General features: G+C 63.5%; 51 protein-coding genes, 1 pseudogene and 1 CRISPR repeat array (1 of these 53 running past the window's edge). Of the genes and pseudogenes, 22 read left to right on the top strand and 30 right to left on the bottom strand.

From position 1 onward, the window contains the following. Nucleotides 1-77: 77 nt before the first annotated feature. The 4 genes from cas2 to ACIGKQ_RS21025 form a co-directional block, all read right to left on the bottom strand. Nucleotides 78-206, bottom strand: coding sequence for a CRISPR-associated endonuclease Cas2 (cas2, locus tag ACIGKQ_RS21010; RefSeq protein WP_396574843.1), 129 nt, complete (start codon nt 204-206; stop codon nt 78-80). Continuing rightward, the gene (cas1, locus tag ACIGKQ_RS21015; RefSeq protein WP_396574844.1) at nt 197-2,083 is read right to left on the bottom strand and encodes a CRISPR-associated endonuclease Cas1; all 1,887 of its coding nucleotides are present in this window, start codon (nt 2,081-2,083) and stop codon (nt 197-199) included. The genes cas2 and cas1 overlap by 10 nt, the downstream gene beginning before the upstream one ends. Before the next feature lie 206 nt (nt 2,084-2,289). Continuing rightward, entirely contained in the window at nt 2,290-4,359 is a 2,070-nt protein-coding gene (locus tag ACIGKQ_RS21020) for a type IV secretory system conjugative DNA transfer family protein (RefSeq protein ID WP_396574845.1), read from the bottom strand. A 156-nt stretch (nt 4,360-4,515) separates the two neighbouring features. Next, on the bottom strand, nt 4,516-4,815 hold the full coding sequence (locus tag ACIGKQ_RS21025) for a DUF5663 domain-containing protein (protein WP_396574846.1): 300 nt from the start codon (nt 4,813-4,815) through the stop codon (nt 4,516-4,518). 243 nt (nt 4,816-5,058) lie between these two features. Between ACIGKQ_RS21025 and ACIGKQ_RS21030 the strand changes: the two genes are divergently transcribed. The 3 genes from ACIGKQ_RS21030 to ACIGKQ_RS21040 are packed head-to-tail and all read left to right on the top strand — an operon-like array spanning nt 5,059 to nt 8,828. Then, nucleotides 5,059-6,168, top strand: coding sequence for a hypothetical protein (locus ACIGKQ_RS21030; protein WP_396574847.1), 1,110 nt, complete (start codon nt 5,059-5,061; stop codon nt 6,166-6,168). After that, nucleotides 6,168-7,502 carry a hypothetical protein gene (locus ACIGKQ_RS21035; RefSeq protein ID WP_396574848.1) on the top strand — a complete coding sequence of 445 codons (1,335 nt, stop codon included), beginning with the start codon at nt 6,168-6,170 and terminating at the stop codon, nt 7,500-7,502. Before ACIGKQ_RS21030 ends, ACIGKQ_RS21035 begins: the two co-directional genes overlap by 1 nt. A 12-nt stretch (nt 7,503-7,514) precedes the next feature. After that, nucleotides 7,515-8,828, top strand: a complete 1,314-nt coding sequence (locus ACIGKQ_RS21040) for a CHAT domain-containing protein (RefSeq protein ID WP_396574849.1) — start codon at nt 7,515-7,517, stop codon at nt 8,826-8,828. A 50-nt stretch (nt 8,829-8,878) separates the two neighbouring features. On the opposite strand, the gene ACIGKQ_RS21045 is transcribed toward ACIGKQ_RS21040, so the two are convergent. Then, entirely contained in the window at nt 8,879-9,076 is a 198-nt protein-coding gene (locus ACIGKQ_RS21045) for a hypothetical protein (protein WP_396574850.1), read from the bottom strand. Between the two features lie 9 nt (nt 9,077-9,085). On the opposite strand from ACIGKQ_RS21045, the gene ACIGKQ_RS21050 reads away from it, so the two are divergent. Further along, nucleotides 9,086-9,703, top strand: a complete 618-nt coding sequence (locus ACIGKQ_RS21050) for a hypothetical protein (protein WP_396574851.1) — start codon at nt 9,086-9,088, stop codon at nt 9,701-9,703. Here the strand turns inward: ACIGKQ_RS21050 and ACIGKQ_RS21055 are convergent. Next, a complete protein-coding gene (locus tag ACIGKQ_RS21055) occupies nt 9,625-10,410 on the bottom strand; it encodes a LuxR C-terminal-related transcriptional regulator (RefSeq protein WP_396574852.1) in 786 nt (261 codons plus the stop codon). The two genes, ACIGKQ_RS21050 and ACIGKQ_RS21055, sit on opposite strands and share 79 nt — an antisense overlap. Before the next feature lie 181 nt (nt 10,411-10,591). On the opposite strand from ACIGKQ_RS21055, the gene ACIGKQ_RS21060 reads away from it, so the two are divergent. Continuing rightward, a complete protein-coding gene (locus tag ACIGKQ_RS21060; protein ID WP_396574853.1) occupies nt 10,592-11,323 on the top strand; it encodes a response regulator in 732 nt (243 codons plus the stop codon). Between the two features lie 27 nt (nt 11,324-11,350). Here the strand turns inward: ACIGKQ_RS21060 and ACIGKQ_RS21065 are convergent, their stop codons facing one another. Continuing rightward, entirely contained in the window at nt 11,351-12,376 is a 1,026-nt protein-coding gene (locus ACIGKQ_RS21065) for a ThiF family adenylyltransferase (RefSeq protein WP_396574854.1), read from the bottom strand. Next, entirely contained in the window at nt 12,373-13,842 is a 1,470-nt protein-coding gene (locus ACIGKQ_RS21070; protein ID WP_396574855.1) for a phenylacetate--CoA ligase family protein, read from the bottom strand. The genes ACIGKQ_RS21065 and ACIGKQ_RS21070 overlap by 4 nt, the downstream gene beginning before the upstream one ends. A gap of 323 nt (nt 13,843-14,165) precedes the next feature. On the opposite strand from ACIGKQ_RS21070, the gene ACIGKQ_RS21075 reads away from it, so the two are divergent. The 3 genes from ACIGKQ_RS21075 to ACIGKQ_RS21085 are packed head-to-tail and all read left to right on the top strand — an operon-like array spanning nt 14,166 to nt 17,940. Further along, nucleotides 14,166-15,446, top strand: a complete 1,281-nt coding sequence (locus tag ACIGKQ_RS21075; RefSeq protein WP_396574856.1) for a TIR domain-containing protein — start codon at nt 14,166-14,168, stop codon at nt 15,444-15,446. Continuing rightward, nucleotides 15,443-16,351 carry a PfkB family carbohydrate kinase gene (locus ACIGKQ_RS21080; protein ID WP_396574857.1) on the top strand — a complete coding sequence of 303 codons (909 nt, stop codon included), beginning with the start codon at nt 15,443-15,445 and terminating at the stop codon, nt 16,349-16,351. Before ACIGKQ_RS21075 ends, ACIGKQ_RS21080 begins: the two co-directional genes overlap by 4 nt. A gap of 47 nt (nt 16,352-16,398) precedes the next feature. Continuing rightward, on the top strand, nt 16,399-17,940 hold the full coding sequence (locus tag ACIGKQ_RS21085; RefSeq protein WP_396574858.1) for a Clp protease N-terminal domain-containing protein: 1,542 nt from the start codon (nt 16,399-16,401) through the stop codon (nt 17,938-17,940). A 14-nt stretch (nt 17,941-17,954) separates the two neighbouring features. Here the strand turns inward: ACIGKQ_RS21085 and ACIGKQ_RS21090 are convergent, their stop codons facing one another. Then, the gene (locus tag ACIGKQ_RS21090) at nt 17,955-18,956 is read right to left on the bottom strand and encodes a Clp protease N-terminal domain-containing protein (RefSeq protein WP_396574859.1); all 1,002 of its coding nucleotides are present in this window, start codon (nt 18,954-18,956) and stop codon (nt 17,955-17,957) included. Between the two features lie 116 nt (nt 18,957-19,072). On the opposite strand from ACIGKQ_RS21090, the gene ACIGKQ_RS21095 reads away from it, so the two are divergent. Further along, nucleotides 19,073-19,573 (top strand): Clp protease N-terminal domain-containing protein, encoded by a 501-nt coding sequence (locus tag ACIGKQ_RS21095; protein ID WP_396574860.1) that lies wholly within the window; start codon nt 19,073-19,075, stop codon nt 19,571-19,573. Here the strand turns inward: ACIGKQ_RS21095 and ACIGKQ_RS21100 are convergent. Further along, entirely contained in the window at nt 19,558-20,382 is an 825-nt protein-coding gene (locus tag ACIGKQ_RS21100) for a hypothetical protein (protein WP_396574861.1), read from the bottom strand. The two genes, ACIGKQ_RS21095 and ACIGKQ_RS21100, sit on opposite strands and share 16 nt — an antisense overlap. A 299-nt stretch (nt 20,383-20,681) precedes the next feature. After that, the gene (locus ACIGKQ_RS21105) at nt 20,682-21,887 is read right to left on the bottom strand and encodes a CHAP domain-containing protein (RefSeq protein WP_396574862.1); all 1,206 of its coding nucleotides are present in this window, start codon (nt 21,885-21,887) and stop codon (nt 20,682-20,684) included. Between the two features lie 202 nt (nt 21,888-22,089). Here ACIGKQ_RS21105 and ACIGKQ_RS21110 point away from each other — a divergent pair, with 202 nt between their 5' ends. Beyond that, nucleotides 22,090-24,447 (top strand): hypothetical protein, encoded by a 2,358-nt coding sequence (locus ACIGKQ_RS21110; protein ID WP_396574863.1) that lies wholly within the window; start codon nt 22,090-22,092, stop codon nt 24,445-24,447. Nucleotides 24,448-24,483: 36 nt separating this feature from the next. Here ACIGKQ_RS21110 and ACIGKQ_RS21115 read toward each other — a convergent pair whose 3' ends face one another. From ACIGKQ_RS21115 to ACIGKQ_RS21155, 9 genes are all read right to left on the bottom strand, one after another. Further along, entirely contained in the window at nt 24,484-25,068 is a 585-nt protein-coding gene (locus ACIGKQ_RS21115) for a PP2C family protein-serine/threonine phosphatase (protein WP_396574864.1), read from the bottom strand. A 143-nt stretch (nt 25,069-25,211) separates the two neighbouring features. Next, nucleotides 25,212-27,971, bottom strand: a complete 2,760-nt coding sequence (locus ACIGKQ_RS21120; protein ID WP_396574865.1) for a protein kinase — start codon at nt 27,969-27,971, stop codon at nt 25,212-25,214. After that, on the bottom strand, nt 27,968-28,588 hold the full coding sequence (locus tag ACIGKQ_RS21125; RefSeq protein ID WP_396574866.1) for an FHA domain-containing protein: 621 nt from the start codon (nt 28,586-28,588) through the stop codon (nt 27,968-27,970). The genes ACIGKQ_RS21120 and ACIGKQ_RS21125 overlap by 4 nt, the downstream gene beginning before the upstream one ends. Continuing rightward, nucleotides 28,576-29,223: a 4Fe-4S single cluster domain-containing protein gene (locus ACIGKQ_RS21130; protein ID WP_396574867.1), complete on the bottom strand. Its 648-nt coding sequence runs from the start codon at nt 29,221-29,223 to the stop codon at nt 28,576-28,578. Before ACIGKQ_RS21130 ends, ACIGKQ_RS21125 begins: the two co-directional genes overlap by 13 nt. Beyond that, complete coding sequence (locus tag ACIGKQ_RS21135) at nt 29,202-31,040, bottom strand: AAA family ATPase (protein WP_396574868.1); 1,839 nt, start codon at nt 31,038-31,040, stop codon at nt 29,202-29,204. Before ACIGKQ_RS21135 ends, ACIGKQ_RS21130 begins: the two co-directional genes overlap by 22 nt. Further along, nucleotides 31,037-32,104 (bottom strand): hypothetical protein, encoded by a 1,068-nt coding sequence (locus ACIGKQ_RS21140; protein WP_396574869.1) that lies wholly within the window; start codon nt 32,102-32,104, stop codon nt 31,037-31,039. Before ACIGKQ_RS21140 ends, ACIGKQ_RS21135 begins: the two co-directional genes overlap by 4 nt. Nucleotides 32,105-32,310: 206 nt before the next feature. Beyond that, nucleotides 32,311-33,093, bottom strand: a complete 783-nt coding sequence (locus ACIGKQ_RS21145) for a hypothetical protein (protein WP_396574870.1) — start codon at nt 33,091-33,093, stop codon at nt 32,311-32,313. 725 nt (nt 33,094-33,818) lie between these two features. Further along, complete coding sequence (locus ACIGKQ_RS21150; protein ID WP_396574871.1) at nt 33,819-35,108, bottom strand: hypothetical protein; 1,290 nt, start codon at nt 35,106-35,108, stop codon at nt 33,819-33,821. Between the two features lie 276 nt (nt 35,109-35,384). After that, nucleotides 35,385-35,579, bottom strand: coding sequence for a hypothetical protein (locus ACIGKQ_RS21155; protein ID WP_396574872.1), 195 nt, complete (start codon nt 35,577-35,579; stop codon nt 35,385-35,387). 266 nt (nt 35,580-35,845) lie between these two features. Here ACIGKQ_RS21155 and ACIGKQ_RS21160 point away from each other — a divergent pair, with 266 nt between their 5' ends. From ACIGKQ_RS21160 to ACIGKQ_RS21170, 3 genes are read left to right on the top strand one after another with little or no spacing between them, the layout of a single operon-like run. Further along, a complete protein-coding gene (locus ACIGKQ_RS21160; RefSeq protein ID WP_396574873.1) occupies nt 35,846-36,511 on the top strand; it encodes a hypothetical protein in 666 nt (221 codons plus the stop codon). Then, nucleotides 36,508-37,218 carry a hypothetical protein gene (locus ACIGKQ_RS21165; RefSeq protein ID WP_396574874.1) on the top strand — a complete coding sequence of 237 codons (711 nt, stop codon included), beginning with the start codon at nt 36,508-36,510 and terminating at the stop codon, nt 37,216-37,218. Before ACIGKQ_RS21160 ends, ACIGKQ_RS21165 begins: the two co-directional genes overlap by 4 nt. Continuing rightward, a complete protein-coding gene (locus tag ACIGKQ_RS21170; protein ID WP_396574875.1) occupies nt 37,199-38,368 on the top strand; it encodes a hypothetical protein in 1,170 nt (389 codons plus the stop codon). Before ACIGKQ_RS21165 ends, ACIGKQ_RS21170 begins: the two co-directional genes overlap by 20 nt. A 265-nt stretch (nt 38,369-38,633) precedes the next feature. Then, a CRISPR array of direct repeats spans nt 38,634-39,258; the repeat unit is 37 nt; unit sequence GTCACGAAGTACGTCTCGCTGAAGTGCGAATTGAAAC. A 93-nt stretch (nt 39,259-39,351) separates the two neighbouring features. Here ACIGKQ_RS21170 and ACIGKQ_RS21175 read toward each other — a convergent pair. Then, a complete protein-coding gene (locus ACIGKQ_RS21175; RefSeq protein ID WP_396574876.1) occupies nt 39,352-41,064 on the bottom strand; it encodes a plasmid pRiA4b ORF-3 family protein in 1,713 nt (570 codons plus the stop codon). A gap of 40 nt (nt 41,065-41,104) precedes the next feature. Further along, nucleotides 41,105-41,612 (bottom strand): annotated as a pseudogene (locus tag ACIGKQ_RS21180) (cation:dicarboxylate symporter family transporter); the annotation flags it as partial. Here ACIGKQ_RS21180 and ACIGKQ_RS21185 point away from each other — a divergent pair. The 4 genes from ACIGKQ_RS21185 (at nt 41,590) to ACIGKQ_RS21200 (ending at nt 43,791) form a co-directional block, all read left to right on the top strand. Continuing rightward, nucleotides 41,590-41,796 (top strand): hypothetical protein, encoded by a 207-nt coding sequence (locus tag ACIGKQ_RS21185; protein ID WP_396574893.1) that lies wholly within the window; start codon nt 41,590-41,592, stop codon nt 41,794-41,796. The pseudogene ACIGKQ_RS21180 and the gene ACIGKQ_RS21185 overlap by 23 nt on opposite strands. Nucleotides 41,797-42,195: 399 nt before the next feature. After that, nucleotides 42,196-42,507, top strand: a complete 312-nt coding sequence (locus ACIGKQ_RS21190; RefSeq protein WP_396574877.1) for a GlsB/YeaQ/YmgE family stress response membrane protein — start codon at nt 42,196-42,198, stop codon at nt 42,505-42,507. A gap of 100 nt (nt 42,508-42,607) precedes the next feature. Then, the gene (locus tag ACIGKQ_RS21195) at nt 42,608-43,438 is read left to right on the top strand and encodes a PE-PPE domain-containing protein (protein ID WP_396574878.1); all 831 of its coding nucleotides are present in this window, start codon (nt 42,608-42,610) and stop codon (nt 43,436-43,438) included. A 140-nt stretch (nt 43,439-43,578) separates the two neighbouring features. Next, entirely contained in the window at nt 43,579-43,791 is a 213-nt protein-coding gene (locus tag ACIGKQ_RS21200) for a dodecin (RefSeq protein WP_396574879.1), read from the top strand. 39 nt (nt 43,792-43,830) lie between these two features. On the opposite strand, the gene ACIGKQ_RS21205 is transcribed toward ACIGKQ_RS21200, so the two are convergent. Beyond that, nucleotides 43,831-45,795 carry an FUSC family protein gene (locus ACIGKQ_RS21205; protein WP_396574880.1) on the bottom strand — a complete coding sequence of 655 codons (1,965 nt, stop codon included), beginning with the start codon at nt 45,793-45,795 and terminating at the stop codon, nt 43,831-43,833. Nucleotides 45,796-45,825: 30 nt separating this feature from the next. Next, nucleotides 45,826-47,013 (bottom strand): alpha/beta hydrolase family protein, encoded by a 1,188-nt coding sequence (locus tag ACIGKQ_RS21210; RefSeq protein WP_372475416.1) that lies wholly within the window; start codon nt 47,011-47,013, stop codon nt 45,826-45,828. 265 nt (nt 47,014-47,278) lie between these two features. Between ACIGKQ_RS21210 and ACIGKQ_RS21215 the strand changes: the two genes are divergently transcribed. The 5 genes from ACIGKQ_RS21215 (at nt 47,279) to ACIGKQ_RS21235 (ending at nt 51,560) form a co-directional block, all read left to right on the top strand. Further along, the gene (locus ACIGKQ_RS21215; protein WP_235725953.1) at nt 47,279-47,653 is read left to right on the top strand and encodes a PLD nuclease N-terminal domain-containing protein; all 375 of its coding nucleotides are present in this window, start codon (nt 47,279-47,281) and stop codon (nt 47,651-47,653) included. 72 nt (nt 47,654-47,725) lie between these two features. Then, nucleotides 47,726-48,565 carry an ABC transporter ATP-binding protein gene (locus ACIGKQ_RS21220; RefSeq protein WP_396574881.1) on the top strand — a complete coding sequence of 280 codons (840 nt, stop codon included), beginning with the start codon at nt 47,726-47,728 and terminating at the stop codon, nt 48,563-48,565. A gap of 2 nt (nt 48,566-48,567) precedes the next feature. Next, nucleotides 48,568-49,752 carry an ABC transporter permease gene (locus ACIGKQ_RS21225; RefSeq protein WP_396574882.1) on the top strand — a complete coding sequence of 395 codons (1,185 nt, stop codon included), beginning with the start codon at nt 48,568-48,570 and terminating at the stop codon, nt 49,750-49,752. 102 nt (nt 49,753-49,854) lie between these two features. Further along, nucleotides 49,855-50,214, top strand: a complete 360-nt coding sequence (locus tag ACIGKQ_RS21230; RefSeq protein WP_235725950.1) for a PadR family transcriptional regulator — start codon at nt 49,855-49,857, stop codon at nt 50,212-50,214. Beyond that, nucleotides 50,214-51,560 (top strand): permease prefix domain 1-containing protein, encoded by a 1,347-nt coding sequence (locus tag ACIGKQ_RS21235; RefSeq protein ID WP_396574883.1) that lies wholly within the window; start codon nt 50,214-50,216, stop codon nt 51,558-51,560. The genes ACIGKQ_RS21230 and ACIGKQ_RS21235 overlap by 1 nt, the downstream gene beginning before the upstream one ends. A gap of 38 nt (nt 51,561-51,598) precedes the next feature. Here ACIGKQ_RS21235 and ACIGKQ_RS21240 read toward each other — a convergent pair whose 3' ends face one another. The 6 genes from ACIGKQ_RS21240 to ACIGKQ_RS21265 all read right to left on the bottom strand — a co-directional run. Beyond that, the gene (locus ACIGKQ_RS21240) at nt 51,599-51,832 is read right to left on the bottom strand and encodes a hypothetical protein (protein WP_396574884.1); all 234 of its coding nucleotides are present in this window, start codon (nt 51,830-51,832) and stop codon (nt 51,599-51,601) included. A 333-nt stretch (nt 51,833-52,165) separates the two neighbouring features. After that, nucleotides 52,166-52,615: a hypothetical protein gene (locus ACIGKQ_RS21245; RefSeq protein WP_396574885.1), complete on the bottom strand. Its 450-nt coding sequence runs from the start codon at nt 52,613-52,615 to the stop codon at nt 52,166-52,168. Nucleotides 52,616-52,773: 158 nt separating this feature from the next. Beyond that, the gene (locus ACIGKQ_RS21250) at nt 52,774-54,297 is read right to left on the bottom strand and encodes a hypothetical protein (RefSeq protein ID WP_396574886.1); all 1,524 of its coding nucleotides are present in this window, start codon (nt 54,295-54,297) and stop codon (nt 52,774-52,776) included. Nucleotides 54,298-54,568: 271 nt separating this feature from the next. Next, complete coding sequence (locus tag ACIGKQ_RS21255; RefSeq protein WP_396574887.1) at nt 54,569-55,990, bottom strand: ABC transporter ATP-binding protein; 1,422 nt, start codon at nt 55,988-55,990, stop codon at nt 54,569-54,571. Further along, nucleotides 55,987-56,805, bottom strand: coding sequence for an ABC transporter permease (locus ACIGKQ_RS21260; RefSeq protein ID WP_396574888.1), 819 nt, complete (start codon nt 56,803-56,805; stop codon nt 55,987-55,989). Before ACIGKQ_RS21260 ends, ACIGKQ_RS21255 begins: the two co-directional genes overlap by 4 nt. Nucleotides 56,806-56,810: 5 nt before the next feature. Next, nucleotides 56,811-57,671, bottom strand: the 3' portion of a protein-coding gene (locus ACIGKQ_RS21265; protein WP_396574889.1) for an ABC transporter permease. It continues 90 nt past the right edge of the window; only the last 861 of its 951 coding nucleotides appear in the window; its start codon lies beyond the right edge, outside the window — the gene reads right to left on this strand; the stop codon is at nt 56,811-56,813.

Genomic DNA, 57,671 nt, shown 5'->3' on the forward strand with positions numbered 1-57,671 from the left:
GACGCGCCGGTGGTCCCATAACTGGCAATCCAGGTGGTCCCATCCCCATGGCAAACAATCAGCCCAGGGTGGTCCCTTCACGGTGGCAAATGACAAATGAACACGGAGTACTGAATTCGGTCTCCCCACGCCTGCAGCAGGGCGGCAAGCCGTGCACGACGTCTGTCCTCGGTGATGTCGTAGGCGACGAGAATCGTCACCGCCATGCCATCCCCACCCACTGGTGACCGTCGTCGCAGATCGCGCGTGTGAGCAGCTTCGCCTGCCGGTATATATGCCGACGCCAAGAGCCGACGAACCCGGGAATCGCTCCGGAGGTCACTTGCTGCATACGCTGTTCATAGGCCCGTACCAACGCCGCTTTGCCCGCCTTCGTCAGATGAATACCGGGTTCGCCGCCGATCGGCTCTCCGTGAGCAACCGTGAGTGCGCCACGACGGGCCGCGGTCAGAACCACCTGGTCGACGATCAGTGGGCGGAGCTCTTCCATCAGGTCCAGAGCGAGGCCGGGTCGTCGTCCGCTGGCGGCGTGCAGGACCCCGATATTCGGGTCGAGGCCCGCGGTCACCAACGCGGACACACATTCAGACAGCAGCAGGGCGTACCCGTAGCCGAGCGCAGAGTTCACCACGTCGAGCGGAGGACGTCGACTGCGATTGGCAAAAGTGAGGCCGTCCGGCAGCATTTGTCCAAGCGCTAAAAAGTAAGCGGCCGCAGCCGCTCCTTCCAAACCGAGGATCTCGTCGGGGGTTCCGGCTTCGGGCAGCATTCGGCGCATTTGCCGCGCGGTATGCAGCGCCGACTCAACCACTTCGACGTCGGACTCCCGGGTGAAGCGCTGCAGCAGCGTGACCTGGTGGCTGATCTTGGCATCGATGATCGCCCGGGCCAACGGCAGCGACCGTTCCCGATCGGCCACAGCTTCCAGCTGCGACCTCAGCCTCGCGACCCTCGTGCCGTCGACCGCGGAGAGCTGCTGTCCGAGATACTGCCCGCGGCGTGACAGGAAAACCACATCGGTTCCGTCCTCGAGAGTCCACGAGCGCGTGCCCGCGGCCAGCGTGACAGCACCAAAACACACTATCCGTGCCACGAGATTTCTCGGCACGCTGAGTAACTCGGCATCGCTCTTGGACTCGACGACGACTCGACCGTCGCGGGTGAACACTCGGCTTCCCTGTCGACCGCAGTACAGAATGCGGCGCGTTGGCACATCAACGCGGTGACCATCGATTGCCGGCGGATATCGGGGCCCGAAATCCTCGCCGAGGAAACAGAATCCCTCGTCGAAGTTCATCACCTCGGTCTTGTCGACACCGAGGCTCATTCCTACCGCGTCCAACGCCTCTGCAGCCACGCGCGCCGCCTCCCATACGCTGTCCTGAGATGGTCCAAGCACCACAAAGTCGTCGGCATACCGAACAATCGGCATGCCACGATCGAGCAGAGCATCATCGAAATCTGCAAGCACCAGGTTGGCCAACAGCGGCGAGAGCGCCGTGCCCTGCGGCACACCGGTCGCCTCGACGAGCCCCCGCCTCGTAGATACTGGCCGTGTCGTCAGAGCATCGATCAGCGGGCTGAGACTGTCATCGGGAAGCGTTGCCATGAGCTTGCGGACAGCGATCTCACGGGGGATCGAGTCAAAGCAGTCGTCTATATCTGCGTGCAGTACCCAATGCAAACCCTCGTCCCGTAGCGCAACGACGGCTTGTACCGCGTCTATCACTCCGATTCCCTCGCGATATGCATAGGACGCCGGCCCGAGGAACCGGTCGGCGTATGCAGCGACGACATTCAGCAGAGCACGTTCGACAACCCGGTCACGTACGCTCGGCACACTCAGCTCGCGTGCCGAGCCATCCTTTTTCGGTATCGCCACCCGGCTGAGCGGCAGCGGTCGGTATCTTCGCTCAGCGAGCTCGGCGGCGAGCTTGGTGATCTTGGTGTCAGCGTCGGCAGCGAACCGGGTGATGCTGTCCGGGGTCAGTCCGTCGTCGGATCCCTTCTCTCGGACATGGTCCCAGGCTGCACACAGGTTCGCGTGCGTGGTCGCCCGATCTCGGAGTGTTTCGCCGATCATGATCGACCCGCTCTTTCGCAAGCGCTCGCCCCGCCGTGCCGTTCGACGACCAACGGGCACCTCCGCAGGGTGTGTGGCTGCGTGGACCTCCGCGGTCCGTGCGCACGATCTTAGCTGCACAACTCAAGCCGGTATGTCGGCCAAAAGGAGGCTCTTTCGCGCTCACCGCAGTACTCCAGGGCTATCGGCCCGTCAGCCTCGCCAGATCATGCTGCACTCTCGTCGTCGGGCTCAGGTGAGGGCGGCGCACTTTGCTGTGTCGTTTGGCGCTTTGCCAGCCATTCGTCGAGGAACTTCGACTTCGGCTCCTGAGCAGCGGCTGCGGTCGGCGCGCCGTCAACCGGGTAGTGGATATCAGGATCGAGTTGGGACAGATCCAGGTTCGCGGTTCGGGCGCGCGCCCGTCGCCTCACGTCACCCGCCCCTGCGGTGTCGCATCTGCATCCATCGGACTCGACCGTCAGGGTGTGGGGTCGGGAGGCCACCAACGAGGCCGCGGTCCGAGTCACCACTGCGGTGAACGTTGGCAGGTTCGCGAGTGTCGCAGCGTCGACTTGGCCGCCGGTCGCCTCGACATGCGACCGGACGTGCGGCCCGTTGGCGCGGAAGGTCACCGAGGTTCCGACGTTGCCGCTGAGCGCTGCGGCGACCTCGGGATCGAGTTGCCCGAGGAACTGGTGGGCCACCGTCACCGCGACCCCGAACTTGCGGCCCTCGGAGAGCATGTTGACCAGGGAGCCGGCCATCACCGAGTGCGCCTCGTCCACGATGACGTGGAATCGCCGATCGGCGGTCCGGTTCATCGCCGCCACCCAGAACCTGTTCAGCAGCAGGTATCCCAGCAGCCGTGACGATGTCTGCCCGATCTGCCCTTTCGCCAGGTCGACCAGAATGATCTCCCCGGTATCCATGGCGCCGACCGGATCGTAGACGTCGTGGCCCGATCCGAGGATCGCGCGCAGCGCCGGGCTGGCCGAGAACCGCTCGAACTTGCTGTTGCACCACGACACCAGGTCGGCATACTCGCCCGACTTCGCGTTCCGGGCATCGTTGCGCCACCACGCCCGCTCCCTCGGATCAACCAGCGTGGCAGCCAGCGCCTGCCGCATTCCCTTGTGTTCGAGCATCATCGGTACGTCAAGCAGGCTTGCTTGCTCGCCTCGCAGTTCGGCGAGCCCCCGAAGTGCGTGTGCGACACGGTCCTCAAAACGCGGTCCGACGATTCCCGTCTGCTTCGGGTCGAACAGTTCGTAGAACATCTGGCCGATGTCGGAGATAGCAGTTGCCAAGCCGGCTTCACCATCGGTGGCCAGCGGATTGAGTGGCAGCGGGTTGTCGAGATCGTCGGCACGCACCACGGTGCAACGCGCTGCGGCGTCTGCCGGTAGCTGCTCCACAATGCGGTCGACCAGGGTGCCGTGCGGGTCGAGGACCAGTGCGCCGTGCCCACTGTGTGCGATCTGATGGACCATCGACGCCAGCATGGTGCTCTTGCCGGTTCCGGTCGCGCCCACCACGTGAATATGCCGAAGGAGCTCGTCGGCGGAGAGATTGACCCCCACCGCCTCGCCGGCATCGGTGCGAGTCATGCCCAGCCGCACATCCGCCCCGTCGCCGATTTCGGCTGACCCCACGACATTCGGCGAGGCCAGCAATGCGACCGGCATTCCAGCCGGCGCAGCCACCCGGAATCCGGGCGGCACGCGCCCACCAATCGGCAGAACGGTTCGCAGCGCCTGTCCGATCTCGTCGTAGTCGCAGCGGACCACCGGCTCCGACTCCGCATCGGCCGGAACGAAAGTGATGCCTGGCAACGTATCGCGCAGCGCGGCCCGCAGGCTGATCGGAGCAGCACTGTCACCCACCAGCGACATCGACATGCGGAACATGGAGTCGTCGTCGGCGACAGCGTCGATCTTCAGGAATCCGTCGCGCCAACGGTCGAGCGCACGCCAGAACCGCATGCTGTCGGCTCGCGGAGCCGCAGGGAGACGCCACCGCGTTGCGCTTCCTGGCGCGCCGAATCCCAGCTCTGACGTGTCGGGCCGACCTGCGAACACCAGGCCCCTGCGACGGTGTGGTGACCCAGCTCGCACGACCTCGGCGTCACAATCGAGCATCACTGCGAGTTCGTCTGCCAGCGCTTCGTCTGTTGTGTCGAGGCGTACCGTGAGGCGTCCAAGGGCGTCCTCGGCACCGTGTTCGTAGCCTGCGCAAACAGCCAGCGCCGTACCCGGCATCAGCCGTAGCATCGACACGATCGAGTCGATCGCCACGCCGGGATCGTGCGTCTCGCGTCGCTCGCGCGGCCGCAAAGCTGTGATCGTGAGAGACGAGTCGGGCGAAATCGGTGTTTCCTGCAACGGGGTTCCCTTCTCTGGTTGAAGCGGTCAGGTGCTCAACCGCTTCCCCACTGCGGGCGGGTTACTCCGTCATTCCTCGTCATTCCTCGGGAAGCGGCCGGCAACCTCAGCGACAAGCTCTCGTAGGACCTCGCCCACGATGACCTTGTAGTGCGGACATTCCACCTCGAGGATGTGCTGGGCCAACTCCTCCTCGCCGGCATCGGTGGCCTCACTGAAGGCAAAGGCTGCGTCCTCGGGCATCGACGTATAGATTCGCTCTCCCACCCGAGTCGTAAGCTCCTCATACACCAGCGTCGTGAGCTCCAGCAGCCGATCGGCAGGCAGTGTCACCGGCAGAGCGTCGGCCAGAATTTCACTCAAGTCCATTTCGAGAACTCCTCACCAGCCCGACCGTCGGGCTCGATGAGCACTCCGCTTCCCCACCAGAACCGGGACCAGACCGACCTGCGGACGCACAACCCTCGAAACGGTGGACATCGCTACGAGCGCTTCACCGCTACCGTGCAGCTAGACGCAGAACAACGTGTCAGAATCGAGCGCGGGATCGTCGAGGAAGCGAGCAAGACTGTGAGTGCATGGGGTGATGCAGCCGGGGCGAGGAGCGCCGACGTGCTCCCCGCACCCACGGTTCCGCGGCCACGGCCAGCACCGCAGGGCATGTGGTGGTCGGGAACCACCGAGACCGCGATCAGCCGCAATGCGTTGCTGAGACTCTGGTACGTCGAGGTGGCGCGCGGTATGGAAGTCACCGACCCGAAGACCTTTGTCAGGGAACTGCAGGCATGGTCGGGCAACCTGGCCCGGGTGGACTGGGTTGTCGACGGGTTCGCGCCTGCGGTGCCGGAACTGCTCCGACGTGCGACTGAACCGCGCGATGATGTCGATGGGTGGTGCGAGGTCTCCCAGGTCGTCGCCGCCTACGTCGACCCACTGTCGCGATACACCTCTGGTTGGGCCAGGAGTGTGGCGTCCCTGCGGCCCACCGTGCCGGCAAGTGTCGGGCACGCCATCCGCGAGATGGCCCGTCGGGCGGTGGTCCCGATCCGCCGTGAGCTCACTGACTCCGACATGCTTGTCACGCGTAGCGGAGTCGACGATTTCGTGCAGAACCAGCGTTCCCGATACCAGACGCATTCCCGAATCGCGTTGAACGAGTACCGAGTCAGGCTGCAAAAGTACCTGACCGGCCTGCGTCTCAAGAACGATCCGGACGACGGGAACCTTCGCACCGTGCTGGCCGAGCATTACCTTGACCTGACGGAGAAACTGCGGTCAGCCGATGGAGGCCCCGACCGTACGAAAATGGCCGTAGCTGACCTCGCGCGCCCTGACACCGCTCCACACCGTTCGAAGTCTCGGGTGATCGCCACCCGACGAACGGCGTCGTCGGGTACGCGTGCGGCGATGGTCGTTTCCGGTAGCGACCTCGAGCACCACCTGGCCCGCACCCAACTGTGCGAGTTCGCTCGCATATGGATCTCGCGTGACCCGACTCAGCGACTCGACGATGAGAGTCTCTGTTGGGAAGCCGCTCTGGCCATGGACGGCCTCGCCGACCCGCGACTGTTCAGCGATGGCGTAGCGGCCGCGGTCAGCGCGCGCTGGACCAAGCCACCACCCTCACGAGCGCGAAGCCTCCAGCTCGCCTCCGCGATCCGCTACGTCGAACTGCTGCTGAAGGCCGCCCAGAACGCGGCCCGAAAGATCGGAGAAGCGTGATGGCACCAATCACCGGGTCCGTGGAACGCACGGCTGACGGCCTGATCGTCTGGCACGCGCACACTGGGGCGGCGCTCGGCCCGGTCGCGTTTGACGCGCACAACCTCGGCCTCGGCGTCGATGCCGCCGACCCGCGTTGTGTCCTGACCGTGGTCGCCGATGCCTCCGACCGCGACTCGGGCGCCACCTATTTCACCGACCCCGGATTCCTCACTGCTCTCGTAGACGCTACGACGGGCGCAACCCTGCCGCAGCCACAACTGGTGGACGAGATCGCACGCGCCGCCACCATCCATGCGGTCAGCAGATTCCATCTCGGCGACCTCGAGCCTGGCATCGTCACTCTCGACGAGGCACACGCTGCAGCGCTCTGCGGCGACATGGACGGGGCTCGCGGCCGATACCTCATGGCAACGTCGAGCATGGAGGAAGTGCTCACTGACCTCGCCGAGAATGGCGGAGGCGAATCCATCGCGGAGGAACTCGAGGTCGCGGTCGCGCAATGCCCGGCAATGGACCCCGAGAACGCGATCGCCACCGTGGCGGCCGCCATCGTGGACGGTCAAGACGCACGCTGGTCCGAGATGGTGCTGTCGATCCACCAAGAGGAACTCGCAACCACGTTCAGCCCACCCTCTCCGACCGGTGCGGGTGACTTCCTGGACTTGAGCCTGCTTCCACCCCGTCTGATGCGATTCACCGGCCCAGACGAACACGACCTGACACTTCGGATGATCGGCGACGACACCGTCGAGGCCTCGGCCGTGGTGCGCGACGCCATCTACACCAGCAGTTCGGAGGCGGCCGGACTATTCGTGATTGCGGTCGAGCGGGCCACCGGCGAACTGGTGTCCTCTGCGCCGTGCGAGGCGAGAGGCATGCGCATGGTGGCACGATTGTGGCTAGCCGAACATGAGCTCGATGATCTGCACTTCCTGATGGTCACCCTCGATGTCCCGCTCGACGAGGTATCTGCCCGCCCGTTGGACGTTCGCCTGGCCCGGGTGGACCGAGCATGCCGCCACGCCTGGACGAACCATCGGCGCGGACGGGCGATTCTGGCACTCGTGAACTCGGCCACGGCACCAGAACTTGTCGACGCCGCCGGACACGCCATTGCGCATTGCCGACAACAGGCAGACGACTGGGCCGCCAATGCACGAATAGCGCTGGAGGACATTCTGCTCCACTACCAGTCCTCCAATGACCAGAAGTTGGTCGCCGACTTTCGGGAAGGGGTCCTGCGATTGCAGGAACTCGTGGGCGGTGACATTGCCCCCGACAGCCCGTTGCGACCGACGCTAGCGGAATTGCATGCCGAGACCGGCTGGTAGCAACGACGACAGATGCACGACGAATCACTCACCCTGCAGATCCGCGCCGTTGATGCCGGCGCCACTTTCGTGTCGTATCGATGGCTCGACGATGTGGACAATCCAGTCGTTAGGAGGCTCTCGTCCGGCGCCATACGACAGATCACGTGGCTGCTCGACGACGCGCTGATCGGAGACGCAGGTGCAGATGGCCACAGAGCCGACGACGTCCAACGCGCCCTCAACGGTCCGCTGTCGACGACGGCACGCGAAGCCGAATTCAGTGGCAACCTGGCGGCCCAGATTCTCGGCGCCGACGTGTCCCGGGAGATCTCGGCGCGCTCGCGTCGCGGCCGCGTCACAGTGAGATACACACCCAGCCCATCCCTCGCCAGGGTGCCCCTCGACCTTCTGCCGATCGACGGTGACATCCGGCTGATGGAGAAGGCGCAGTTGTATTGTGTGCCGCCCGCAACGCTTCGGGCCGGCCGAGCGGTCGTCCCGAAGCGCTGGTCGCAGGAGTTGGCGCGTCGACCCGTGCTCTATGTGATCGATCCTGAGGTCCCGGCAGCCGCAGGTCTCGACCAGGTGCTCCCAGCACCGCTTGCGACGGCTCGTTCGGGTGTCGATTCCTTCGTCAATCTACTCGAGCGCACCCCACACACGGATGGTTCCGTGGTCCGTAGGCAGATCATGAGATGGAAGCTGGGCGAAGACCTGCGGACCCACCCGGGGCGCATGCTGTACTTCGGGCACGTCAGCGCGAACAGGCAGCAACCGGGGTCGGCGTCACTACACCTGTCCGACGGGGAGTATCACTGGGGGCTGTGCGCGGTGAAGGGCCGCTCACACCGTCCATTCTCGGCACTGGATCTCCTCTATGGCACCAAATATCCTTCGATGGGTCCGGCCGATGTGACCATCCCGCCCTCGATGGAGGACCGCAGCGGACATTCGTTGTGGCCCATGCCACCCCGCGTGGCGATTATCGCCTGCGAGGGGGCGGTGGACTACCGCAGTCGCGAAATTTTTGGACTGGTCACAGCGTGTATGAACTCGGGCGCCGAGTTGGTGACCACCACCCGATGGGCTCTTCCGTCGGACACCGTGATGGATGACGCTGCTCGCGAGACGTCCGTACCCGGCCCGACCACCCGCCTGGCACTTGCAGTCGACGAAGCACACCGCGCTGCCGATCCGGTCGAAGCACTGAACCGGTGGCAGTGCCGCCAACTCGCGCGGTGGAGGGACACGAGCGATCTACAGTATTCACCACTGATCTGGGCGGCGGTTACCGACCACTGGTGCGAACCGCTCGATGAGGACCAGGAAGTCCACGCGCAATGACCAACGATTGTCCTTCCACCACAACCGAACTCCCGACCACCGCCGGCGACTCAGCCGTTCACGGCACGGAACTCGAACGCCTGCTTATCCTGCGGCAAGAACTCAGATCCGCCGGCCATGTGGAGAAAGCCGCGCTCTGCGATTGTGAAATAGCCTGGCTTTATGTTCGGTTGCACGACTACCCGCGAGCCGACCGGCACTTCGAGCGTGCCACAAACGGTTTCCGCGAGGCCGGACTTCACCATCACCAGGCCAACGTGCAATGGAGCAGAGCCCGCAGGATGCTCGCCGAGGCGTCGGAAGACGATGCGCGCCGAGACGAGCTGATCGCTAGCGCAATCGACATCGCAACAGCATCCTGGATCGCCTGCGAGCACGAACGATTCCAGTTCGATGACGCCGCGCGCCGTCGTCGCTGGGCGCTCATCGCCGACCGCAGACTCGCCGCAACGCTGTCGCTGGCCTACGAACACGGCTCTGCTGCACTCGTTGCCGAACTCATCGACAGCGGCCTCAACGCCGGCTCACACTCGGCGGATGCAGACTTCGGCGACGAAGACGCGGGCGCGGACCCCGGCGGAGAGAAGCTCTCGTTCTGGTCGACCGAATTGTGGGTCGACGTTTCGTCAGACAGCCGGTCCGTCGTGACCACCGATGACGCGGCGGGCTCGCAGAGTTCGTCGCACCGGTCTGAGGCCGCGGCACGCCTGCTCGACAACCGCGAGCTGGCCATGGAGCCACCAGCGGAGCTGCGCTATCCGATCAACAGCGGCACTCACCGGGTCGTGCTGGGTCCTCAGCGGGAGATGGCGGCTGCTCTCGATCCCGACCTGCGCGTGATCTTTACTTCGGTTCCCACTGTGGAAGCGTGGTGATCGCGACCGAGACCGCCCGAGTGCACGAGTCGGACACCGCGGCATACCGGAACAGTTGGTGTCGCGTCATGCTCAGGGGCGGGCGGGTTAGCGTCCGCGGCGTGGAGGAGATTTGACGGTTCAATGTAGCCGTCGGCGACGAGCGCGAGAAGTAGCCGTACCCGGTTTCCGATCGATCGCCCAGCATCCGTGTAGCGGTCTGACACTCGGCGATAATGGGTACGCACAGTCGATTCGGCAAGAAAATGCTGCCGCGCCGTTTCGGTGATCGTGGCACCGGTGAGATAGGTCGTGAGGACTTCGAGCTCCCTGGCAGTCACATGCACCCGAGACAGGGCACGTGGTCTATCCGTCGACGGCGCGGTCGCAGCGGGCATGAATGCACGTAGTTGATCGACCGTCCTGACTGCACTCGTCGAGCCTGCGCTGACATCGACGACAAGTATCCGGGCGGAACGCAGTTGCACGTCGCGCCGGACCCGCTCGGCGCGGTTCGCAGCACGCACGAGAGCCACCGACGGCGTCGGGCCGGCCGCCGGCATTCGGGAAGCATCGAGGTCTATCAGGACCGGTCGGCCGCCGAGCTTCTCGACCAGCGCGACAAGAGCGGTGTCAAAGAGATCGTGCTCGGCGATGACCGCAATCTGCGGTGCCTCACCCACGGTGGAGATGGCACTGTCTGGGTATCGGTCGATCAACGCGGTCATTCGGAACTCCTCGGTGCGCTACGAAGCAATCAATCGGTGACATCAATTCTTCGGACACAGACGCCGATGCGGAACAGGACGATTCGCCTGAACTCGACGACATCGGGTGGCATCCTGGTTCGGCGGGGCTGTGGCATACCAGATTGCGCACGCTCAAACAGGCTGGTGTTAACTACTACGCATGGCTAGCGGGATGCGGGTGCTCGTGGCGTCACCACTGGGAAGGGTGATCTCGACATCGATGGAGCGCGACCTCGACGGCGTCGTCGTCGAGGTGGTCGGCGACAGGGCCGGTCTGGTGCGCAGCGTGACCGGGAAGGTTCGATTCGACGTCGTCATCGCAGACCTGATCTGGAACAACCCAGATGCGGAATGGTCGTTCGACGGTTTGGATGTCATCAATGTGCTCCGCGACGCCGACCGGATGGCCCCGGTCCTGCTCGCCACCCAGGGGCACTCGATGGAGCAGGACCACCTTGACGAGGCGCGGCTGCGTGACGAGGTCTCCGGCATCGTCAGAAAGTCTGACGGATTGGAGGCGATCGTCGCGGCCATCAGAGCCGCTGCGGTCGGCAAGCGGACCGATGACGCCGGGCCTGCGCCACGCGCGGTTCCGCTGTACAAGGAGTTCGTCGGGCAGCGCGGCACCACTGCGGGCCGCCTGGCAGGTGCCATCGCGTCGGGGTGCACGTCGGACAATGCTTCGCTGGCGAAGGCGGCGAGTGTCGCACCCAACACGGCGAACAAGGTCACCAGTCACTACCTGGGCCCGATCATGACGCGACGTGGCGAGCACGACACACGCCTGCAGCTGACCCAGGCGTCTGTTTACCGATGGTGCGGCCTGCACGCACGCTATCTGGTCAGTTGGTGCCGCCGGCATGGCCACGAAGATGTCCTGAAACCCGTCTGACACACCGAATCGCTGCCCACGACAAGGTCACCCGAGGTCGCTGACCCGGACGTGGTGCCGTCCGGACGGTAGATCTGTTCCGCAGATGACCTTGCGTGCCGCGAGCGCGCCGACGACCCCCGCGAGGGTCGCGGCGGTGCCCAACTGCGGCCACGACGGGATGGTCTTGCCGACTTCGCCAAGCGCCACCTTCAGGCGATCGGCGACGTCGTCGCCGACGATAGTGCCGGCGATCTCGACGCGGCGTTCCGGATCGCGCAATTCGTCGTCAGTAAGCGTCTCGACATCGCCGGCTCGACCGTGAAACAGCGGCCGGTCAGGTTCGAGGTCGAATCGTTCAATGTCGAGGATCACGTCGTCGCCGTTGTCAGTCACCATGATGACCGGCACTTGGGCGTCACGGGCGTGGTGCCGGATGCGTACCTTCATCGCGAGATCGTCCATCTCCTCGACGAGGACGCGGGCGCGAGGAATGGCGCCGCCGCCGATGAAGCGTTCTGCCATGCTGGGGTGAAACCCTCCGGGGAACGCCTCCACCTCGGCGTACGGGTCGGCCTCGAGAACACGCCGGTATGCCAGCGTTGTCTTGGGAACGCCGAGGTCGCACACCGATCCAACCAGTCGGTTGAGGTTCGACGGACCTAGCGTGTCCGGGTCGGCGATACGCAGGCGTCGGGCGCCGGTCAGCGCACACACCGAGAGCACTGAACCGCCGACGCTGAGTCCGGCGATCGCGATGAGCCCTGATGTCCAGGAGCGCTGCTCGTCGTCGGTGATCAGGAATCGGTTACGCGCGGTGCGCAAACGGTGGAAGACGGATGCTTCGGGAAGTCGGACAATGGTCCTGCGCCACGGATAGGCGATGTAGCGGGTAGTGCGATCCAAGTCCGCGGGATCGTAGTCGATAGGCGTCGTGCTGTACTGGTCGAGCTTGTGTAGGTCCTCGAGCGCCGATTCCCAGCCATCGACCAACGCATAGCCGTCGACGTTGCGGAGGTGACGAATGCGGTCGGCGTCGTCGTGTGGGTGCAGGATTTCAACAAGACCGGTCATCGACGTCTTCCTGTGTGTTGTTGTTTCGCCTTACGCTCGAACTCCGGACGACTGCGATAGCTATGCAGGCTTACGACGGGACGTGCCGGTTCTCCTTTGCTGTCGCAGAGGGTTCGGTATTCCCCGTTGCTATGTCGCAACTCCTCGTAGGCGATCTGGGCCAGCGTCTCGCGCAGCGACTCGGTTTCGGCAACGCCATTCTTGAGCTCGAACATAATCCGGAGGGTCATCGAGAGGTCGGCGTTCTCTGGGTGGGGCATGTGGAAGTAGCCGCTCAACGCATCGGCGACACGTGGATCTTCCACCACGGGTTGGACATTGTGGAAGAAGATGTTGACCGCGTAGAAGGTCACCGCCACATCCGGGCGACCGTACAGCGCCAAGAAGTGGTTGTCGGTGACCCGCTGCGCCAACTCGTCGTGACCGTACGCTTCGAGCACATCCCTCATTGTCGAGCCGTCGTAGAGTTCGCCCTCATCCTTGATCCGGTACCGCACGAGCGGCAGCGTGGTGTCGAGGGTGAACAGCAGGCAACCGTCCTCATCGGTCTCGACATATCGGGCTACCGGGTCATACTCGACGAAGGTCGGCAGGTGCGTCACGTCCTCATCGAACAGTGCCCCACGAAGGTTCGGATCATGCTCCGCGGCACGGCGGATGGCGATCGACAGCGGGGTTTCGAATCCCATCAGCCCGGCATCTGCGGTCCCATAGATGAGCACGATACTCGCGGGGTCGTTCGGCTTCCCGATGCGCTTGAGCAGGTGGTCCCGCCAGGTCTCGGTGATCAGTTCACCAGCCAGCAGCAGCTTGATGTCCTGGCTCAGGGCTGCCGGTGCATCGGCGGCCAGTCGGTCAAGGACGTCCTTGACGTGGGGTGGGTAGCCGGTGATGACGACCTGCTCGTAGTTGGGTGCCAATTCGGTGAGAGCTCGGACCGCATCGTCGATCTCGATGCCAGGCGAGATGACGCTGACCGGAATCTCGAGGTCGTTGGCACCGTTGAGCGCCATCAGGGTGTAACTTCCGGCAATCCACGTTCCCATCGCGAAGGTGTTGACAGCCAACGTGGTGCGCTCATGTGCATGGAATGTGTCACGCAGGATCTGCTCGTGGAAGCGAATGCTGTCGTAAAGAGACTTTCGGCTGCGCGGAAAGTACGTCGGCATTCCTGACGAGCCCGAGCTGGCCGACCAGTTCACTACCCTGCCGAGATCCGCGTCCCACACGAGTTCGGGTTGGTCGTAGGCCTTGAGGTAGTCAGCCTTGGTCATCGGCGGCAGGGCGTGAAAGCTTGCCTCGTCGATCACGTCCGGGTCCGCCCCGTTCGCGGTCAGGAGCTTGTTGTACGCCGGGACTCGCTGCACTGCGCGCCGTGCGAGTTCGATGGCGGTGTCGATGCCGACTGTCGGCTGTTGAGGGTGCCGCGTCGCCGACTTTGTGTCTGAGATTCGTTGGTCAGCCATCGTTCCTTGCATCATCCTGCTTGTCTGGCTGGCCACACACTCGTCCGCCTCAGCCTCATCTGAATTGCACTGTGACTGGTGTGTGACAGTACTCGACTTCGTGGGAGGTCCGTTGTCGTCGAAAGCGATGAAATGAGTATGACGAATCGATCCCGGTGACCGGTGTACCTAGCTCGGCCCACCCTCCTTCACCACAGCGTACGGGCTCCGGTAGCCCGGTTACTGGCTCCCGATCGCTTGGTTCCATCTCTAGACGGACGGTGAAACCGCCTTGTCCCAGCTATCGTGAAACGAATCGACGCGAGCACAGGACTTCGACCGCCATGACGGTATTCATCAGCCACCACTCGAGCAGGGAAATGACTGCCGCTCATGTTGCAGGCTATCTCGAGCGACATGGGATCTCGTCGTGGTATGCGCCGCGTGACATCGTTCCGGGGTCAGAGTGGGACCAGGCAATCTCCGGAGCGATCCAACAGTCGGGTGCCTTAATCCTGCTCTTCTGTTCACAAGCGGACCAAAGCAAGCACGTCAAACGTGAGGTTGGAATAGCCGATAAGGCGCAGGTACCCATCTACTGGCTACGGCTCGAGTCGATCGAGCCCGAGAAACTCGGCTACTTCCTGAACGAAACGCAGTGGATCGACTGGTTGGACGAGCGCGACAGCACATTGGACCAGTTGGTCATGACACTGCGAAACCTGCCACAGAGGTCCACCACAAGCGAAGCTCGACCTAGCGGAAGAATCGGAGCAGCCACCTCCCCCGCCGTACATTCGACGCAACTACCTTTGATGGGTTGGCCCCGAGGGATTTTTGCATTCGAGAATGAGCGTGACGCCGGCAAGGCCGTTGCGCTGGCGTATCTCTCGTGCGCAAGGGATTCCCCAGACAGCTCCCTTGTCCTCCCCACTGGACGGGCATCCACGCCGATCTTCCGCGCAATCAACCGGCTCGCAGAGCGCGAACCTCCTTTTGCGGAAGCACATTTGATAAACGACACCGAGACCTTCGGAGTGTGGCGTGGACATGACACCTCGCGTACTCGACATGTCAACGAGATGCTCATCGAACCGCTTGCAGAACGTGGGCTCGCACCACCGCCCAATCAACTTCATCTACTCTCTGGGATCATCACGAAAGACGACCCAATCGTCTCCGCGCGACGAACTCTCCGCCGCTGGCCGCCCGCAATGCATGCAGTTTCCGTCGCGCCCAATGGCGAGGTTCTGGCTTTCGAGGTCGCAACTTACACTGACGTTGACGCCCTCGCTGACTCCGGCGTCGGAGTCATCGAGTTGAGCGAACACGGCCGCGGATACATCGATCCAGACCAACCGTCGCGCTCCGTGCTTTCTGTCGGTTTAGGGACAGCGCTTGCGTCCTCAGTTCTGGTGATTCTCGCCTTTCCCGGTAACAAGTCGAACGTGGTGCGACAGATGGTAAACGGACCGGTCTCTGCGGGTATCCCGGCGACGGTCTTGTCCCGGCACCACAATGCGTTCATTGTCACGACAACATCGGTGGCAGCCGAAGCTGCCCTTGAACGCGAGGTTGAGTACCTCACGCCCGAAGAAGCCTCACAAAGGATGCACGCGCTATGACACATCAGCCAACAGTCGCCATCGTGGGGATGGCCACTGTCGATTACATCTACAACCTGCCGAGCCACCCGAAAGAAGACTCTGAGAATCGTGCACTGGAACACTCGGTTTCGGTGGGAGGACCGGCCGGACGGTCAGCAATAGCAGCAGCACGGCTCGGCGGAGCCGTTCGTGTGCTGGCCACGTGCGGGACAGGGGTGCATGCCGAGACGCTGCAAACCCAACTCACATCTGAGGGAATCGCCTGCGAGTGGGTCGAGTCAGAGCAGGACTCGCAGCACTCGGCAATACTCGTTGCAGCCGACAATGCAACCCGAACCACGGTGTGGCTTCCGCAACCAAGGGCCGACGACAGGCTCTTCGGTCGCCTCCCCACAGTCCTAGATGGCGCCGACATTGTTTTGCTGGACTGCACTGACGAGGCGCTGACACGTCGTGTCGTCAAGTCCGCACAACTCGCTGGGGTTCCTACGGTAGTCGATACAGGGTCGTGGAAGCCGTGGGCACCCAGCATTCTGCCCGAGGTCGATCACGTCATCGCACCGAGCAAGTTCTTTTCGAAGAGATCCAAGCAATCGCTGCCTGAGCAACTGAGAGACTGGCTCGAACACTCGAAATCTGAGGTCGTGGTGGCCACCGAAGGCGGCGAGGGCGGGCAGTATGCGGTGCGCGAGCGTCCTGATCTTGTAGACCGATACCCGGCCGCGGAAGTGGTAGCCGTGGATACCTGCGGCGCTGGTGATACCTTCCACGGCGCATATGCATTCGCTATAGGAGCGGGACTGAGCGTACCTGACAGCCTGACCGTCGCATCATGGTCAGCCGGGCTGAAGACGACCGCCGTTGGCAACGGCATGATCCCTACCTGGGATCAGGTTGCTCAGCAACTCGGCGAAGAAGCCTGAATGGCTGGCGTGCTGACCACCACTCCAGTCCCGGATACGGAGTTTCGATGCGTGTTTTGATTCTTCTAATGCTGAGCTTTGGTGCAGTAGCGCTCGTCTCGTACCTACGCTCACCCGACTATCGGCTCCGTCGGTGGTCCCGGAAAGGTGGAATTCAGCACTACGCCGCCTATGCCCACGCCGAGGTCGCGGGCGTGCGGATCCGTTCAGTCGACTACGGCTTGGAAGGCAAGGCTCGCAACCTCGCTCGCATGCATGTCGTCGGTGCGCCTGTCGTTCTCGCCGCCGTGGCTCTGCTGTTGTATTTCACCCACGCGCCGGTATGGCTCGCAACGATCATCGTGAGTTTATTGTTGTTGCCGCAGCTTACGCCGATCGACACCATCAGTCAGACCGCACGTGGCCTTCGGTCCAGGAACCGACGACAGCGATCGTCCGCCGTTCGCGGAGCCGTCTACGCAGGCATTGGCGTGAGTGCCGTTGTCGTTGGGACCATGTCGATTTGGTTCGCCATCGCCAGCGAGAGACAAGGCGAGTCATGGTCGGCGTGGGGCGTGTTCACCGTGTTTGGAATCTCAGTGCTCGGGGTTGCCGAGGTGGCGACACTGATGGGGAAGCGGAAGATCTCCTCGTCGCAGAGCGCACGTTTTGGCCGCGATGCGGCTACGGATGACACGCTCTTCCTGCGGTCCTTCGACGACGACTCCATGCGCTTACGCGCGATCGACCCACACGTCGGCTTCTTTTCGGTGTTCAGCGGCATGACCGCGCGGTTCGAAGAACTAATGGCTGCGATGCTGTCCGGTTCGACATCTCTCATCGCCATCGGTAAACCTAGCGAGTCCCTTCCGGAACTCGGCGCGGTCCGGACGTACGTTGCCGACGACGAGTGGCAGGAAGCAGTAGAAGTGACCGCGCAACGGGTTGGGAGCATCGTTCTTGTCGCCGGCGTCACCGATGGACTCGAATGGGAACTCACCCACTTGCGAATGTGGGGTTGCGGGCACAAGGTGACCGTGATGCTGCCTCCGGTTGACCAGTCCCAGGCGTGGAACCGCCTACACCGAGTCCTACGTCAACTCGGCATAGATTTCGACACTGTGGAGCGCGATGACAACACGGGAGCTTGGTTGGGGGTTTTGCTGCGTACGGTCACCGCATTGGGAATCGATGACGACGGCCGCCCGGTATTCTATGTCTCCCATCGACGCGATTGGCTCTCGTATGGGGGGACCCTGGTATTCAGCCAAAATATCGTACGCGGAACGGCCGAGCCTCCCCGGTTTGGTGAGATTGCAGAAGCTCGCGGTCTCGAACTCAGGCCAGGGGCCGAGATGGCGCAAGTCTCTCCTGCAGTGAGCACCGACACTCTCGACGACAGACTCGAAGCCAGTGCGAAACGTGCAATCGCCGAGGCCCGGGTGTTGGCTGGGACCCAGCATGACAAGAGTATTTCGGCAGAGCATTTGCTCCTTGGCCTCACCGCAGAAAAATCCAGCCAAGCCTCGAGACTTCTCGTTTCCCTGGGTCTGGATGTCGAGGAAGTTCGCGGAAGAGTACTCTCCATGGTCTCTCGACGAAACGATTGAACTCCTGCTCCTATTTAAGGCGCATTGGTCTCCAAGCGTTCTGCGACCCGGCGAAAGTCCACGCCCGCTTCGTTCAAAAGCCGGGTTACTGGATTGGCCTCGTCAGCGAGAAGGCCCAGAAGCAGGTGGGCGGTCCCAATGCGCCGCTGACCGACCACGTCCGCCGCATCGGCTCCGGCCACGATGGGACCACCCGTGGTCGTTATGTGTGGGCCGGCGAGCGCAGTGTGAGCGGCTGGCGCGGGCGTCAAAGCACTTGCGTCCTGAGGCGTCTCCGACAGATCGTGAGCATCGTCCTCCAATAGAACGCGCCACTCGGCTCGATCTGGACAATCACCGATGTACTCAGCACCCAGCGGGCATTCGACATGAGCAGGGATGACGATCATGTCCTCCTGGCCTTTCGGGGGATCCACCCGCCGTGGCGCATCTGCCATCGCACGCAACGCCTCGTGTGCCCGCTGCGGCGCCCCGTGTGCAAGATTGTGCGCGCTGACCCGGCGCGCAATGTCCAGGGCCAACGATCCTGGGTGGAAGCCCTTTGGAAACCGCATCTCGACGTAGTGCATCCACGACCCCAGAGCCTTGACCGGGAAGTCCTGATCCATGTGGAGAGTGACAGTCGGGCGACGCCCGACTCCTAGGTCAGGGCGCCAAGAGACGGCACTCACCCACGGGTATCGCACATGGCCGACCGTTCGACCAGAGCGGACCTCCCCATTCGCTATGAAGACGATTCGGGCATCCGTCAAGTAGACGTTGAGATCCTTCTCAAGCGACTGGATATCTCGTTTGCCGTAGTTCAGAAGCAAACCCGTTAAATCTCCGTCGTCTTCAAGGGTGCTCACCCAGTGGACGAGCTCACGCGTCCTGCCTGCCGCTCGGGCGATGCCATCGTCGGCCGCTAGGGCGACGGACCCATCGGCGTGTAGGCGAGGAATGTATCGATCGAACTTGGAGGCGAAGTCACCCGGTGTCGCAGTACCGAGCACGCAGAAGGCTTCCGACAGCTCCACTCTGGCACCTCTTACGCCATATCTTTGACCGACCGATGTATACTACGAAGCAATTCTATTCCATTCGAGATTGCGAAGCGGGCATATTCGAGCGATTCACCCACCCCGCGAAGCGGGTGATCGTTCTATCGCAGGAGTCTGCACGCGAGCGGTCGCACAACTACATTGGCACCGAACACCTCCTTCTCGGTATACTCAAAGAGATCGAATACCGGTCGGGCACGGAAAGCGCAAGCCAGCCGGAACGCTACTTGGAGCATCTCGGAATCGCTCCACACAATCTCGAGAAGCAGGTTGACGAGGTCCTCGGTACCAAAGTAACCGAACCACCGGAGGGCCATATTCCTTTCACCCACCGGTCGAAGAAGGTCCTAGAGCTGGCTCTCAGAGAGGCGTTGGCGGCAAATCACAACTTCATTGGGCCAGAACACATATTTCAAGGCCTTCTCGCAGAGGGCGAGGGCGTGGCGTTTCTAACACTCAAACAGAACGGCGTCGGCGAAGAACGTGGACGAGATGCGCTTTTCGGAACAAACCGACTGCGAACCCACAGGAGAGAGCTTGGCTTACCCTCGGAACGCATTGCGCGCCGGCGCGCAGATCAAGCAGATTCGTGAGGAATTCGCTGGCGCGCCATCGCTGGGTTGATGTACTGATCCTTGTTGTTTTCTGATTGAAACCTGTTACACGCCTCGCCATAGAACTGGTGAGCAAGATCGACCTCACCATCACTTCGGAAAAGGTCGGCTAGGTAGAAGCAACAGTCGGCCGCGAGTTCGGGTAAGCCGGATTGGTCGAAAAGGTCGATCGCCGTCGCAAGGGCTGCGCGGCTGCGTTCTTGCGCGCCGGTGGTGGCGTACAGGACGGCGGCTGACCAGAGGGCTCGTGCTTGGTCTTCCGCTTCGCCCGCCTTCGCGTACTCCTCAGCCGCTCCCACGTAGCTGTGCGCAGCGGCTCGCCGGCGACCCCTGTCAGCCAGTACTTCACCGGCCCGAGTGAGAGCGATACCTCGTTGTGTTCCTCGCTGAGACTCGCGGTACACGAGGTCGATGAGGTCATCAATCGTCGAGTCGGCAACCTCCTGCGCGTCTGATACCCACAGAAGCAAGACCGCTGCTTCATGCCTCAAGTCTGCGGTTTCGACGGTTTCGTTGAGCACCATGATCCGCCGCGATTCACGCGACTCATCAACGAGCAGCCTTAACTGCCTCACGCACTCATCGAGTTGGCCAGAACCAGCCAACTCCTGCGCCAAATTTCGTCGCGCAACGAGCAACTCGCCGTGCAACTGGTGCTGGCCCGAAACTTCAACGGCATGTTCGAAATGTCGGATGGCATCTGCTGCCTTCCCCGACCGTGCGAGGCGATTTCCCTCTCCGAGATGCCAAGCATATTTGACCAACCCGCCGCGTTTCCGAAGTCCCACTGAACATCGCCTCCGAGTCGCGCCGATCACTGCGGGCAGTGAGTTACTTTCCTCATGGTACGGAGAACTCATCCGATCTTCACGCTCCCTGCACGGGGCCAGGGCGACCATTATGTGGTCCACATCATGAGCGCGGCGATAGCGGCTCTACCCCGTTTGTCAATGATCTCGAGCCACCAAGAGCCGACGGAATGACCGCGATGCCGGCGTCGAAGAACTCCACCCAACAGTCGCCCGCGGATCGTCCGCCCCACATTGCGGCAGAGCGGACGATCCGTCTTCGATCTAGCGGATCGGCGCTAAGCCGTCTTACATCCGATCGCGGGGTTCGTCACACCGCGATGAATGTTGATCGCGTACGCGCACACCTTCTTACCTCGCGGCGAGGAGACCGTGACCCGATGGTCGAAGCCGTGACGACCGCTGATCCCGTAAGCCCGGTTCACGTCCGGGCGCGATCCGTTCGCGGTCACGGCTATGGCCTTCGCCCCAGGCTGGCCCGGCTGCGGGCCCACGTAGATGTGAACCTTGACCGAAGTACCCGATGCGTCAGGGTCGAAGGACCAGCCACGCACTCGCACTTGGTTGGAGGCCACCACGGACACCTCGTCGAGCACACCCTTCGGATGGGGGTCCGCGATGCGCACCGCCGGACACCCGAGCAGTACGTTACCGCCGTCACCAATGTTGATGGCGTACAGACACACCGGGATCGAGCCGTACCGACGCGGGTCGAAGGTCAGATCGAATCCGTGATTGCCCCCGATCCCGAATGCCTTGTTGACGTCAGGCCGCGCGACATTGGCCCGCAGCGCCCGTCCCACTGCCCCGGCCGTTCCCGCATGCCCACCCGCGTAGGCGTGAACCTCGATCGAGCTGCCAGAGTTGTCGGCGTCGTAGGCCCACCCACGAACCCGGACGGTCCCGGACTTCGGTGACGCGACCTGGTCGATGTGTCCGACCGGGTTGTGTGCCCTTGGCGCCGGCGCCAGACTACGGGGACGTAGGTACCCAGTCAGGTAGTTCTTCGTCATCGAGCTGATCTTGGTTGCTCCCGGATTCTGCGTGAGGACCTGGATGTTGCCACCTTGGTCGGCGAGCACGATTGCGACATGACCTGCGCCTCTGCCGTACGGCCAGTCCTTGCCCCACACCGCGACGTCTCCCTTCCGCGGCGTCGCCGCCGGCGACAGTCTCTGGTAGTGACTGGCCGAGGATGCGCCGAACAAATCCGCCGCGTGATCTACTCTCACCCGGGGAGCTCCGACGACGTCGCGGTTGTAGAAGTTGAAGAGGTCGACGCATTGAGCGCCATATGCTCCGTCAAAGTCGGCGTGCCGGCCGTTCCATTGCGAGACGAACCCGTCCACGCTGGTCCCCGCCGAAGCATCGCCGGGCGTCGCCACTGTCAGACCTGCGATCGTCATGCCCAGAACAGCCACAATGAATGTGATTGCCGCCCACCAGCGTCCCTTCCACTGCGCATTCGGTTCCGTGTGCGTCATAAGCCTGCCTCCTTCGAGATTGGCGGCCGCCTGCCGACCGCGCTCCCCCCTCAGTCCGCTTCCCCACCGATCCGATTCGTGTTGCCCGGGTGTGGCGCGCTCTGTCGCATATGCTGTTTCAACGATCTGATTGCCGCCGCCGAGGATTTGGACGTCGATGACAAATGCGCACCCATGGAGGCTGTTTCGCCGATGCGGGGAGGTGGAGGCGACCCAGATCGACCATGAGTGGACGTGGACGACAGCCAACGGCGAATTGCTCGCCGCGCAGCCCGGTGATTGGCGTGTGACGGATCCCGACGGCAGTATCCGTTCGGTTAGCGCTGAGGTGTTCGGCCAGTCCTACGAACCGGTCGGCCACGGAAGGTTCCGCCGCACCGGTGTGTTTCGCGCGCAGCAGGTGATCACACGCACGTCGATCAACACGACAGAGGGACCGGCCGAGGCCCGCCCGGGCGACTGGGTGGTTGAGGGCGCCGCGGGTGAACAATGGCCCGTACCCAAGCGGAAGTTCGAGCGTAGTTACGAAGCCGTCTACAGCATGGCGCCAGCTGCCAGGGACCTGGGCCCCCGATGGCCGAACCGATTTGCAGCCGGGGTTCCCTGGGTGCTCACTCTTCTCTCCATCACCGCCGCCACCTGGGGGTTCATCGTCATTCACGATGCCTTCCCCGGGGCATCACTGGCACAGCAGATCTACTCGACCATGGCGATGTTCGCCGGAGGCTACATCGCGATATCAAACAATCCGGTATACGACCCCGTTCCGCCCCCCGGACTCGCGATACCTTCCGTCATGGCCTTCTCGGTCACCATCGCCGCTGCGGGCAGCGTGATCGTCACCTTGTCGACGCAGGCGCGCAACACCGTCCGAGCCATGGTCACGCGACCACATGTCGTGGTCATCGGTTCCGGCGCAACCGCAGCCGCCATCATTCAGTCAAGCCTCGCGAATGGCGTGCGGGCCCTGCTGATCACCGAAGACCGCGGAAGCGAAGCCGCCCGAGCTTGTATTCACCGGATTCCGAGTGTCGTGATTCGCTCCATTTCCGAAAGCGGTAGCTACGGAGCGACGAAATGGATCCTTCGTCGCTGCGAGAACGTCGTGGTCGCCGCTGAATCCGACCCGGTCAACCTGGACCTTCAGGCCACCCTGTCGAGTCGCATGGCAACCAGACTAGGAGCGCGTCGGTCGGTGATATCTGTCGTGAACGACGCTGATCTCGTCGATGCAATGCGGCCGCATCGGATCTCTAGCCTCACCGACGAACACGTCACCTGCCCGGCTGAGAACGTCGCAGAACACGTTTGTCACCTGATCGATGCGGCTGCGACGGGACCGGCCGCGATAGTGAAGACCGATGACACGGGCCGGACACGACCGCTGGTGAACCGTGTCATTGTTCAGGTCGTCGATGTCGACCTCGATCACGTCGCGGCAGTGGGTCGCGTATCTCCTGTTGAACTAGTTGCGCCCACCATATCCTTGTGGGTCAAACGACAGTGCTGGAGCCGTTCCTTCCTGCACGGCAACGAACTACCGGGACAGCCGGGTAACAATCCGATCGTGCCGATACATCTCGAAGTGCCTGTCGAAGCGGGGGATCTCGTCGTCCGTGTCTATTGCGGGCGATCCGGGTCACACGTGATCAGTCGCTACTTGGAGGACTGCCGCCTGGCAACACCACCCTTGGTCGACCTTGCAATAGTCGTCGCCGACGAACAATCAGTCACCACCGCCTGCCGCACCTTCGATCCCTTCGGGCAGGTCAGCACTGGTTGGGACTGGCTGGCGGCGGGAGCGCCCATGACGACGGAGCAAGTCACGCGGACAACTCTGGCCGTCGACCCGGACTTGACGGGCCTCAACGTCCACCTCGTCAACGACGATGTCCGACTGCAGTGGGCCCGGGTATTCAACCAAACCTATGAGTTCATGTTCGCGGGTGACTACGCGATCAACGGCTGGCTGCCTGGGGCGCCGCTCGGTAGCGCCACAAAGATCGAGGAAGCTCGAGCAGCGGCAACAGTGCGAGCCCGCGGCGGCTCCGCAGAAGAAATGAAAGAAGCGCGCACGAACGCCCAGAGACGCATTTCAAATCGCTTGTCGAGCGAGCTTGCGGCGAAGGCGATGATCGAGTTCCTCAAGCCGAATTGGCAGTTGGTCCGTTACGACGGTGCAACGTCGGACGATCCGCCACCGGCGCCAGGTTTCGACTCCGACTTGATCAACAGGATCGCAGCACTCGAACACAACGACTGGTGCAAGCGCCGGTGGTACGACACCAGTAGACGGGGTTGGCGCCGTGGACCGACAGAGATGAGTTGTTGTGCCCACAGCCGGCTGAAGCTCGGCAAGCACACCTTCGCGGAGCTGGAGGATGAGACCAAAAAGCCCGAGCACCAGGAGAAGCTCCCGGAGAAGTCCTACTCACGCGCCGACGAACTACGCGTCGCGATCAACTACAACCGGCGAATCGTCAGCGAAACGTATCCAGCGATCGCTGCATGCTTCGGCTACCAAATCGTGCCCGCGAACCCGCCCGAACGCGACAACTGACTCACGCGACGGCCGGTTCGTCGGGTAGGTCCGCGACTATTGCTCGTCGAGATCGATATCGACGACGGCGATGGTGACATTGTCCGGCGCACCAGCTCTAGTGGCAGCGGCGATCAAAGCCCGTACCAGGTCTGGTCCGTCCAATTCTCCTGCGAGATCACCGATCTGGGCAGTATCGACGCACCGTGTGAGGCCGTCGGAGCACAGGATCAGCCGCTCGGGTTGCGCTGGTGTGTAGGCAATGGGGTGTGCATCGATGGCCACTGGATGTTCGGTGCCGCCCAGGCACTGTCCGACAGCGTGTTCGCCGGCACTGTCTATCTCGGCGAGCTCCCCGACATAGTCTCCGCTGGTTCGCAGGATCGAGCAATCACCCACGTTGAACAGGAAGAGGCCTGTGTCTGCGCAAACGAGGCCTGCGATGACTGCGCCCATCAACGCGTGCCCTTCCGTCGCTCGGCCGACTTCGAGGACATGGTCGGAAAGCTGCTGGATTGCTTCGCCCACTTCGTCTGGGCTGGTCGCATTTCCGAGTCTGAGTTCGCCCAGCCGACGGCTTGCGGTCCAGGCCGCGAGATCGCCGCCGGGTTGTCCGCCCATCCCGTCGATGACGGCGATCACCGATCGCGGTGGTACATCGATGCTCAGCCGCGCTCCGGACAGCGACGTCGACCAACCGGCGAGGTGCACGCAGTCCTGGTTCGAGGTGCGAACCGATCCGATGTGGGTCATCGCGGAAGCCCGCAGGCGGTATCCGGACACAGCTATGACGCGAAGATTGTGAAGGCGAGGGCCGCGATGCCGCCGACGATCGCAATCATCCCGGTGAACAGCAGCGCGATTGTCCACTGATGGAGGATTGCGACAACCATCCCGAGTGTGGCGAGTGCCAGCACTGCGGCGTCGGCGCGGGAGTACTTGCCGCTACGATTCGGGCGCTCCTGCCGCCACCACATCAGCACCAGGTAGGCGATCATGCATGGGATTGCCCACATCGCTACGGCACGCGGTTCAAGCCGCGACAGACCTCCGAACCAGGACAAGGCCTTGGCCACCCATGGCCACGCGTCGGCGTGAAGCTGTGACGCTGTGTCATAGACTCCGACGGCGTTCTCGTAAGACATGCTCATCACCATTTGAGTGACGGCCAACGGCACCCCCAGCAGCGCACCAAGCGCGAGTCGCCCGAGGTGTGGTCTGATCTTCTCCGGCAGCGAGGCTTCGGCTGTGGTGGCGTCGCTGAGCACCGAGACGTATCGGGTGAGGACTGCCGCAACGGCATATCCGAGGGCGGACAGGACAATCGGCAACGCGTATGCAGTGCCTTCGTCGGTCACACCCGTCCAGCCGATCGTGAACCCGAAGGCCACACACACCGCGAGCACCCACCGCAACGGGCGGCCGAGAATGGCATCGCACAACCAACAGATACCTACCGCCACGACTGTTCCGATGGCAACTCCTTTCAGCAGGGGCATAAAGGTATCGCCGCTGACTGATGGATCGTCACCAACCGTCAGGAGGAACCCAAAGCCGACCACTACGAGGTAGAGCAACCCGAGGAGCAGTTTGGGAACGACGCCCTGGTTGGCGCTCCGAATCTGATTGCGGCGGTCCTCCGCTCGCTGACGGTCGGCCTCTGCACGCCGGCGTGTCTCCTCGGCGAGTTCGGCTTCGCGTCGGGCGCTGTCGGCTGCGGCAATCGCGTCGCCGATAATCTGGTGGTCTTGTCGCGCGGGGATGTCGAGTACCGTGACCAAGATGTCGCGAGCGGGGTCTGCTGGTTTGGCATCGCGGGCGGCGTCGGCGAGTGCATCGATCCATGGCGCGTGGCGGTTGGTGGTGTCGATGACCGGCACCTGCGCGTGGATGCGTGCGATCTGGTCGTCTCCGAGCGCGCAGGCAAGGAGCGCACCCTCGAGTTGTGGTGTCGCCGCCCGCACGGCAGTGTCGATGTCGGAGGCTTCGAAATCCGTTGTTGCCGTGCCATTCCCGACGTCACGCTGGACGGTGGTCTTTGTTTGGCGAATGTAGTCCTGTTGTCTGTTCTTGGCCTCTTTCACCTCGGTGTCGACAGTGTCCCACCACCGGGTGAGTTTGGCGTCGATGCCGACGAACGCTGCGTAGTCGTCGTATTCACTGGTGTGCTGCAGGATTGTTTCGCGACGCAGCGCGGTGATCCATGTCGAGGCCTCGGTGTCGCCCTCGAACGCCGCAGCGGCCAACGCGCTTAATCCCGCGGCCGTGAGTGGCCGGCCACGAAAAATGGGCTCCCCGTGTGGGTCCAGCACGCTGATCAGTTCGAACAACATGCCGTCCTCGCGGATGATGCCGCTGCGCCTGCGGTCAAACGCCGATGTCACCTCTTCGGATAGCGCGCTCTTGGCCAGTGCGTTGCGGAGTGCCGCACTGTGTTTGCCGAGATAGTCGATCGCTTCAGGCCAGTTCTGGGCGAAGGCGCGGCCGAGATCCTCGGTCGAGTGGTATGTCTGGTCCAGGAAGCCGGCGAACACCCACCCTCGTGGCGTCGATGCCGACGTCTGTTGGGCAGGTTCGTGAACGTGCGGCGATTCGCCGGCGATCCAGGCCGTGGTTTGGGTCGAGGACCAACGGTGTTCCCGGTCCTTGGTGAGCAGCCCGGACACGAGCAGCCGAAGTCGGTCGTCGGTCACCCCCGATGTATCAACCTCGCTGTTGATCAGGTGGGAGTAGATCTGGCCCTCATTCCAGCGGCGGCCATCCGGGTACGAGAAGGGATGACGGCCCAGACAGAGTTCGACGATCGTGATGCCCAGTGCCCACCAGTCGTTGGCGAAGCTCTGCACGCCGTGGAGCACCTCGGGTGCGGCGTAGCCCTGTGTGCGGGTGATCGACCCGACCTGGGAACCGGCCATCAGATTTCGCGCGAGCCCGAAATCCGCCAGAACGAGATCAAGTGGAGAGACCTGTCGTACAAGAATGTTCGTCGGCTTGATGTCACGATGCGCGAGGTCGCGCTCGTGAATGTAGGCCACGGCCCGGATCAGATCGGTCGCGATCTCGGAGATCTCCTGGTTGGTCAAGGGGTGCCCGACGACGCCGGTAAGGTCCGCGAGGGTGCCGAACGGCATGTACTCCTGAATCTCCCACTTCTCGTTGCCCCATTGACCGAAGTCGGTGGGCACCACATGCGCGGCATCGGAGCGGGCGATGAGCGCGGCTTCGTGGTCGTCGATGGCGTGGGTTGTCTTGTAGAGCTTCAGCGCGACATCGGTGCCGTCCCGTCGATCGCGGGCCCGGTAGACGTCTGCCTGTGCCCCACTATCACTGATGAGTTCCACTATCTCGTAGTCAGTTTCGAGCGGTTCCGGAAGGTTCCGCCGTACGAACCGCGGACGCTGGGCGGCCCCTTCGAGTTCCGTGGCCTCATTCGCCGGCGGCGCCTCGAGCTGGGTGGCGTCGTCGGGATCGCCCGTCTCGACCACTGTGGCATCCGTGTGGTGGGGTCGTCCGTCGCCTTCCAGTTCTGTTTGCCAGTTCGTCATCTCGTAATCCTCACAGTGAGCAGATAGCGGCGGCCGAGGCCTATCGTGATCCCGTCCGTGATCGGAACAGTGGCAGCTCCGTCGATCTGGATGCCGTTGACCCAGGTCCCGTTCGCCGAACCGAGATCTCGAACTCGCACGACATCGTTGTCGGCGACAATTGCGGCATGCCTGCGGGACACGCCAGGGTGGCCCTGCATCAGACGTGACCAGGCGGATTCATCAGGACTACGACCGAGCACCACCTCGGCACCCTGGAGCAGCGGGATTCTCGTACCGTCGGCAGCGACCAGATCGGGTGCGCGCACGTCGGCCGCCGGTTCGATTCCCGTGATCAGCGGCGCGCCACAGTAGTCACACTCGATCTGTCCGGCAAGGGCGGGCTGGCCACAGTCCGGAGCACCGCATCGGCGCTGCTGCGTATCGCGGTCAGCAGGCTGAGCGTCTACCGCCGTGTGCCCGGAATCGCCCGGTGGCGGCTCGTCCGAGCGTGCGCCGTCCCCGACTCGCTCGAAGTTCGACATTCCGCAGATTCCACAGTCTCCCGGATCGACGGGATAGGTCTCGTCACACTCGGTGCACCGGAAGACGGCTTCGGCATGGTTCATTCCAGCCATGAGACTCCCCCCTGAAGCGCGATCCCGCGGGACACCAGGCGTCGTCGGAACTCGTCAAGGTCGCCGGCGCGCGGCAGCCCGGCAATCGCCAGATCGCGCCCAGGCGTGGCGACCTGGATCACCCGCCGGTCGCCATTCCGGAAACGCTCCTCTGCGAGTGCCGACTTGACGTGCAGTTCCTGATTGTCCGATGCACGCAGCCAGGCTTCGCCGGCACGGTCAGGCAGGTAGGGGCCGGCGACGATCGCATCCGCGCGCTCCCACAACTCCGGACAGAGTCGCTGCGCACGGGGCGCGGCGTACCCGGTGAAAACCAAGACGTCGCGGTCTTCGAGCGCCCCGCGATTGTCGAGGTGACCGAGCAGCTCAGCGACCGCCGCTCCCTGCTGGAAGGGCTCGCCGCCAGTGATCGTGATGCCGTCGTGGTCGGTGAGGAGACCAGCAACGGTATCGGCCAGGTCGGTGACAGGCAGCGGTGTGCCGTTGTCACCATCCCAGGTATCCGTCGACGCACAACCACGGCAGCCGAGGGTGCAGCCTTGTACCCAGATCGACACCCGGCGACCCGGCCCGAGGGACCGGACGGAAACCGCGATCCGGTTAATCCCGATCGTCATGCCAATTGGAATGTCCATGTCCCACCATCCTTCTCGATGGCATCGATCTTGATCGGCCGAGCCGGATCGTCATGGAAGAAGACCTCGCGCGCCAACGGATTGGTGAAGGCCGACTCCACCATCTGGCCGATCCCACGCCCGCCCATGTCAAGGCGACTGCAACACACCGCGCTCAGCGCCACCCTCGCTTCGTCTCCGATATACACATCGATCCCGTGCAGCTCCTTGACCCGGGAAATCGTGTTCTCCAGGAAGACCGCGAACAGCCTCGCGGCGACATCCGGGCGTATGTAGTCGAACACCACGATGTTGTCGCCGATGCGGTTGAGGATCTCCGGCCGCCCCAGGGTCTCGGTGAAGTGCCGGGTGATCGCCTTCCTGACATGGGAATCCAGATCCCCGTAGGAGACAGCCGGATGCGGAAGCGAACCGTCTGGCATGACGTCGGCCATGCCCTTGTTGGAAGTGAACACGATCAGCGCTTCGCTGAAATGCACGGTAGCGCCGGAGCCGTCGGTCAGTCGTCCGTCGCTGAGGATCTGTAGGAACTTGTCCATGATCTTCTGATCGGCCTTCTCGATCTCGTCGAAGAGAACCAGGCTGAACGGTTTCTGTCTGATGGCGTTGGTCAACTCACCACCAGCCTCGTGACCGATGTATCCGGGTGGTGATCCCATGAGCCGCAGATCGCTTCCTTCGTGGGCGAACTCGCTCATGTCAAAGCGGATGTAAGCGTTCGGGTCACCGAACACCACCTCGGTGAGCGCCTTGGCGAGTTCGGTCTTGCCGACTCCGGTGGGGCCGGCGAAGAACAGCACGCCGCGGGGGCCACTGGCCCGTCCCCCGGCATGTGCGGCAGTCAGGCCCGTCGTCGACCGCATGAGGATGTCGAGACTGCGCCGGATGGCGGCCGGTTGACCTAGGACGCGTGAACTCAGATGAACGTCAGCAGTGCGGATTTTCTGCTTGAGAGCGCCTTGCTGCCAGGGGTTCTCGAGCAGCCCAACCCGATACATCCGGATGGCGTCACCGATTTCGGAGGCCCGCATTCTCTGGTCCCTGGCCAACGCGATGACTTCGCGCATGGCACGCAAGGTCATCCCCTCGGTCTGGGTGACCAGAGTCTCGACGTCGGCATCGGTCATCGGACCGAATCCCGTCGAGGCCGATTGCCCGCGCGCGATCTGTTCGCCCGCGGCCAACCGTGTGTCCAGGTCAGGGTTCGGTATCGGAACCTGATGAATGCCGTCAACGCTGGCGACCATCCAGCCGGGAAGATCGGATGGACGATCGACGATCCAGAACACCGGGTTGTACAGCGGTGCCCGCTCGAGTTCGCTGCGCGGCAGTTTGCCGGAAGCAGTAGCGCGATACAGCGCAGCACGGAACAACGCGTGCAGCTCGGTGGTCAACGGCTCCCCGGCAGGTTGGAACTGCGATACGTAGTCGAGGACCAGGGCGACCGGACGAGCGGGGCGCGGCGCCTGCACCGTGTGGACGAGCTCAGCGAGCGTCTCGGGAGAACATGGCCGTCCCACTCGCTCGGACCATCGGCCGCCCAGCGCAGTCACGACTTCCCCGGCCGTTCGGTCGGCTGGGAGCACACTGAGCCCCGCGACGGGATCGTAGACGAACATCGCTTCGTAGCCGGCCTGGGCCATCAGCTCCCAGAGCGCTCGGGTGGTGGGGGCGAAACGGTATCCGGCTCCGTCAGGAATCAGGTGGTGGTCCCGAATGTTGCCGTGCACGATGAACGCCGCGTTGATCGGTAAGTTGGCGTCGATGTCGCGTAGCCAGTGCGGGAAATCCCGCTTGGCATTCGGATGCTGGGTCATCCGAGCGTTCTCTTCTGCTCCGGCAGGCGAGAGCGTCGCGCGGCGGTCGGAGCGAATCGTTTCTGAACCGGCCGGGCGCCGGGTGGATTCGACCTCCGCAGCGTGGCTTCGACTCCACGGTTGGCGAGCTCGTCGGAGAATTCAGCGACGTTGACGCAGTGCTCCTCTTCGACTTCCCGGTCGCGCGTGGTCGACGTTTCGTCGAGGGCGACGACGTTCGTCGCGATCTCGGAACGACCGGCTGGAAACCGCACCTGGAGTGCATGACTCGGCCAGTCCGATCGGTGCAGCAGGGCTGCCTCACCGGTCAGCGCGACTTCGGCGAAGCCGGTATCGACCTCGTACCCGAGTTCGCGCCACACCTCAGCCGCCTGTTCGAGTATGTACCGGCGCTCGCTGTCCTCTTCGGCCTTCGTGATGGCAGCAAGGATTTCCGATCGACGCGCCTCCAGGAACGATCGACTGGCGGCTGCATCGACCCTGGCGGTGAGGTCAGCGGCCACCTGTTCATCGTCGATCCGTGCAATCAGCGCGCGCATTTCGTCGGCGAGCCCCTCGCGAGCTACCCGATCTGTCTGTGCCCGGGCCGCATCATTGATATCTCTGGCCAACTCCAGCCACGTGTACTGGTCTGCCCCATTGCTCACTGCCTTCATCACGCGCTCGGCCAGCTCGGCGCTCCGTTCGCCGGTGCGTCCGACCAGGCCCAGGAGTTCTTCGCCTCGAACGTTTGCCGTTTGCTCGCTTCGGTCGAACTCACGGCGCGACGCCACTTCCCGGTCCGATAGCGCGCTCACGTTGATGGCGTCGACACCACCCAGAGCTCCACTCAGTTCGCCCAGGCGCGCGCGGACATCGGCGGCCAGACGCTCACTGATTGCAGTGCGACACTGCGTAAGTGCTGCAGATACAGCCCGTGAGAAGTCCTCGATACGATCGAGCTCTGCATCCACTGGGGTGGCCAGAGATCGGCGCCGAAATCCTCCATCCGCGAGAGACTGCCAGGGATCGGCGGCGGCACGACTGGCGCGCACCTGAACTTCGATCTGTTCGATCTGGTCCACCAGGGCAGCCCAACGTCGACGGCGCGCAGCGAGTTCACGTTCTCGCTGTAGACGTGCGTCGAGTGCAGCCTCGTATCCTTTGGGTCCGCTCATCAGCCTTCCCTGAACCTCGTGCGAAACTGCAGTAGATGTGTGACAGTACTGCAGACTGTTTACTGTGCGCTGTCGCCCGAAATGACGAACTCGACGCCGGCCACTGCTACGCATCATCTCGACCGAACCCGCCCGAACAGCCGTGATGACAGCAGGACTGTGGCCGCCGCTGCCGCACCCGTCACGATCCCGGTCCAGGCCTGGTCGGCGTTGCCGTAGACCGACTGTTGCAGCCAAGTGGTGATGGCCACCGCCATGGCGAGCACACTCAGGATGTACTCCGACGACGCCCAGCCCACAACGAAAGCGGCCCCGCACGCAATCAGGAGGTAGATGAAGTTGTTCACAACGCCCAGCGCCAACGCATCCCGGCCGGCAGGTGCAGCGAGAAAAGTAGTGACGTCCACCAGAGCGAACAACGCGTACCCACGCGGACCTGAGATGGCGGAGCGTCGGCCGAAGACCACCACTCCCAGGGTGTAGGCAGCCAGGATTGTGGTCATCACCACGACGCGGTACGCGATGGACAACGAGTCGTAGTGTCCGTCCCCCGCGATGAACAGATATGCCTCGACGAGTGCGATGACGAAGACCGCGATGCCTACCACCGCAACGACGTGCCTGCCGATCACAGGTGGGGCCATCATTGCTCCGATAACGACGCCAAGAACGATGCCCGCGACCGTGTCGGTGTCTGGCACGAAGCGAGCCACGAAACCACCGATCGCGAGTCCACCCAATGCCGCTGCTGCCCAGCGAATCTCATCCGCGGGCCGCAACCGAGTGAGGACACCTTTTGGCGGCCGCCCCACTCGCCCACCGACTCCCCGGAACATCACCATGAAGATGCCGGCGAGGAATGCGAAGACGACGAGAGCGCCAATCAGTCCGGACACAAGCAAGCCTTTCGAGTCGACGGCGGAGCGGGGGCCGACACCGGGTGCGCCGTTCGCAGACATGTCAACGAGTTGGGTGTGCTTGCTGGTTTCTGCGCCTCGACGACCATGTAGCTACCTGTTCCGATACCTTCCATGCGTAGCGCATCAACCCGGTGCTGGGGCAGTTGCAGAAATTCAATCTGCCCAACAACCCACTCCCGCCGCCTTTGCCCTTGCGGTCGGGGAAGTCATCGCGAGCCCGGAAAACTTCTGGGATAAGACATGCCGGATCCTCTCGCCGTGTTAGGAAACTGATTCTAAGTACCGCACACCGCTCCGGACGTCCTCCATAGGTGCGAAAACCACACACACTCGATCAACGGTCGGGCGACGGACACCTCGCGGTGAGGGAAGCGACTCTCTCGTTGTGCGCTCATCGGCGTCGCATTGTTCAGCATCAGCGGACCGCGCGACATCGCTCTCACCGTAGAGCGAGGCCGCGCGTGCTGAGTCCAGCATCAATGCCGCTCGTCGAATTGCCCAATGTGGCAGGCCTAATCAGCTCAGATAACCGCTGCACGACTGCCATCGAAGCGAAGGCGAAGACTGACGAGCCTGTCGCCGTCAGACGCTGTATCCAGTTCTGTGTGGAACCCGAGAGTCAGCAACCGGATCACCGTCGTCTCGGAAATCGCGCGCAACCGTCCAACCCCAGCCCACAACGCCCACCGTAGCCTCGGCCATCAGTCGTCGCCTGTCTCTCGTGCGTGGGTCAACGCGATTCGGATCAGGAGTGCCACGTCTCGAGCTGCCAGATGGGGTCCAGTTGAACGAGCGTTCGTCGGGCGACCGCATTTCCAGAGCTCGGTGATATGCGTCTTCAACTCCCGCTCCGTCATCAAGGAGTCACCCAGAATGACTTCAGCCAAGAGGTCGGCAGCGAACTCGGCTTCCCAAACCCGAGTGCCGTCCGCCAGTGCCAGCGTCGGGTCGTCTCTGATCCTTCGAATGGCTCGGGCGATCTCATCAGCAACCTCAGGGGGTAGACCGTCTCGCTTCGAGGCGAATGTGCGCCCGGTCTCCGGATCAACCGGTATCTCGGTCGCTCGGCTGCGTTCACGCTTCCGTTCCGCCGCTATGGCCCGGAATCGCAGCGGTATGTGATACTGGAGCCCCTCCAGAGGTATGCCTCCTCTCAGACGGTTCATTCCTGTGGTATGCAGGCGAATGAACGCTTCTCCGGCGTCAGCATCGCGCTGCACGCCGCGCGCAGCGAACGCCGCCGCCAGGAATTCACGCACCCGGATATCGAAGTCAGCGATTTCATCGTCGGTGTATTCCCGCCTTGGTGTCTGTTCCCCAAGCATCGAGATGACGAGATCATAGTGGTCGGCAATCCGTGTGTGGATTTCCGGATCGTCATACCCCAACTGCGCCAGCACCATTCCCTCGATGAAGTCGCCAAGAAGGCTGGCATACCGCTGCAGGACGATCTCGGAGTCGATGTGGTGTCGCTGACTCTGATCACGAACAAACTTGCGTGCTGCACTTCTCGTGGCGATGACACCCGGCTTCGCGGCGACCATGTTGTCGCCGAGGGGCTTCGTCACTGCCCGACACATGTCACGCAGGTGTCGACCCACAGCGCCGGGGAGCGGACTCGGACGGATCTCGTGCAGCGAATCCACCCAGCCCGCCGTGTATCGGGCGAAGGGCTCGACGAAGTCGGCGCAAATCACCGATGCCGCATTCCACCCGTCAACTTCAGCGGACGAGGTTCGTGGTTCGCAGAGCAGCGTTCGAACGGACGGGTGATACTCGCTCGACGTCCAGCCGGCGCGGCCGAGGTTGCCCGCCCATCTGTTGAGTTGGTTCTTGACCGACTTGGTATCCGGTGTGGGCGGACGCATTCTGGCGCGCCATTCGGCCAGGAAATCATCGCGGCAGATGGTGGCATCGTGGCCGGTGTACCACCAGCCCGGTGGCGGCGGAGGCTCTGGCTCCGGGACTCGTGGCGGATTGAGTCTCTCCACGCTGGGCCTCCCTGATGTGATGTGCGGCAATAGCGTAGGTGGCGCACAGAAGCGGCGCGACCTGACAGCGATGGCTGTTCATCAGACAAAGTAGAGAACGAAGACCCGGCTCGCTGCCGGTTGGGCGCTTGGATCGGTCGACTCGATCAACTCGCCATAGCCCACTCCGCGTACCTCCGTGACGAGTTGGGCTGGCATCCCGGCTATGCGCGGCTTGTCCGGTGATACCTGTCCCGCGTTCGCGTACGTCGCGGGCGAGTTCGTCAAAGACCATCATTAACTCCCCGCACCAGCTCGGCCAAGTCCGGCCCGAACAGTGCCGACCTCGACGGAGACGTCGCCGTCGCGACTGTTGACCACGTCGAGCGTCTCCAGCCATAGAGCGCCGTCGCGCGGTACCAGCACTTCCAGGCTCCCCCCGCCGCTGTGCACGGCATTCTCCAATCGCTGCAGCAGGTGGGCGCTCTGCATCAACGTCCATTTCCCGACCGGCAAGGAGCGCTACGAGGAGACGACCTACTAGGCCTCTCGGCAATCCTCATCGAGTCCGGCTGCGCCACGCTGTCGAGCTCTCTGCATTCGCACAAACGGACGACATCCGAGCGTGGGTCCCGGGCGTATCTTGACCAGGTGGACACCGCATGCAGGCCGTTCAAGGTGTGGCGATGCCCAGCGCATTCCTTACCGGTATGCCAGAATCTGCCAACATGCCGTACCGGCACCGAGAGGGGTAGTTGGTGTTCCCATGGAGCGATTCTTCCGACGATAAGAAGGGTGACGCCAGCGAAAGCTGGTCCGAGGTGCCCCCAGGAGACAGAGGCACACCGCGCGACAAGTTCGATGCGTTTACGTACTGGATTCCTTCGGAAGATCTACTGAACCAGCTGCACCAAGACGCGAAACAGGCTGCCGACAATGGGCTCCCTGACGTCACGGCGCCAGAGCCGCTTGATGAACCGGACGGGCTCACGCGGATACGAAGTCTGGTCACCGACGCCTGTCAGAACCGACGCGGTGCCGCCATCGAGTTGTTCTCTCCTACACGGATTCGCATCGCCACCTGTTCCGAGCGCGTCGTGCGCGGTATTGCGTCGTCGGACAACCCTCAGCGCGCTGCCAAGCAAATTCATCGCGACCTAGTCGAGTTGGCCGAACATGAAGTGGAGATCGAGAAGCTCGAGGACGCGTTGAATTCGCGACTTGGGGCTTTGCTGGCCCATTTCGACATGATGTCCAGCGAGTACACGCATGAGCTCAAGAGGCACCACCCGTATCCAGATATTCTGGAGCGACGGTGGGAACCCAAGACACTGATTCTCAATGACGAACTCTTCGACTTCGGCCAGTTCACCGCCCGCGAACAGATCACGCGGGCACGAGGCGCGGCGGACGAGAAACGATGAACACACGTCGGATAAGTACTGCAGCGCTGGTCGGGGCATCGCTACTGCTGATCATCGGCCTGACGGCATGCGGCTCGGAAGAGCCGGCTGCGAGCGGTTCCGTGGTATTGGCTGACGTTTCCGAAAGTGCTGACGCGACGGAACTTCAGAACAATGCGAGCAACGCTTTCGTTGCCGCAGTGAACGACCTCGACGCGCCGGGAAAGGCGACGCTGTTCGCATTCAATACTCAGGTCGGTTCCTCACCATGCGAACCGGTGGTCGCCACCCTCACATGGGACGAAAACTCGACAACCGTCGAGGACAACAAGAAGGAACTCGTCGCCGCGGCGCCGTCAGCCGTCTCTCCGTATTTCGACTGTGTCGAGCAGAATGTGGACGCGCCGGGCACTGACATCTTCGGCGGAATCGCCGAGGCAGCCAATATCTTGGCGAGTACACCGGGCGACAAGACCATCGTTCTGGTTACTGACGGGTGCAACAATAGCTATGACACCGACACGTGCAGCATTCAGGTCGTCGACCAGGCATGGCGAACCGAAAGGCTGGATGCCCTACCCAGCTCGATGAAACCGGACCTCTCCGGGGTGACGCTCGAAGTGGTGGGTCTCGGCCGCGGTGCCGACATCAACAGCGCACAGGTCCAGGGCCTGAAGTCGTTCTTCAACGAGTATGCAGAGGTGACAAATGCAGCCTACGCCGACTGACGCGACGCCCGATTCAGCAGCGACGATCAGACCGCTGGACCGGCTCCAGCAAGCCACTGCGCAATTGGTGACCTTCGACGAAGAGAAGCACCCGGTAATCAATGAGCAGGCTGCCGCACAATGTGTGGGCATTGCACAGACGATCGGCCAAATTGACGGCGCCGAACCTGGTTGTGATGTTCATTCACCCCGACAGATTCTGCCGAGCGAACAGTTCATGGCCACAGTCGTGAAGGCCGAACTTCCGGAAGTGGGCCGGCGAGTTGATCTCGCGATCAGCAAATCCCGAAACGGACAGCTACTTGCAGTCGAGTCGCCTGCGAAGCCCCGGGCGCGCAAAGACCAGATCATGGACGCCATCGCCCGCCATCGACTCTTGATCCTCGCGATAGTCGTCGTGGGCATAATCGAGTGGATCATCGGTACCTCCTGGACACAGCGCGTCTTCGACCTGACATCCGATCAGGCACATCTGTTCGCGCTGGCGCTGCCGGTCGTCTTCGCGCTCGTCGGGTTCGCTGTCGCGCAAGGGGTTCTCGCCAGTATGGAGAATCGCACCCGGCGAATAATCCGCATCCTGATGGCTGTGCTGATGGTTTGCGTCGTCGTCATGATTGCCTGCGCCGGGCTGATCGTCTCCGAGACCGTGACCAAAGGCACCGGCGGCGCCTCCGGTCTGAGTGGCGGCGGCCTGTCCGGAGATGTCAGCACGACGGCCGACGCGGGCAGCGACACTACGTATCACCTGGTGAAACTCGGTGTCTACGTCGCGCTGTTATTGATGGTGACGCTACTCGTCATGCTCCTCCACCTGCAGGACCTCTGGCGCGAGCGACAGAAAGAGGTGGCGCGCGACGCCGAGAAGGCTATGAACGCCGACACACCTGCGCAGATCACGGCTGCCAACACCAAGTACCTCGAGTCCTTTCTCGATCTGTACGACTCGCTACTCGAGAACCGTGAGGCCATCATCTACAGCTACGTAGCGGGCGCACGCTCGGCACTGAACCACGATCTTGCCGACGTCTGGACACCGACCGAGCTCGTGGCATCGCCGACCGAACCGAAATGGGTGTCGGATCTGCGGGAGGAAATCGCTGAACTCGAGTCAGTAGCAGCCGATCCTCAGTCCCCGTCCGTCGACCAATAGGTAGCGGAAATCTCTGTGCTCCGATTCACCCGCCGCACTCCCTTCAGCGACATTTCGGGCTTCCACCAGCGTCAACTCGAGATTTCGGTCGACCGAACTGCGGGTGGTGCACGAGTACACGCAACCGCCGAGGTGTGTGTAGGCCCCTGAACAGCGCAAATGCGAATTTAGGACGAAAATTGGCCTCAATTCCTGACCCTACGGAATGGGGTGTGTGCAACCCGCCTCCATCAGTCCAGCTCAGAAGGCCCGGTTTCGTGATAGGGTCACGAAGTACGTCTCGCTGAAGTGCGAATTGAAACCCCACGGTCAGGACTGTGGTCCTTTCCGTGGGCTTGTGTCACGAAGTACGTCTCGCTGAAGTGCGAATTGAAACACAATCGAAGACCGGCAGAAACATGATCGGAGTGATGTCACGAAGTACGTCTCGCTGAAGTGCGAATTGAAACTAGAACCACGCCGTGTCCAGCTGATACCGCAACTGTCACGAAGTACGTCTCGCTGAAGTGCGAATTGAAACGGCCAGTAGGCTGCATCCGAAGATGATGCAGACAATCGGCGTCACGAAGTACGTCTCGCTGAAGTGCGAATTGAAACGTAGTATCCGTCACGCCAGCCGCCAACGACGACCTCCCCGTCACGAAGTACGTCTCGCTGAAGTGCGAATTGAAACGAGGTCATACTTGCCCTCAAACCGACAAACCTTCGGTCACGAAGTACGTCTCGCTGAAGTGCGAATTGAAACATGCCAGCCGCGACCGCCCGCTCCAGAGCATCCCCGTCACGAAGTACGTCTCGCTGAAGTGCGAATTGAAACAAGTACTCTGGTCCGGTCGAGTTCGAAATAAAATCGGTCACGAAGTACGTCTCGCTAAAGTGCGCAGTGCGCAGTGCAGTATGCGACGCGGGCGCCAAGCGTGGAAGCAGCCATGTTGGCGCCCGCTTCTGATCGAAACGCGCGGTCTTCGTGAGATCAGGTCCCCCTAAAACAACCGCCGCAGTTGCCGATTCACCGCCGCGAGGTCAAACGCAGTGGGATCGAACGATTGTCCCGGCGCCAAGCCTGCCCACGAGCGTCGTTCGGCGTGGTCGGGGTGGCGCGGGTCGCTGACCGCAGCAACGAAGTCTTCCCACCCGGGCGGACCGCCGACGTCCTCGAGCGGCGCCATCCCCGCTCCATCGAGGACCTCTGGATGTCGCTCGTCGGGAGCTGGCTTGATGTCGGACACGGTGATCAGGTGCGACCACCCGTCGCCGAAATCGTACTCGTAGATCATCTGCGCGCCGGGCGCTCGGAGGATGTCGCCGACCATGACGTCGTACTCGCTGTGCAGATCACCGCGACCGTCGCCGGTCAGCGCGCGCTCGTCCATCCACCGTCGGCCACCGGCGATGAATTGGTGCAGATGACTGTTCTCCCAGTCGAACACGGTCTGCAGGACGTCGTGGAACTCGGTCAGCGTGGTGAGGGAATTGACGACGAGCAGCCGCCACACCGGCGGGCTCACCCCGTCGAGCTCGATCCGCACATGCAGGTCACCATCGATGGGGGCGTCGGTGAACAGGGCGTCGTCGTTGGCCGCCTGCATCTGGCCCAGTTGCGGTATCGCGGGCAGCACAGCCGGCCGGAGCGCCTCGGGCACCACGTAGGTGTCGGCTTCGAGCGTCAGCCATCCCTCCTCGATGCACGAGGCCAGCCGGGCGTGCAGCGCACGCACGAGCACTTCGCTGTATCCCAGCTTCTCTACCCAGCCGTCGATGTCGGCGCGCGTGTTGGCGTAGTTCGTGCAGCCGGCCATGATGATGGCAGCCAGACTCTCGTAGAACTGTGCGGAGAACTCGGTGTCGACGTCTTCGGGGAACATGCTGTCGATCCAGTTGGTCAATGCGTTGCGAGGAGCCTGCACCGGCGCGGCTTCCCACTCCGCTGCACTCACCACCGGCGTCGCCCGCACCGTATTCACCTTGATCAGCCCCATTGCCTGCGCATAGAGCCACAGGTGCCGGAGAGGTGCGAAATTGCTCATGGAGGTGCGGCCGGCCGGCATCTCGAGGCCGAGCGCTTGGGCGAGTTCACGGGCGGCTGCCGGTTTGAGCCACCGATTCGGCGTGGTGGGACGGCCGTCGCCCAGCCAGCCCAGCAGCACCGTGATCCGTGCCAACGGTTCGGTGGCCATCAGTGCCGCTCGTTCGGCGTCCTCGTCGACGGGTCCGATCTCGGTGGTGCCCATCATCAGCCCGACCGCCGCGGGGAGTCGATCCTGGGCGAACGCGGGCGCATCGGGGTCACCGGCCCACCGGCCGTGCTCCGTCAAGAACCTCGACAACGTCATGCCCGCGTAGGCGATCACCCGCGCCTGGTCGACCGGGATCGATTCTTTCTCGATCATGAACTCCAGGAAACTGCCCATGGCCTCGACGTCGTCCATCGTCCATGCGGTGGCGTCGAACTCCGGATGCACGCCTGCCACCGCCTGCAAGAGGATCTCGAGCTGTGCGGTGAACCCGTCGACGGACACCTCGTCGGCGGAGAAGAGCTCGGTCGACACCCACTCCTGGAATCCGGCCGGGATCAGCGAGGATGGCGTCGTCATGGACTGCGGGAACAGCGGGACGACGTTGGATTCGCCGCGCGATGCCCGCTTGGCCTTGCGGCGATCGCGGTTCTGCTGCTTGCTCGACCTGTTCTTCGACATCACATCGCAGGGTAGTCCGTCAATCGGCCGCATCAGCACGAGCGAACGTCTCGCTGTATCCCCCGATGTCGACGGTGTTGCGCAGCACCGTCGGGAACGTGACCGCAGAACTGGTGGTGGTGACCGCAATCGCGGTCTGTTCACCGAGTTTCGACGGCAACTTCCACGGACTCAGCTTGTCCGGAGAGTCACCACCACCACGAACAGTGCGAACAGGATGAGCACACCGAGCAGGGTGGTGCCGCGATATTTCATCGCGGTCGTCACCACAGACAGGCCGACATCACCGGTCAGCGACGCCAGCAGACAGAACACACCGATCGGTGCGATGTACATGACGAGTCGGATCATCGTCAGCACGATCTGCTGGATCTGATCGATAACGACAGCACAGTGTCATCGCCGGTTTTGGTGATGTGTTGGCGCAGTGCGACACCGAACAACAACGAGAAGCCGATCATCCACTTGAATGTGCGGAACGCGATCCGGCCGGTCCCCGAACCCGTCATCGATCCGGTGGCGACGATGACCGACGCCATCACCACAGGTCGAGGTGAGACGTTAGATGCGTACAACTACACCGGCGTTGCCGACGAGTTTCGTACCGGTAAGGGTGGGTTTGTGATGGTCATCGACGTGGCGTGCGCCACCTGTGGACGGGAATCATCAACACAGGTGGCACACCGGCATAGCACGAATGTGCTCCACGTGACGGTTGAGCGGGCCGGCTAAGCGAAGAGCATGCCGAAGGTCAGCATGGCGCTCGCGCCGAACGACGCGCTGATGAACACAGCAGCCCGTGCATGATCGATCACTGAATCAACCGACTGCACAACATCGCTGGTCGCCGCGGGCTCGTGTGGTGTTGACATGGTCATGTTTCCCCTCGTTACGCCCCGAACTCGTTCACAACGCTAAGGGTGTGACCGATCGTCATCTAGGTCGGCGTCGACATCGTGGCACATTCGCGACCCAGATAACTATTCGATAACGGCCATCGCGATCTCGTGCGTTGCCCGCATTCCCGAGCGAAGGCCGCTTGGTTTCGACCGTCCGTTCCCGGGGTATTCGAACTCGCTTTGCCGAGCATAGCGACGGTGCCGAGAGGCATCAACGACAGAGAGGTCAACAGTGAGCGCGTCAGACGTGGTGTACACAGTGGTGGCGGAACGATCAACGACGACTACAGCGGTCGGCTGGATCGGCTACATCATCATCGGCGGTATCGCCGGATGGCTGGCCAGCAAGATCATGGGAACCGATGCCCAGATGGGCATCGTGCTCAACGTGGTGGTCGGGATCATCGGCGCGTTTCTGGGCGGGTTCCTGCTCAGCTTCGCCTTCGACACCGCCAGCGGCGGATGGTGGTTCACCTTCTTCACCGCGCTGCTCGGTTCGGTGATTTTGTTGTTCCTGGTCAAGTTGGTGACCGGTAGACGCTGAGCTCTCACATTGGGCGAAATCCGGAGCTTCGGCGTGTCACTCGGCCGAATCGAGTTCACTCGGGAGGCAAGTACGTAACTCCCGTAGGAAGCGAGTGCCCATGACACGCATCCTGGCCGGCGTCTTCGCCGTTATTGTCGCTGTTGCACTGCCGGTCGCGGTGCCCGGTACCGCACACGCGGCACCGGGGCCCGGCGGTGCCACGGTTTTGACACTGGACCCGGCCTTTCGCGACCTGCCGATGAACTGGCTACGCGGAGAGCTCTTCCGCGCCCCGAATGTCGTGGCGAACGTTCCGTACAACAACTTTCCGGGCGCCACCAACACTCACCGCGGACGCGACAAACTCAACGAGATGCTGCATTCGATTCCCGGCCGCAAGATCGTCGTCGGTCACAGCCAGGGCGCGCAGGTGCAAGACGACTGGCTACGCACATACGGCCCGACCAGCGACATCGATCCCAGAACCGTCATGTTCGTGCTCACCGGCGATCTCGAACACAAGTACAACGGCTGCGCCAACCAAGGCGGATGCAGCGCAGATTACGGCGGCAACAACTTTCCCGACGACACCCGCTACACGGTGAAAGTGGTGTCCCGTCAATATGACTACTGGGCCGACGCACCCAACCGGTCACTGATGAACGACACCGCACGGCGCAACCGCAACGCCGCCAACGTCGTCGGCGGAGAAGGCCAATTGCGGCCCGTCCACAACGATTACAGCATGATCGGGCTCAACGATCCGGCCAACAAGACGTTCACCGAGGGCAACGCCACCTACATCCTCGGCGCGCCGGCCACCTACTTCCTGCCGCTGGTCACCCGCCAATGGACCTCGCACGCCCGCAAAGTCGCCGACGACGCCCGGCTGCGCCCTGAGGTCGAGCGCGCCTACGACCGCCCGATGGGCACTCTGCCGGCCCCTTAGTGGGTGCTTCGCCGGGGGCTGCGGGCGTCGCTGGGTTTGAATCCCATCCGACCGGGCAAACCTCTATGCGCGCAAGGACGTAGGGCGATCCGTCATGCACGGATCGTCCTACGCCAACCATCGACATCATGGAGGATCCGATGAGTGACAATGTGTATCGCGTGACCGAGATCGTCGGTTCGTCGACGACCAGCATCGACGACGCAATCAAAGGCGCCATCGCCCGCGCCGGCGCGACGCTGGAGCACGTGGAACGGTTCGAGGCGGTCGAGACCCGTGGCCACGTCGAAAACGGTCAGGTCGCACACTTCCAGGTGACCTTGAAGGTCGGGTTCCGTCTCAACGAGGCCTGACCTCCTGGTGCACCGGTTCCCGGTCTTTCATGATCGGTTTCATCGGGATTCTTCGCCGTCGCGGTCTCCGTCGTGATGCAATGTGGCGCGAAGCGTGTTCACGCCGGCGGCGACTGCACTCAATCGATCGTCGGTGACCTCGACGGGGTCCGGAGAGTCTCCGCGTCCGAGCTGGAGAATGACCGCGGCCACCACACCGGCACCTGCTGGATTCGGTGGTGCGTCTGCGTTCACGCGATCGTCGGCATAGGCGGATACCGCATCGGCAAGCCTGCTGGTCGCCGCGATCGCCGGAATCCACGCTCGTGCGACGGTTTCTGCGGGCGGAGGCTCGGACAACGCGCGCTGCATCCGGATGTCGAGATCTGACAGCGCGCGATAGGCGGTCCGCCGGGCGGAAACCAACGCGGTGTGACGTTCGGATGCCGCGCGGCCATCCTCCGGGATCGGGGTGGCTGCGGTGGTGAGGAACGCAGCGATCCTCTCAGTCGCGGTGGCGAAGGTCGCCGCGACCCACGCCTGTCGACTGTGCGGCCAGATCAGGTATCCGAACACGAGCACGATGGCCCCACCCAGGACGGTGGCCGCGATACGCTGCCAGGCGTCGTTCACCGACTCCGTACCCGGACTGATGAGATCGATCAGCAGGATCACCACAGGTGTGATCGCCACGGCCTGCAGCGCGTAAGACCGCAACATCAGATACGGAACAGCGGCGGCAAGCAGGCCGATCGCGATCCCGATGCCGAGACCTTTAGGGACGACCACGATGATGATGCTGGCGACCGCCGCGCCCGCGATGGTGCCCAGGACACGCAGGATTGCCCTCGAGAACACCGATCCGAAGTCCGGCTTCATCACCAAGCACACCGTCAGCGGCACCCAAAACCAATGGGTCGACGGAAAATACAACTTGGCGGCCACCGCGATGCCGAAACAGAGCGCGAGCCGGCCGGCGGCCGCCACCACCTCGCCGCCAATGGCCGGAACAGTCACGGGGTGCCGTACCATCCGACCGTCGTGACCGTGGCGCACAGCCTCCGCCAGTTCGGTCATACTCTGCTCCAGCGGAGAGGGGTGCGGTGGTGGGCCGCCGGGAATGCTGGTCGCGCCTTCGGTCGCCGTCGTCGACGTCGCGTCCTTCTCTGCGCTGACGACCGTGGTCAGCGCGTCCAGCTGTCGAGCAACGGCGTCGACAGCGCTCACACTCCGCTCTCCGATCAACAGCGCCTCGACACGTTCGGCGTCGAAGATGACTGCGCTGGTCAGCCGCCACGTACGCGACGAATCGATGCCCGGAATCGTCAACTCCGCGATGCGCGTCACCGCGGTTCGGCGCGCGGACTGGCACGCCCCCATGGCCGCCCCGCACCGGTCGCCACCGTCGCGGAGGTCAGCGCTTCGGGCATGGGCCAGGCCCGCCAGGCTGTGCAGCATCTCCTGGAGGGCCAACCGCTGGGGCCGTCGCGGTGCGATCACCATTTCGACGGCCAACAGTGCCGCATAGATGATTCCGCCGACGAAATACAGTGCCAGCGGTATCCACCAATTGGAGATGCTCGAGACACCGATCGCGATCGACGCGATCACCAGAAACTGCATCCCGGCGACCGAGAATGCGGGCCCCAGACCGGCGATCAACCCGCATCCGAGAGCAAGAGCAACCATCACCAGGATCATCGCTGCCCACGGAATGTGCTGCAGGAAACCGAGAACGTATCCGGTGGCTGCGATCGGGGTGGAGATCAGAATGATCGCAAAGTTCAAGCGGTAGGTGCCCGCACGCTCGCCCGCTGCCAAGAGCAGCCCTGCCAAAGCGATCCACATCCCGGTGAGGACGTCGTCGATCAGCACGCCGACGATGAACGGGCCGCCGACGACGATACCGCTTCGAATCATGTGCCCCACCGGCATTGTGGCCGGCTTGAGACGGACCATCTCCCGAATCCACGCAGCCGGATGAGCTCGGGAGACGTCGGCTGTGACGGGAGTTCGCGAGCGCACGGTCACCTCCTCAGGGTGGCAAGCAGCCGATCACCGGAGAATACGAGCGACGAACGGCGTTGAGTCCGGCATGGATGCCAGGACCGCGCTCGAGTGATCGTCGTCGGGGTACACGCGGAGTTCGACCGGCTGATTGTTGGCTTTCATCTGCGCATACAGGGAGAGCGCCGACGGTGCCGGAACATCGGTGTCGCGCAAGCCCTGCCCGAGGAAGATCGGTCGGTCGTAACCCTTATAGGGCGTCGACATGTAGCGGTGGAGAGCCGGTACCAGGCCGGGAAGCGATGCCAAGGGGGCAGAGAACCAGGACGCGACGTGGTCCCCCGCCAGAGCATTCTTCAGGATGGGATAGCAGGTCTCCCGGCCTTCCGCGAGCCGCGCAACACCTTTCGGGGTCATGACCGAACTCACCCGCAGGTCGGGCCGAGCCTCGTCGAGGCCGGCGAGAATGTAGGCCGTATAGGCGTTCAGGCCACCCGGAAGAGCAAAGGGTGGGACCGCAGGACCCAGATTCTGATACAGGTACTCCAAGTTCGCCGGAATCCCAGTGGCCACCACACCTCGATAGTCCAGTTTCGAGCCGGCGCTGAACTCGGTGGCGTAGCGCGCGCCGTTCAATGCTGCAGCCGCGCCCTGGGATTGGCCGATGATCGCCCATCGTGGCGACAGCGGGAGATCCATCCGATGCGAGGCCATGACGGCATCGACGATTGCGTGGGCAGCCGTGACCCCGTTCAGATAGCTCATCAATCCCGGCGTACCCAGTCCCACGTAGTCCGCGGCAACGACTGCGTAACCCTGGTCGAGCCAATGGCCGAGGTAGGTGACGTCGCGGGCGCTCCGTGGAAACGCAGAAGGGGTGCACGCGTCGGCCATCCCGACCGTTCCGTGCGCCCACGAGATCACCGGCCATCCGCCAGCAGGTGCCGACCCCTTGGGAACGAACACCGCACCGGTACTGGTTGCCATCGCACCATGCTGATTCGGGGTCGAGAACTGGATGCGGTAGGCCTCGGCAGCCGCCGGCAGAGTCAGCGATTCGGCCAACGGGACCTGCGCGATCAGTGTCCCCGACCGCCCGGGTATGGGGCCTGAGTAGTCGGTGACGTCGAGCCCCGACCAGTTCGGCGTACCCACCGACACGTCGTCGTCGCCCCGGGCATCACCTGATGTGCCTGCACTGGCGGCCACTGCCAACAGCACTGCCAGCACAACGATCCAGAATCGTGACCTCGCGTTCACTCTCACGGGTCGGGACAGTAGCCGGTTGCGTCTCGAGCGGTGGCCACTGATGAGACTTCCGCGGAGATCTGTCAGCAATCTGCAGGCAACTGGCACGTTTCTTGCGTCGCGAGTTCCCATCTGTGCGTGCTCCAACGCAATCACGTCGCATGAGGTGTGGCACGGGATCGGTGTAACCATTGCCGCACAAGCAACGATGTGAAGGTCGGTGCTGTCCGGGACGTGAAGGAGGAGCGCGCCGATGCCGTATCTCGGCTTGATCTACCTGGTGATCCTCGTGATCGCGCTGATCGACATCATCAACACCGACGACGCGTGCGTCCGCGGCCTACCGAAACTGGCGTGGGTGGCACTCGTGGTGATCATCCCCCTTGTCGGCGCCTTGCTGTGGTTGGCGTTCGGCCGCCCGGCCGCCGATGAGTTCTCCCGCCGTGCTCGTGCCGGAGGCGCCAGCGAGTTCCCCGAATACGACACTCCCGGTCGCTACATTCCGGCCGACCCAGAGGCCGATCGCGAGTTCCTCCAGCAACTGCGCGACCGCGCCGAGCAGCAACGACAGGCCGCGCGAGAACAAGAGCGCCAGAAGCGAGAGCGCAATGACCCACCTCACGACTGACGTGGTCGGCGACCGGAACGTGACGGGTGCGATGACGACCGATCACGCCGCGCGCCCGACGGTGTCCCGCCCATGACATTGACTGCGAACGGCCTCAGCCGGACGTTTGGGCGCCACGTCGCGGTGGCGGGCGCTGACGTCTCGGTGTCAACGGGGTCGATCACCGGGCTGGTCGGGCCGAACGGCGCCGGCAAGACCACTCTGCTGCTCATGCTCGCAGGGTTACTGCGGCCCGATTCGGGCACGATCACCGTCGACGGGACCGAGATCGACGCGCCGCGGCTGCGGTCGATGGTCGGATGGATGCCCGACGTGTTCGGCACCTGGGACAGCCTGACCGCCGGCGAGATCCTGACCACCTTCGGTCGACTGCACGGGCTCTCCCGTGCCGACGCGCGACGTCGGGCCGTCGAACTGCTGGAGTTGGTGCACCTGGCCGAGTTCGCTGACCGGCCCGCCCACGAGCTGTCGCGCGGGCAGAAGCAGCGCTTGGGGTTTGCGCGCACCCTTGTGCATCGTCCGCGCGTACTGCTGCTGGACGAGCCGGCCTCCGGGATGGATCCGCGATCCCGGGTGGAGCTGCGTGATCAGCTGCGCTCGCTGGCCGATTCCGGTTGCGCCGTATTGATCTCGTCGCACATCCTCACCGAGCTGTCGGAGATGGTCGACGACGTGATCATCATGACCGAAGGCCGCACCCGCCCCTCCGAACTGTCGGCGGGACATCGCTGGCGCATCCGAGAGGCGGGGCAGCCCGCAGCGTCGGCGACCACCATGCGCTTCGCCGACGAACAGGTCGCCGCTCAACATCTGACCGAACTGATCACTGCGGGCCGACAGGTCGTCGAATTCGCCCGCGTCGAAACCGAACTCGAGGACGCCTACCTGGCACTCGACGCCGACAGGACGTGACGATGACTGCAACCAGTGAGACGATGCCGACTGCCGGCCCGCCGACGCCGCGCTCCCGACGGTTCCGGCAGTGGTGGACGGTCGTCAGCGTCCTCGTCGGCCTCGAGGTGCGCCAACGGGTACGCACCACCCGCTGGAAGATCACCCTGACGGTGGCGTTCCTAGTCATCTCCGCGGTGGTGTTCGGCTCGATGTTCATCGCGCTGAGCCCGGCGGGCGCCGCCTACCGCGACTGGGCGCAGAACCTGTACACGATCGTGCTGGGCACCCTGCTGTTTCTGGGAATCGTGCTGGCACCCACGTTGACCGCGACCGCGATCAACGGTGACCGCAAGGACGCCACCCTCGCCGTGGTGCAGGCCACCGCGATCAGCAACTGGCAACTCGCCGTGGGCAAACTGATCGGCAACTGGGTGAGCTGTCTGGCGTTGCTGATGGTCGCGCTACCGTATCTGGTGTGGGCGATCGTGGCGGCGCCCTATGGCATCGGACCGGGCATCGTCGGCGTTGTCGTCTGCGCCCTGTTATTCGCCTGCTATTGCGGTATCGGACTGGGGTTCTCGGCGCTGACCTCGCGCCCGGCCGGGTCGGCGGTGTTGACTCAGGCGACAGTGTTCTTTCTGCTGCTGGGACTTCCGGCACTGTTCGGGCTGCTCTACACCACCACTGCACAGGAGCATGAGGTGGTTCGCGCACAGTATTCGTGGCCGGACGAATTTTCCGAACCGGTCCGGACTCCCCCGCCCTGCGCGGATGTCGAGGTGACGGAGACCTTCCATCACACCGAACGCATCTGGTGGCTGCTCGCGCCGAACCCGGCGTTGATCGTGCCCGATATCGTTGCTCCGCACGACAATCCGCAGGTATATGGCTGGGCGTCGGACACCTCCCCGGCCGGCCCGACCCTCGCCGCGCCGGTCGCGGAGATGCTGTCGTCGACGCGCATGGGCCCCTACGTCGATGCACCGAAGTGCGCCGAGCAGACCGTCTACTACAGCAGCTCCGGCGACAACGGGCCGAGCGCGTTCTATCGCGATCAGCGTGCGCACCAGCACGCCCGCGTCGGCGACAGCTGGTATATCGGGCTGCTCATCAACGTCGCGTTCGGCGGGATCGGGTTGATCATTGCGGCGCGACGCCTGCGGGTGCCGGCCGGAAGATTGCCCAAGGGTGTACGCATTGCCTGACGCGCGTATGACCGATGGATATGTGACCTCCTGGATCGAAATGATCGCGTGACGCTCTATACCTAGAGCTGCTACCCTAGCTGCTCTAGGTATAGGAGCTGGATGTTCATCGACAAGGATCTCGTGGCCGCCTCGGCAACCCCGCTGGTGTTGGGGATTCTCGCCGACGGCGAATCTTATGGTTACGCGATTCTGAAACGGGTCAACGAACTCTCCGGCGGCCAGTTGCAGTGGACCGACGGGATGTTGTATCCGTTGCTGCATCGCCTGGAGAGGCTGGGACTGGTGTCGTCGTCGTGGGGTGTCTCGGAGACGGGGCGTCGGCGCAAGCACTATGCGATCAGCCCCGCCGGCCTCGAGATGTTGGCGCAACGTCGTGCCCAGTGGGATGTCGTCGCCGATGCGCTGGATCAGGTGTGGCGCAGTATTGCGCTGCCACCGCCCGCTGAAGGGAGGGCCTGATGGACGCCGGCGCAGAATTGGAATCGCAGATCGGACAGTGGCGCGGGTTCGTCGAACGCCACCAGGCCATATCCGCGGCCGACGTCGATGAGATGGAAGACCATCTGCGCAATCAGATCTCAGACTTGTCGGCAAGCGGCCTGATGGATGACGAGGCGTTCCTGGTGGCGGTCAAACGGATGGGCGACGTCGACTCGATCTCGCGAGAGTTCGCCCGAGAGCATTCCGATCGGCTCTGGAAGCAACTCGTGCTCATGCCCGAGACCGACCGTCCCGGCGATCACCCGGCCCGTCGTGACCTGGTCGCGACGATCGGATTCGCCATCGTCGCCGGAGTTGCCGTCAAGATCGGGTCGACGATCCTGCCCGAGAACGACTTCGCCCGTAACGTCGGCCTTTTCGTGCTGCCGTTCCTCACCGGGTACTTCGCGTGGAAGCGACAGATGAGAGCGCGCACCGCGGCGGCGCTCCTGTTGCCGTTCGCCGTGGCGGCAGTCGTCTTGAACGTGTACCCCTTTGCCGAGGGCGACGCCACGGAGATCATCGCGGCACTGCATGCCCCGATCGCTCTGTGGTTCGTCGTCGGCGTCGCGTATGTCGGCGGTGAATGGCGATCCGACCGCCGGCGGATGGATTTCATCCGCTTCACCGGCGAATGGTTGGTCTATCTGGCCCTGCTCGGCCTCGGCGGCGGGGTGCTGATCGCCCTCACGATCCAGGCGTTCGACGCCCTCGGCATGGATGTCGAATGGGTGGTCGAAGGCTGGATACTGCCGTTCGGCGCGGCCGGCGCGATGATCATTGCGGCCTGGCTGGTAGAGGCGAAACAAGCTGTCGTGGAGAACATCGCGCCCGTCCTGACGCGTGTCTTCACCCCGCTGACGACGGTCATGCTGTTGGTGCTGCTGGTCGCGCTCGCGGTGCGAGGCAGCGTGGTCGACGCCGACCGTGATCTGCTGATTCTGATGGACGCCATCCTGGTGCTCGTCTTCGGCCTACTGCTGTACGCCATCTCGGCCCGCGATCCCCTGCTGCCGCCGGATGTGTTCGACCGTCTGGTATGTGCCCTGGTCGCCAGTGCACTCGCGGTCGATGCGCTCATGCTGGCGGTGATGCTGACCAGGATCACGCAATCGGGTGTCACCCCGAACAAGGTGGTCGGCTTGGGCATGAATGCGGTGCTGCTGGTCAACCTGGTCTGGTCTGCGTGGCTGCTTGTCGGCTTCCTCCGCGGCCGGGTGGGATTCAGCGCGCTGGAACGCTGGCAGACGCGGTATCTGCCGGTCTTCGGGATCTGGGCGGCGCTGGTGGTGGTGGTCCTACCCCCGATCTTCGGTTTCAACTGACCGGTCGGAGCATGCGCCACCTCGACGCACCCCACAGTTCAGGGCACGATGATCGGCGCTGATCCGTCACCGAGCCGCAGTACCCCGAAGTGCCGATGGTCAAGTGTTGCAATCATTCTGGTCTGATAAACCTCGGCCAGCACGATGTTGGATGCATCGGCGATGCCGATCGGGACGTCGGAGTACCGCTCGACAACGGCAGTCGCCGCCGCCAGTCGATCGCGTGGCATCGCGGCGAGCTCCCACGCCCCCGAGGCCAGCTCAGCGAGCACCAGTCGTTCAGCGCGCGAGCCGTGCCGTGTCGACTGTGTTCTGGTGTTTGCTATCACTTACCGAACCCATCGAGAAGCTCACCCACTCGGTCAGCGGCGGGTTCACTCCCGGTGAAGAGCGCACCACGCGGACGAACGGTGTTGCGACTGAGAGCATCGCGGAGCGTTTGGCGCACGACTTCGGCCTCAGGAATCGCCCGGCGACGTGCCTCGAGCTCAATCGCTCGTTTCAAGTCGTCCGGAAGATACAGGGACATCCTCGCCATGCCACTTATGATATGGCCGGTGGCGCCTCCTAGCGGGATCACATAAGTACGTTTGCCTCGGTCGCTACTACAGGGTGTGATCGCCAGACGTCGATCGCACTTCGGCATCTGCGGCGACGCCATGACCGAATGTCTCACAACGCCAGCTCGATGGGCGCCACAGCACACAGAGCGTGACGACGTTGAGCACCAGCATCCCGACGTAGGGCACAGCGAAGACGAGCAGTTCGGGCACGGTGAGTGTCGCCGCCCAGCTCACGTCGTCGTACGGTTGCGGGTCGAACGTAGGCCGCCCGACGCCGGCGATCGCGAACGACCACACTGCGGAAATCCACAGCAGCCCGGCTGTCGCGACCACCCGACCGAGGCGGGGTAGCTCGGTCACCGCCAAGACTCCCAACACTGTGACCGGAATCGCCGGCAGGTAGAACATCGTTCCGAAGATCATCACCAACATCCAGTTGGCCGCCACGTCCAGCGCGGATGACGGATTGGCGTGCTCGTTGAGCACTGCCATGATCGCGAACACGACGATGCAAAGCAGGAGGGGCGCAAGAACCGAACACCACGCCCACCGCCTGATCGAGTGCATGACTCCGATGCTGCCACGACGGAACCGCCACTCGAAGGCAAAATCCGTGCTGAGAGCGCAGGCGCGTCGACGCAGTATCCGATTCACTCGTCGGCTCGTTCCCGACCGGTCGCGGGTGGGATCGACTCGGTGATCATCGCTGACACATCGATGGGCACCGGCTGCGCCGTCGAGTGACGATGAGCTCGAAAGAGCCGTTTGCGGTCGCAGATCCAGATATTCGGACCATCCGCAGCGACCGACCGGGGCTTGTCGACGGACCAGCTGACGTGTGGCGTCAGGGCGGCGGCGTCGAGGATGGTCAACCGCGGCTCTCTGGGCAGCGTCCTGTTCAGGTCGTCCGGCGGCGGCAGCGGCCACCATTGCGTGGCCAGATCATCGGAGTCTCGTCGTGCACGAAACGTCTCGATCCACACGTCGTCATCGACCCCGCCGCCCGTGATGGGCTCTTTGGGTAGGCGATCGGCCGGGCCGAGCGTCAGGTCGTCGTTGACGATCGCCGCCTGCCCGCGGCCGTAGAGGATGCGTAGCGGTGTACCGGCTAAGACCGGCCACGCATGCCGCCCCAACTGCTCGAGGACCGGTCCGACGCTCACCTCCCCCGAGGTGCTGACCCGCACCAGCCGCAACTGTGTGGAGCCTGCCCGGGACAGCAGCACGAAGTCGCCGGTGTGGCGGTCAACGCCCGGGAAGCCGATGGTCTCCGAGTCGGGAAGGTCGACGGGCAGCGGTGGTCGGTCCGGTGCGTAGAGCGTCCACCCCCGGGTCGCGTGGTGAGCGAGGAGCGTCTCGCCGCTGACCGCTGCAATGGCGGCACCGACGTCGGCGACTCGGTACGCTCCCTCCCCGGCGGTGATGCGGTACACCGCTGGTGGCTCCGTCGCCCAACAGCCTGTGGGAGTGGCATATACGCGGCGAAAGTCGGCGGGCAGTCCCGGAAGCACGTATTCGACAGCGTCGTTGGCCCGGGTGTCGATGCGGGCGACCACCGGCAGCTCGGTGTCGGAGACCCACACCGTCAAATCGCCGGCAACGGAGACGTGACCGGGCACGACACGTGGGCGAACGGGCGGCGGTGCAACGTCATCGAGGTCGAGGTCGATCAGGATCGCGGTGTCCCGGTAGCTCATGCCGGAAGCGGTGGCAGTGACATCGTCTCCATGAAAGTGCGGGGCGCGCTGGACGTCTCGGTAGTGGGCCGGTGCCCCGCCGATGACCTCCCACGAGTCGTCGACGGGCCGATAGGCCTCGGAGATGATGCGCACGCGGGTGATGCGGCCGCGCACGCGCCCCGGGTTGTCGACGTTCAAGGCCGACGTGAAGTAGCCGGTCAGCTCGACAGGTCCGGTCAGCGGTCGCGTGCCATGCCAAGTGGCGGTCCAGCCGTCGCCGCGCAGTAGACCTTGCCACATCCAATAGGACACAGCGGATTCGTGATCGTGGTGCTCGAACGGCCCTCGGTCCTCGAGTTCGAGCACGCCACGCACCGTCATGACCTCGGCGTCACGCACACGACGGTTGACGAACGCCGACCCGACTTCGACGAAGCCAACCGGAAAATCGGTGACCGCTCCAACCCGGGGAGGTGCGAGCGCTCCGTCGCCCACGGACATCTCAACGACGCGCACCAACAAACGACGGGGGCGCCTCATGCGCCTTTCTGCAGACTCAGCATGTGGACACGGTAGCACCGAAGTCACGCGGCCGCGTCTGCCCGCTCGGGTGGCGCCGGCGGTCGGTCGGACCCGAGGCACAGCACCCACTCGACCGAAAACGACGCCCAGTCAACGAGAAACGGCGCCCAGTCAACGGAATCTGGCGCCCAGTCGACGGGAAACGGCGCACAGTCAACGGGAACGCACCGCGAAGGGTCTGTCGTCACGCGCGCTGCCCCGGGTGGTCGAGGTCAACGACGCGGTCGGCGACCTGCGCGACAGCCTTCTGGTCGTGCGTAATGATCAGCAGTGACCGGCCCTCGTCGCGGGTGAGTCGGGACATCACATGCAGTACTTGGCGCTGAGACTCGGGGTCCAATCCGGTGGTCACCTCATCGCAGATCAACACCGAGGGGTCGGCGGCCAGGGCACGCGCGATCGCGGCCCGCTGCGCCTCACCACCGGACAGCGTGCCCGGACGGCTGTCGGCCAGAGCCCGACTGAGCGCGACCTGCTCGATGGCACGCAACGCCGCGGCCTGCGCCTGCGCACGGCCGGCCGAGCGCAGCCGCACGGGCGACCGCACGATCTGATCCCACACCGAGCGATAGGGATCGAACGCAGCCTTCGCGTCCTGGAAAACGTAGCCGATCGCGGCAGCATCGGCTTGGGATCGGCGGCTCACCACATCCGGCAAGGGCCGTCCGTCGAGCAGCACCCGCCCTGCCGACGGTGCATGCAGTCCCGCCAACACTCGTGCGGCCGTTGATTTCCCCGACCCGCTTGCGCCCACCAGCGCGACACACTCGCCGGGTTCGACGCGCAGGGAGAAATCCTGCAGGACCGGATGACTCCGATACCCGGCGCTGATGCCCTCCAGCGCCAACCGCGCAACCCCTGCGTCGATGACGTCGCAAGCGGCGATCCGGTGACGTTGCCGACCGCTGCTCTCGCCGCGTCCCGTTGGCTGTCGGCCCGCAACCGCGACGATCCGTCCGTGCTCCATGGTGATGACGTGTGATGCCACCCGCCGCACCGCGTCATGATCGTGGGTGAGCAGCAGCACGGGCAGTCCACGACCGGAGAGGCGTTCGATCTCGGTGAGTACCCCGTCTCGACGTGCCGGATCCTGACCGGTGGTCGGTTCGTCCATCACTAGGCAGTCCGGTGCGGTGAGCAGGGCCAGTGCGATCACCAGACGTTGCTGCTGGCCACCGGAGAGTTGATGCGGATGACGACGTAGCATCGCCGGATCGTCGGAGAAGCCGGCTCGCCGCAGTGCGTCACCCACTGACACGTCCGCGCCTCGACGCCGTGCCGCCTGCTCGACGTCGCGCAGTACGGTTCCGATCCGCAGTGCCGGATTGAGTATTGCCGAGGGATGTTGCGGCACATAGCCGAAGTGCAGCTGCGCGGCGCTTCTTTCACGCCAACTGAGCTGCACACCCGGCCGAGGCTCACCCATCAGGGCCATCGCGGTCGTCGTCTTGCCGCTCCCCGATGCGCCGACCAGAGCGGTGACCCCGTCGGCGGGGATGTCGAGATCGATATCGTCGACGATCGCCCGTTGCGCAGTGCGCGCGGTGAGTCCGCGAATCGAGACGAGAGTCGCTGCCACCGGAGTTGGTCCGGTCACCTGAGTCATGCCGATACCCCCGCGAGGGTTCCATTGCGCGTCTGCTGTCGGGTCAACGAATCGCACAGCAGGTTCACGCCCACCGCCATCGCGATGATGAGTGCAGCGGGAACCAGAACCCCCCACGGCACCAGCGCAATCCCGCCTCGATTGCGATCCACCATGACCGCCCAGTCGGTGCCCGCGGCATCAGCGGTGAGACCGAGAAAACTGGCCGATGCGACCAGATAGATGGCTCCCACGAATCTGAGTCCGGCATCGGCGGCGATGATCGGGACCAGGGTGCGACCCAGATAGCCGATCATCCTGCGCCACCACGACTCCCGTTGCAGAATCAGCGCAGCCATGGCGGGGGTGTGCACTGCACGAAGGGCAGATGCGCGGATCAGTCGGGCCGCATCCGGAAACAACAACAGGGCAACGGTGACCGTCAGCACCACAGTGCTGGCTCCCGACATGGCGACCACGATCAGCAGCAGCATGATCGACGGCAACGACAGCAGCACGTCGAGCGGACGCATCATCATCTCATCGATGAGCCGATGCCGGGAGGCGGCCGCGGTGATCGCCCACGGCACCGCGACGGCGTAGGTCAGCACCACCGCGATCACCGCAATCACCACCAGCGAGCGCCCACCCAACAGGACCTGCGACAGCACATCGCGACCTTCCACGTCGGTGCCCAGCAGCCAGTTCTCGCCCTGAGTGAAGGCCGGGCCACGCTCACCGGGCTCGGCCACCAGCGGACCGGCGAGCGCCACCAACAGCGGTATACCTGCGAGCGTGGCGCCGAGGATCAGTGCAAGTCGATGATGTCGTCGCACAGGACTCACAGTGCTTCTCCGGCCGCCGGATTCAGCTGATAGGCAACGATGTCGGCGACGGTGTTCACCACCACCGTGATCACCGCGAACAGACACACCACCCCCATGAGCAACGGCAGATCGCGGCTGCTGACGGCGTCCACCAACACCTCGCCGAGGCCGCCGATGGCGAAGACGGCCTCGACGATCACCACACCGCCCAGCATCCAATCGGCGATCCGCGCGACATGCTGGGTCGCCGGCGTCAGCGACCCGGGCAGTGCGTGGCGCCAGATGACCCGACGCGTCGAGATACCCAGACGCAGCGAATGTTCGATGTACTCCGAGTCCAGGGTGGTGGCCATCGATGCGCGCACCAACCGCGACAACGAGCACACCGGACGCACCATCAGGACGATGACCGGCAGTACGAGCAGTTCGGGTTGGTCGAGTAGCGAGTCTCCGGCGCCGACCGCGGTAGGGGGAAACCATCCCAGGCCCACCGCGAACACCGAAATGAGCACGATCGCCACGGCGAACTCCGGAGCCGCGTACAACGCCACCGTGGTACCGGTGATGGTGCGATCCAGCCGCCGGCCGCGATGCGTGGCGGCCACCACGCCGATCGCGATGGCCGCAGGGACGGTCAGCGCCATCGCGAGAACCGCGAGCGTCACCGTGGGCCCCAGGGCGTCGGCGAGAATCGCGGTCACCGGGCGCCCAGAGCCCGCCGAGGTTCCGAGATCCCCCTGCAGAAGACCACCGGCCCAATCACCGAACTGGGTGAGCAGGGGCCGGTCGAGACCGAGGTTCTGTCGCAGCGCGGCGATACGGTCGGGATCGGGATCGTCGGCAGCAATGGCCACGGCCGCGTCGCCGGGCAACGC

Source organism: Gordonia sp. NPDC062954 (genome assembly GCF_044543825.1).
GTDB lineage: Bacteria > Actinomycetota > Actinomycetes > Mycobacteriales > Mycobacteriaceae > Gordonia > Gordonia tangerina.

What these genes read in the sequence shown, in the direction of transcription:
- ACIGKQ_RS21245 (WP_396574885.1), bottom strand. Translation starts at nt 52,615, where the DNA reads ATGGCAGTGCTCAACGAGCACGCCAATCCGTCATCCGCGCTGGACGTG.
- cas1 (WP_396574844.1), bottom strand. Translation starts at nt 2,083, where the DNA reads ATGATCGGCGAAACACTCCGAGATCGGGCGACCACGCACGCGAACCTG.
- ACIGKQ_RS21060 (WP_396574853.1), top strand. Translation starts at nt 10,592, where the DNA reads ATGGCTAGCGGGATGCGGGTGCTCGTGGCGTCACCACTGGGAAGGGTG.
- ACIGKQ_RS21165 (WP_396574874.1), top strand. Translation starts at nt 36,508, where the DNA reads ATGAACACACGTCGGATAAGTACTGCAGCGCTGGTCGGGGCATCGCTA.
- ACIGKQ_RS21200 (WP_396574879.1), top strand. Translation starts at nt 43,579, where the DNA reads ATGAGTGACAATGTGTATCGCGTGACCGAGATCGTCGGTTCGTCGACG.
- ACIGKQ_RS21215 (WP_235725953.1), top strand. Translation starts at nt 47,279, where the DNA reads ATGCCGTATCTCGGCTTGATCTACCTGGTGATCCTCGTGATCGCGCTG.
- ACIGKQ_RS21085 (WP_396574858.1), top strand. Translation starts at nt 16,399, where the DNA reads ATGCGTGTTTTGATTCTTCTAATGCTGAGCTTTGGTGCAGTAGCGCTC.
- ACIGKQ_RS21055 (WP_396574852.1), bottom strand. Translation starts at nt 10,410, where the DNA reads ATGACCGCGTTGATCGACCGATACCCAGACAGTGCCATCTCCACCGTG.
- ACIGKQ_RS21105 (WP_396574862.1), bottom strand. Translation starts at nt 21,887, where the DNA reads ATGACGCACACGGAACCGAATGCGCAGTGGAAGGGACGCTGGTGGGCG.
- ACIGKQ_RS21080 (WP_396574857.1), top strand. Translation starts at nt 15,443, where the DNA reads ATGACACATCAGCCAACAGTCGCCATCGTGGGGATGGCCACTGTCGAT.
- ACIGKQ_RS21065 (WP_396574854.1), bottom strand. Translation starts at nt 12,376, where the DNA reads ATGACCGGTCTTGTTGAAATCCTGCACCCACACGACGACGCCGACCGC.
- ACIGKQ_RS21235 (WP_396574883.1), top strand. Translation starts at nt 50,214, where the DNA reads ATGGACGCCGGCGCAGAATTGGAATCGCAGATCGGACAGTGGCGCGGG.
- ACIGKQ_RS21225 (WP_396574882.1), top strand. Translation starts at nt 48,568, where the DNA reads ATGACTGCAACCAGTGAGACGATGCCGACTGCCGGCCCGCCGACGCCG.
- ACIGKQ_RS21155 (WP_396574872.1), bottom strand. Translation starts at nt 35,579, where the DNA reads ATGCAGAGCGCCCACCTGCTGCAGCGATTGGAGAATGCCGTGCACAGC.
- ACIGKQ_RS21220 (WP_396574881.1), top strand. Translation starts at nt 47,726, where the DNA reads ATGACATTGACTGCGAACGGCCTCAGCCGGACGTTTGGGCGCCACGTC.
- ACIGKQ_RS21135 (WP_396574868.1), bottom strand. Translation starts at nt 31,040, where the DNA reads ATGACCCAGCATCCGAATGCCAAGCGGGATTTCCCGCACTGGCTACGC.
- ACIGKQ_RS21040 (WP_396574849.1), top strand. Translation starts at nt 7,515, where the DNA reads ATGCACGACGAATCACTCACCCTGCAGATCCGCGCCGTTGATGCCGGC.
- ACIGKQ_RS21025 (WP_396574846.1), bottom strand. Translation starts at nt 4,815, where the DNA reads ATGGACTTGAGTGAAATTCTGGCCGACGCTCTGCCGGTGACACTGCCT.
- ACIGKQ_RS21035 (WP_396574848.1), top strand. Translation starts at nt 6,168, where the DNA reads ATGGCACCAATCACCGGGTCCGTGGAACGCACGGCTGACGGCCTGATC.
- ACIGKQ_RS21255 (WP_396574887.1), bottom strand. Translation starts at nt 55,990, where the DNA reads ATGACTCAGGTGACCGGACCAACTCCGGTGGCAGCGACTCTCGTCTCG.
- ACIGKQ_RS21130 (WP_396574867.1), bottom strand. Translation starts at nt 29,223, where the DNA reads ATGGACATTCCAATTGGCATGACGATCGGGATTAACCGGATCGCGGTT.
- ACIGKQ_RS21170 (WP_396574875.1), top strand. Translation starts at nt 37,199, where the DNA reads ATGCAGCCTACGCCGACTGACGCGACGCCCGATTCAGCAGCGACGATC.
- ACIGKQ_RS21175 (WP_396574876.1), bottom strand. Translation starts at nt 41,064, where the DNA reads ATGTCGAAGAACAGGTCGAGCAAGCAGCAGAACCGCGATCGCCGCAAG.
- ACIGKQ_RS21230 (WP_235725950.1), top strand. Translation starts at nt 49,855, where the DNA reads ATGTTCATCGACAAGGATCTCGTGGCCGCCTCGGCAACCCCGCTGGTG.
- ACIGKQ_RS21075 (WP_396574856.1), top strand. Translation starts at nt 14,166, where the DNA reads ATGACGGTATTCATCAGCCACCACTCGAGCAGGGAAATGACTGCCGCT.
- ACIGKQ_RS21070 (WP_396574855.1), bottom strand. Translation starts at nt 13,842, where the DNA reads ATGGCTGACCAACGAATCTCAGACACAAAGTCGGCGACGCGGCACCCT.
- ACIGKQ_RS21185 (WP_396574893.1), top strand. Translation starts at nt 41,590, where the DNA reads ATGACCGACGCCATCACCACAGGTCGAGGTGAGACGTTAGATGCGTAC.
- ACIGKQ_RS21120 (WP_396574865.1), bottom strand. Translation starts at nt 27,971, where the DNA reads ATGACGAACTGGCAAACAGAACTGGAAGGCGACGGACGACCCCACCAC.
- ACIGKQ_RS21195 (WP_396574878.1), top strand. Translation starts at nt 42,608, where the DNA reads ATGACACGCATCCTGGCCGGCGTCTTCGCCGTTATTGTCGCTGTTGCA.
- cas2 (WP_396574843.1), bottom strand. Translation starts at nt 206, where the DNA reads ATGGCGGTGACGATTCTCGTCGCCTACGACATCACCGAGGACAGACGT.
- ACIGKQ_RS21125 (WP_396574866.1), bottom strand. Translation starts at nt 28,588, where the DNA reads ATGGCTGGAATGAACCATGCCGAAGCCGTCTTCCGGTGCACCGAGTGT.